The sequence below is a fragment of the Xanthomonas sp. A1809 genome, from assembly GCF_017746015.1.
GTDB lineage: Bacteria > Pseudomonadota > Gammaproteobacteria > Xanthomonadales > Xanthomonadaceae > Xanthomonas > Xanthomonas euvesicatoria.
Genome location: NZ_JAGHWZ010000009.1, coordinates 285004 through 342674, shown reverse-complemented (window position 1 = coordinate 342674; position 57671 = coordinate 285004). Strand labels below are relative to the sequence as shown.

Here is a 57671-nt window from a genome sequence, read left to right as displayed (position 1 = left end):
GGACCTGGAGTTCATCCAGGCGCACACCGCCAATTTCGAGGCGTTTGCTGCCGACGTGCACGCGGAGCGCTGGGACACCATCGTCGAAGAATCCGGGCTGGACGAAACCGCGCTGCGCAAGGCCGGCGAGATCTATCTCAATGCCGAGCGCGTGATTGCCTGCTGGGGCATGGGCATCACCCAGCACAAGCATTCGGTGGCGACCATCCACATGATCACCAACCTGCTGCTGCTGCGCGGCAACCTGGGCCGGCCCGGCGCGGGCGTCTGCCCGGTGCGCGGGCACAGCAACGTGCAGGGCGACCGCACGATGATGATCTATGAAAAGCCGCCGGCCGCGTTCCTGGACAAGCTGCAATCGGTGTTCGGTTTCGCGCCCCCGCGCGCAGACGGGTTCGATACCGTGGGTGCGATCGAGGCGATGCTGGATGGGCGGGGCAAGGTGTTCTTCGCGATGGGCGGCAATTTTGCTGCCGCCACGCCGGATACCGATGCCACGCACCGCGCGTTGCGCAACTGCGAATTGACCGTGCATGTCACCACCAAGCTCAATCGCAGCCACCTGGTGCATGGGCGCGATGCGTTGATCCTGCCGTGTCTTGGGCGCACCGAGATCGACATCCAGGATGCCGGCGCACAAGGCGTGACGGTGGAAGATTCGATGAGCATGGTGCACCTGTCGGCCGGCATCAATCCGCCGGCCTCGCCGGACCTGCTGTCGGAACCGGCGATCGTGGCGCGCATGGCCGAAGCCACGCTGGGCGCACGCAGCGCGATCCGCTGGCGCTGGCTGGTGGGCGATTACGACCGCGTGCGCGATCTCATCGCGCAGGTGTTTCCGGACTTTGCCGGGTTCAACGAACGCGTGCGTACGCCGGGTGGGTTCCGTTTGTCCAACACCGCCCGCGATCGCCAATGGGTGACGCCGGAACAACGTGCCGTGTTCAAGTCGCATGCGGTGCCCACCGACAATCCCATCCACCGCGCGCGCCGCAGCCACGCCGAGCAGATGGTGTTTACGCTGGCCACCACGCGTTCGCACGATCAGTACAACACCACCATCTATGGGTTGGACGACCGCTATCGCGGTGTGTTCGGCGAGCGCCGCGTGCTGTTCATCAATGGGGCGGATATCGCGGCGTTGAACATGAAGGCGGGCGATTGGGTGGACCTGGAAAGCCTGTGCGAGGACGGCGTGCGCCGCGAGGCGCGGCGTTTCCTGTTGGTGGACTACAACATCCCGCGTGGCTGCCTGGCCGCGTACTACCCGGAAACCAATGCGCTGGTGCCGTTGTCCAGTTTCGCCGACGAGGCGCGTACGCCGACCTCCAAGTCGATTCCGGTCATCGTGCTGCCGCACCGCGCCGAAACCGCCGATGCGGCGCCGCGCGATATCGGAGCAGTGCTTGTCCGCTGATCCACAGCTCACCTCACAGCTGTTGCATGCGCTTGCCGACGCGCCCGATGGCGTGTCGCTGGCCCGGCTATGCAAGCACCTGGGCGTGCGCATGAGCGTGCTGCTGCGCACGCTCGCCTGGTTGGGGACGGCGAACCTGGACGGCCAGCCGGGTCCGGATTGGGTGCGCGTGGAAGATCGCGGCGAGCGGCAGTTTGCAGTACTGACGCCGGTTGGTTTGGCCGAGCATGCGCAGCGATCAGCTGCGCAAACGTTGCAGGGCGGTTGAGCGAGCTTCCCGCTGCTTGATTGAAGCTCTGCAGACCGACCAATTCAACTGGTCCTTGCCGGCCCATCGTCGCGGGACCCTTGGCGGCATGGGTGCCCGCCACGGAGCCTACAAGTGCGTACCTGCGGCGTGTCCTGCGATGGTGGGCGCGCAAGGGCCTGCAGCAAACGCGAAGACCTCGCACCTTGCAGGCTGAGCAGTTGACGATCTCCGGCTACGCGTTGCCGGACACCTCTCCTCTGCGAACGCGTCTGCTCCAAGACGAGTCGGGCGCGATCCACAGCACCATCGGTCACGCCTGCAACTTTTTGCTCCCGCCTGGCCTGCGCAAAGCAGTGCCGCGATCTGCCAGAATCGGCCGTCTTGCTTCCCGGATGCCGATCAACCATGACTGCCGCTGCGCCGCTTGCCGCACCCACCAATTCACCTGCGCGCGTGCTGTTCGCCAGCCTGATCGGCACCACCATCGAGTTCTTCGATTTCTATATCTACGCCACCGCCGCAGTGCTGGTATTTCCCACGCTGTTCTTTCCCGCCGGCGATGGCAGTGCGGCGATGCTGCAGTCGTTGGCGACCTTTGCGGTCGCGTTTGTTGCGCGGCCGGTGGGCTCGGCGTTGTTCGGTCACTTCGGCGACCGGGTAGGGCGCAAGGCCACGCTGGTGGCAGCGCTGCTGACGATGGGTTTGTCCACCGTGGCCATCGGCCTGCTGCCCAGTTACGCGCAGATCGGCGTGTTTGCGCCTGCGTTGCTGGCGTTATGCCGCTTCGGCCAGGGGTTGGGCCTGGGCGGCGAGTGGGGCGGGGCGGTGCTGCTGGCCACCGAGAACGCGCCGCCGGGCAAGCGGGTGTGGTACGGCATGTTTCCGCAACTGGGCGCGCCGCTGGGGTTCTTGTTGTCCACCGGCACCTTTCTGGGCATGGGCGCAGTGCTGGACGATGCGCAGTTCATGCAGTGGGGATGGCGCGTGCCGTTTCTGGCCAGTGCATTGCTGGTCCTGACGGGGCTGTGGGTGCGCCTGAGCATCACCGAGACGCCCGATTTCCAGAAGACGCTGGACCGCAAGACGCGTGTCCGGCTGCCGCTGGGCACCGTGGTCGCGCAGCATTGGCCGGCGCTGATTGTCGGCACGCTGGGCGCGTTCGCCACCTTCGTGCTGTTTTATCTGATGACGGTGTTCGCGCTCGGCTATGGCACCAAGACGCTGGGCTACGACAAGGAACAATTCCTGTTGTTGCAGATGGCCGGCATCGTATTTTTTGCGCTCGGCATTCCGCTGTCGGCCAAGTTTGGCGACCGGCACGGCGCGCCGCTGGCGATGATGCTGGCCAGCATCGCCATCGTGGCATTCGGCCTGGCGTTTGCGCCGCTGTTTCAGGCCAGTCACCCGTTGCAGGTGCTGGCGTTCCTGTCGCTGGGATTTTTCTTCATGGGCCTGACCTATGGTCCCTGCGGCACGTTGCTGGCCGAGCTGTATCCCACCGAGGTGCGCTACACCGGCGCATCGCTGTCGTTCAATCTGGCCAGCATCCTGGGCGCGGCGCCGGCGCCCTACGTGGCCACGCAACTGGCGGCCAGTTACGGCGTGCAATCGGTAGGGTATTACCTGGGCGGGGCGGCCGTGCTGAGCCTGATGGCGCTGGTCGTGGCGCGGCGCTGGCGTCGCTGAGCGGCAGATCGCAACGGTTGATGGAGTCTGCGATCGTGCAGCAACGCGGCGGCCCACGATGACGCGATGGCGTGCGCGCTTCGGTGCGCTGCTGCAGAGCCGAGGCGTTGATCTGGCTGCTAGCCGAAGATCCGCTTGAGCGTGCGGCCCAGCCAGCCACCATGCTGATGTGTGCGCGAAAACCGGTCCAGGTGTGCGATCACCTGTGGTGCGTAGGCCTGATCGTCACCGCGAATATGGTTGAACAGCCAGCGTGAGAGCATGTTGCGCAGTTCGTCGCTGACGTCTTCGCCGGCCTGGAAGCGCAGGCGGTATTCGCCGACACGCTTGCCGAACACCGCATGCACGCGCTGGTGCGCCTGGCTGAAGGGATAGCCGGCTTCCTGCATCAGTTCTTCTTCGAAGGCGAAGTGCGAGAGCGTGTAATCGATCAGTTCGTCGATCACCTCCGCCACTGCCAGTTGCTGCAGACTGGTCTGCGCAACATGCAGCTGATTGATCATGTCCACAATGCGCCGGTGTTGATGATCGATGACCTCGATCCCGGTGTTGAGGTCGTCCTGCCAGACCAGCAGTGCCATCGAAGTACCTTGCCCAATGCGATGGGCATACGGTAAGCCGCGCGCGCCGGCAGTGCGTTGATCTGGATCAAGGCATGTCGGCAGGCGCGTCATCCGCACGCGTCGCTTGGGCCTGCAGGCGACGCTGGATCAGCTTGCCAGACGCACCTGGTTACGGCCGCCGGCCTTGGCCAGATACAGGTGCTTGTCCGCTTCGTTCAGCAGGTAATGCAGCGATTGGTCGCTTTCGCTGGCGATGCATACGCCGATGCTCACCGTCATGCTCAACGTCTCGTCTCCCACGCGCACGCGCAAGGCGCTGATGCGTTCGCGCAGGGTTTCGAAATAGCTGGTGGCATTGGCCGCATCCAGCCCGGGCACCAGCAGGCAGAACTCTTCGCCGCCGAAGCGTGCGACCAAGTCTTGCGGCCGCGCATGCCCGGACACCGAAGCGGCCACCGCACGCAACGCCTGGTCGCCGGCTTCGTGGCCCCAGGTGTCGTTGATGTGCTTGAAATGGTCGATATCCACCATCGCCGCGGTCACCGTCTGGTCCTGCAACAGCAGCTTGGGAATGACGCGCTGGCTCTGTTCCAGAAAGTAGCGCCGGTTGGGCAGGCCGGTGAGGAAGTCGCGGGTGGCCAGATCCTGCAGCGTGCCGATCAGTTCCAACTGGTCCACGTTTTGCGATACGCGGCAGAAGAATTCTTCGCGCGAGAAGGGTTTGCGCAGGAAGTCGTTGGCGCCGTTCTTCAGGAAACGCGGAATCAACGACGAATCGCTATTGCCGGAAATGCCGATCACCGCCACCTTGTCGCGCGAGCGGATCGCGCGCAGCCGGCGGGTGAATTCCACGCCATCCATCCCAGGCATTTCCTGGTCGACGATGGTCAGGCGGATGCCGGGGTCGCGTTCGATCGCGTCCAGCCCGGCGGCACCGTCGGCCGCCAGCACCACGCGGTAGCCGTACATCGACAGCAGCGCGCCGGCATAGGTGCGTGCCGACAGCGAGTCGTCCACCACCAGGGCGGCGATCCGGCGATTGCGCTCCAGGCGCTGCACCAGCCATGCCAGGTATTCGATGCTGCCCGGTGCATTTTTCAGCACGTAATCGATGATCTGCTGCTGCAGCACGCGCTGGCGCAAGTCTTCGTCGTACACGCCGCTGACCACCACGGTGGGCAGTTTGCGCGAGAGAAAGAATTCCACGACCTTGTCGCGGTCGCCGTCCACCAGTACCAGGCCGGTGAGGACCAGGAACCAGCCGTCCTCTTCGTCGAGCACGCGCGCGGCTTCGGCCAGGGTCGAGACGACCGTGACCGGGAGTTCCACGCGTTGCTCGATGGCTTCGCGCAGCATGCTGGTGAACGTGCGCGAGTTCTCCACCAACAGCACGCGCTGCGGCAGGACTGCACTTTCACTATTGCGATGTAGGGTACCTGGGGACATCGGCTGGCCGTCTGGATCGAACCGTCAGGTCAGCTAACGGCCCTGCTCGCCAAAACTTGAGCACCACGTTCCAAAGCGTGGCGCTCACCACAGCGCATCGCGCAGCCGATACCAGCTCATCGCCGCCACCAGCAGCGGGGTCCGTAGCCGCTGCCCGCCGGGGAACGGGCGGTGCGGAATGCGTTCGAACACGTCCAGACGCCGGCTCTGGCCGGCGATGGCCTCGGCAATGACCTGGCCGGCCAGGCCGGTGGCCGCCACGCCATGTCCGGAAAAGCCCTGTGCGAAGTACAGATTGGGCGCCAGCCGGCCCCAGTGCGGCGCACGGTTGCGCGAGATGTCCACGTAGCCGCCCCACAGCGTTTCCAGCGGTACGTCGTGCAGCTGCGGGAATACCGTATGCATGCGCTGGGTCATCAGGCGCTGCAAGCCCGCAGGCGGACGCGAGGAGTAACTGGCGCGCCCGCCGAACAGCAGGCGGTGATCGGCACTGAGCCGATAGTAATCCAGTGCCCAGTTGGTATCGGCCACCGCCATGTCGTTGGCGATCAGGGCGCGTGCACGCGCCTGGCCCAGCGGCGGCGTGGCGCCGACATAGGTGCCGACCGGCATGATGCGCTGCTCCAGCGTCGGGGCGATGCCGCGCAGCAGTGCATTGCCGGCGATCACACCGAACGCGGCAGTCACGTTGCCGTGGGCGGTATGCATCACCACGCGCGCGCCGGGCCGCTGCCTGGTCACGGCCGAGTCCTCGTAGATGCGCACGCCGGCGGCCAGCGCGGCCCGCGCCAGGCCCAGTGCATAGGCCAGCGGCTGCAGATGGCCGCTGGCAGGGTCGAACATGGCGCCCAGGTACAGCGGGCTGTCCAGCACCTGGCGGGTGCGTGCGCGGTCCCACCATTGCAGCGGGTAGTCGTAGCGTTCGGCCATGCGCACGATGCCGTGTTGCAGCGCCTGCACCTGACGCGGCTTCAGCGGCACATGCGCGTGGCCGTCGCGCCAGTCGCAGGCGATGGCATGGCGCGCGATGCGCTCCCGCAACAGGCGCATGCCGTCGCGCGAGAAATCGAACAACAGGCGAGCATCGTCGTTGCCGACCAGCGCTTCCAGCGTTTCCTGCTCGCACCCATAGCCAACGATGGCTTGGCCGCCATTGCGCCCGGACGCGCCCCAGCCCACACGCCGGGCTTCCAGCACGATGACGGCGTAACCGGCCTCGGCCAGCGCCAGCGCGGCGGCGAGGCCGGTATAGCCACCGCCGAGAATGCAGACGTCGGCGTGCTCGGCGCCTTGCAGGCGCGGTTGTTGGGGCAGGGCCGGCGTGCTGCGTGCATACCAGCTGTCCGGATACCGGTTGCCCGCTGAATCGCTGTGCGGCGGTGGCGCGTGGGGGGAAGCCATCACACGGTGCGCAGGTACCGCGCGTAATCCAGGTCGGGGACCTGCGCCTGGTAGTCGAGCAGCTCGCGTTGCTTCTGCTGGCCGAATACGTGCTGGAACTGCATGCCGAACTGCTCGGCGATGAAGTCGCTGCCGAGGAACGCATCCACCGCGCCTTGCCAGCTGCGCGGGGTGGACACCGACTGCGCGTACGCATTGCCGGTGACCGCCGCGGTGGGTTCGGCCGGCTGCCGCAGGCCGTCCAGCATCGCGGCCAGCACGGCTGCAGCGGCCAGATACGGGTTGGCATCGGCACCGGCAATGCGGTGTTCGATGCGGGTGTTGTGCGCATCGCTGTGCGGGATGCGCAGCGCCACGGTGCGGTTGTTGAAACCCCAGCTTGCATCCAGTGGCACGAACGCGTTGCTGACGAAGCGGCGATAGCTGTTGGCATGCGGGGCGAACATCAGGAGCGAGGCATCCGCATGCCGCTGCAGCCCGGCGATGGCGTGGCGTAGCGGCTGCGCAGGCGCGTCGGCGGCGCTGGCCAGCACGTTGTGCCCGGCGGCATCGAGCAGGCTCACATGCAGATGCAGGCCGCTGCCGGCCTGGCCGGGGAAAGGCTTGGCCATGAAGCTGGCCAGCTTGCCCTGCTGCTGCGCAATGGCTTTGATGGTGCGCTTGAGCAGAATTGCCTCGTCGCAGGCGGCCACCGCATCGGCACGGTGGTGCAGATTGATTTCGAACTGGCCGGGAGCGTACTCGGCCACGGCGGTGTCGGCCGGAATGCCTTGCTGTCTGCAAGCGGCGGTGACCGCATCGGTAAAACCACGCTGGTCGTCCAGATCCTGCAGCGAATACACCTGCGTGCTGTCGCTGCGTTCGCCGGTGATCGGGTCGCGCGGGGTCTGCGGGCGCCCCTGTGCATCGGCGATGGCGTCGAACAGGTAAAACTCCAGCTCCACTGCGATGACCGGGGTCAGGCCGAGTGCGCCAAACCCCTGCAACACGCGCTGCAACACCGCACGCGGGGCGACTTCGAACAGCGCGCCTTCGGGGGTATGCATCGCCAGCAGCAGTTGCGCCATCGGCCTTGGCGCCCAGGGCACCGGGCGTAGCGAGCCTTCGATCGGCCGGCAGATGCGGTCGGCGTCGCCGATCGCGTAGCCAAGCCCGGTTTCTTCCACCGTGTTGCCGGTAATGTCGGTGGCGATCAGCGACATCGGCAGGCACACGCCCTCGCGATACACCTTGCCCAGGGCCTCGGCGGTCACCCGCTTGCCGCGCAGCACGCCGTTGGTGTCGGGCAATAACAGATCGACAGACTCGCACCCGGCGATGCGAGAGAGGGTGTGGGCATCGGCAGCCGGCAGGGAGGCGATGGAGTTTTCGGAAGCCATGGGCAACACCTGCGAAGTCGCCACGCAGCGTAGCAAAGCGCGCGTGAGTAATCGCAAGCGCAGTGGCACGCTTGGCAATGCCGGCAATGGCGCGGTAACTTCGAGCGTATCGACGTTCCACCGAACGTATCGGATTTCGCGCATGGCAGTCGTTCCGCTGGTCGGCCTGCCGACCGATCGCATCCTGCAAGGGCCTCATCCGTTTCTGGCTGCCGGCGAGAAGTACATCCGCGCGGTGGTCGAGGCAGCCGCTGCGATGCCGGTGCTGTTGCCCAGCCTGCAGCCGGCATTGGATGCAGGCGCGTGGCTGGAGCGGCTGGATGGGTTGTTGTTGACCGGGGCGGTCAGCAATGTGGAGCCGCATCACTACAGCGACGAGCCCAGCTGGGAAGGCAACCCGCACGACCCGGCGCGCGATGCCACCAGCCTTGCGCTCATGCCGCAGGCGCTTGCGCGTGGCCTGCCGGTGCTGGCGATCTGCCGCGGGCTGCAGGAGGTCAATGTGGCACTGGGCGGGCGCCTGCATCAGCGCGTGCACGACGTGCCCGGCCTGGCCGACCACCGGGAAGACCGCGGCACACCGACAGACATGCAATATGGCCCGGCGCATGTGGTGCACCTGCATCCCGGCGGCTGGCTGGCGTGCATGAGCGATAGCGCCCAGGTCTGGGTCAATTCCCTGCACGGGCAGGGCATTGCCACGCTGGCTGAGGGGCTGCTGATCGAAGCCACCGCGCCGGACGGGCTGATCGAAGCGTTCCGCGGCTCCGGCCCGGGGTTTCTGCTGGCAGTGCAATGGCATCCGGAATGGCGTGTCACACAGCATCCGTTCTACCGTGCCATCTTTCAGGCCTTCGGCGATGCCTGTCGCCAATACGCCGCGCGACGCGGCAAGTGAGGTTGCATGTCCATCCGCACGCGTTCGCGCAAGACCCCGTCCAAGCAGCCGGAGAGCGCGCTGCGCCGCTGGCTGAAAGAGCGCAGCATCACCGAGGTGGAATGCCTGGTGCCGGACATTACCGGCAACGCGCGCGGCAAGATCATTCCCGCCGACAAGTTCTCGCATGACTACGGAACGCGCCTGCCGGAAGGCATCTTCGCCACCACCGTGACCGGCGATTTCCCCGACGATTATTACGCGCTCACCTCACCGTCGGATTCGGACATGCATCTGCGCCCGGATGCCAGCACCGTGCGCATGGTGCCGTGGGCAGCCGACCCCACCGCGCAGGTCATCCACGACTGCTATACCAAGGATGGCCAGCCGCACGAACTTGCCCCGCGCAACGTGCTGCGCCGCGTGCTGGACGCCTATGCCCAGGCCAAGCTGCAACCGGTGGTGGCACCGGAGCTGGAGTTCTTCCTGGTGCAGAAAAATACCGACCCCGACTTCCCGTTGCTGCCGCCGGCAGGGCGCTCCGGGCGGCCGGAAACGGCGCGGCAGTCGTACTCGATCGACGCGGTCAACGAGTTCGACCCCATCCTGGATTTGATGTACGACTACTGCGATGCGATGGAGCTGGACGTGGACACGCTGATCCACGAATCCGGCGCCGCGCAGTTGGAAGTCAACTTCACCCATGCCGACCCGATGTCGCGCGCGGACCAGGTGTTCCTGTTCAAGCGCACCATGCGCGAAGCCGCGCTGCGGCACGGTGTGTATGCCACGTTCCTGGCCAAACCAATGGAAACCGAGCCAGGCAGTGCGATGCATATCCACCAGAGCCTGTTGCATGCCGGCACCGGCAAGAACGTGTTCAGCGGCAAGCGCGAGGGCGGTTTCAGCGATACCTTCGCGCATTATCTGGGCGGCTTGCAGAAATACATTCCGATGGCGATGGGCCTGCTGGCGCCCAACGTCAATTCATACCGGCGGTTGATGTTCGGCGAGGTGTCGCCGAGCAATGTGCTGTGGGGCTTCGACAACCGCACCTGCGGGCTGCGCGTGCCCATCGATGCACCGCAGAACATGCGGGTGGAAAGCCGCTTTGCCGGCTCCGACGCCAACCCGTATCTGGCCATGGCAGCGACCTTGGCCTGCGGGTTATTGGGGATCGGCGAAAAGCTCGAACCGACCGCGCCGATCAGCAGCAATGGCAAGGAGCAGGGCTACGATTTGCCGCGCTCGCTGGGCGAGGCGCTGGATGAACTGGAAGGCTGCGAGGCGTTGCAGGAGATGTTGGGGCGGCGGTTCGTGCGTGCATACATCTCGGTGAAGCGGAAAGAGTACGAGACGTTTTTCCGGGTCATCAGTTCGTGGGAACGGGAGTTCTTGTTGTTGAATGTGTGAGGCGTTCTTGCATCTCACGCGCGTGCTGTGTTCCTTCTCCTCCCGGGAAAAGTGCCCGAAGGATGGATGAAGGCAACCTCGGCGGCAACGGAAGTTCTCGCGGCCAAGCTGCCTGCCGGGTGTGCAAGCGATTGGCCGGGCGTTCTGCAAAACCGTCCACGGTCCGGCAACAGGGCCTGGGTATGCTTGTAACCCCTCACGCGCGGAGCAGGTCGTGGATCCTTCGGTGCTCAAGGCGTTGCAGCGGCTCGACGCCGCCCATCATCTGCATCCGTTCAACGACAACGCGGCATTGGCGCACAAGGGCACGCGCATCCTGACGCGCGGTGAGGGCGTGTACGTGTGGGATGCCGATGGCAATCAGTTGCTGGATGCGTTCGGCGGACTGTGGTGCGTCAATGTCGGCTACGGGCGCAAGGAACTGGCGCAGGCAGCGGCGCGTCAGATGGAGCAGCTGGCCTACTACAACAGCTTCTTCCAGTGCACCACCGAACCCACCATCCAGCTGGCGGCCAAGCTGGCGGCGTTGGCGCCGGGCGATTTGAATCATGCGTTCTTCGCCAACTCCGGGTCCGAGGCCAACGACACCATCCTGCGCCTGGTGCGGCATTTCTGGGCCGTGCAGGGGCGGCTGCAAAAACGCATCTTCATCGGCCGCCACGATGGCTATCACGGCACCACCATGGCCGGCGCCAGCCTGGGCGGCATGAAGGGAATGCACCGGCAGGGCGGGTTGCCGATTGCCGATATCCATCACATCGCACCGCCGTATCACTTCGGCGATGGCGGGCAGATGGATCCGGAGGACTACGGGTTGCTGGCGGCACGTCGTCTGGAGGACAAGATTCTGGAACTCGGCCCCGAACATGTGGCTGCGTTCATCGGTGAGCCGATCATGGGCGCGATCGGCGTCTATATCCCACCGCGCAGTTACTGGCCGGAAATCGAGCGGATTTGTCGGCGCTACGACGTCCTGCTGGTCGCCGATGAAGTGATCTGCGGTTTCGGCCGCACCGGCGAGTGGTTCGGTGCGGAGTACTTCGGCTTCCAGCCTGACGTGATGACGCTGGCCAAAGGCATCACCTCCGGCTACATCCCGCTGGCGGCAGCCATGTTCAACGACCGCGTGGCCGGCGTGCTCAAGACCCAAGGCGGCGAGCTGGCGCACGGTGGTACCTATGCCGGGCATCCGGTGTGCGCGGCGGTGGCGCTGGAAAACCTGCGCCTGCTGCAGGACGAGGGCATTGTCGAGACCGCGCGCACGCAGGTTGCGCCGTACCTGGCGCAGCGCTGGGCCGCCCTGGGCGAGCACCGGTTGGTGGGCGAGGCACGCATCGCCGGGCTGGTCGGGGCGCTGGAGCTGGTGCCGGACAAGCAGCGCCGTGGTGCGTATTTCCCCGGGCGCGGGCGGGTAGGGGCGATGTGTCGCGATTTCGCGCTGCGCCGCGGGCTGATCCTGCGCGCGACCTACGATGCCATGCTGCTGTCGCCGCCGTTGATCATTACCCGGGAGCAGGTCGACGAACTGTTCGACAAGGCCTGGGCCGCGCTGGACGACACCGCGCACGCCTTGGGTCGATAGCTCCTGCACAAGTCGTCCCACCGCACGGCAGCGGGCAGTGACGAGGTCGGTGAGCACGCATGCGCGCAGCGGTGCCTTCGTGGCGGCTGCCGCGCTGGTCAGCCGGCAAGGTCGGTCCGTGCCGGTCCCGCTGCGCTGGGCAAACCCGGGCGTGGTGAGTAGGCTGGGAAGAGACCGGATTCGATACCGGCCGCCCCATCGCGCTGCCTGGAGACCCACATGACGCTGCGACTGCTCACCCTGACGCTGTCCATCACCCTGTTGTCCGGCTGTGGCGGCGCTGGCGCGCCCGGCAAGACCGACGCGCAGGCCAAGGTGCTCAACGTCTACAACTATTCCGATTACATCGCCGAGGACACCATTCCCGGGTTCGAAAAGAGCACCGGCATCAAGGTCACCTACGACGTCTTCGACAGCGACGAAATGGTGGAAACCAAGTTGCTGGCCGGCGGCAGCGATTACGATGTGGTGGTGCCCACGCTGAACTTCTTCGGCCGTCAGATCCAGGCCGGCGTCTTCCTGCCGCTGGACAAGAGCAAGATCCCCAATCTGGTCAATCTGGATCCGGACGTGATGCGCCGCATCGCCGCGCAGGACCCGAACAATGCCTATGGCGTGCCGTACATGATCGGCACCACCGGCATCGGCTACAACGTCGACAAGCTCAAGGCGATCTTCGGCAACACCGATGTCGCCAACAGCTGGGATCTGGTGTTCAAGCCGGAGAATCTGTCCAAACTCAAGGACTGCGGCGTGACCATCCTGGACACGCCTTCGGACATGATTCCGATCGCGCTCAATTATCTCGGGCTCGATCCGCACAGCACGGCGCCGGCCGAGATCGAAAAGGCCGCCGCGCTGATCAAGGCCATTCGCCCGTACGTGCAGAACTTCCACTCCAGCCAGTACGTGACCTCGCTGGCCAACGGCAATACCTGCCTGGCGGTGGGCTGGTCCGGCGACATCATCCAGGCGCGCGACCGTGCCGTGGAAGCCGGCAACAACATCAAGGTGGCTTACGCCATTCCGAAGGAAGGCGCGCCGCAGTGGTTCGACATGCTGGCCATTCCCAAGGATGCCAAGCACCCTGACAACGCCTACGCCTTCATCAATTATCTGTTGAAGCCGGACGTGGCCGCGGCCAACACCAACTTCATCCATTACGCCAACCCGGTGCGCACGGCCACGCCGTTGGTGGATGCGGCGATCCGCAACGACCCCACCATCTACCCGCCGCCGGAAGTGACGGCCAAGATGTTTACCTACGCGATCAATCCGCCGGACGTGGACCGGCTGTACACGCGGCTGTGGACCGAGATCAAGACCGGGCATTGACCGGCTGCGTCGGCGGCGGGTGCTGCGCCCGAGCGCAGTGCGGCCCCGTGCGACGGCTCCTCCCACGGGCCACGCGCATGGCGTGGGAATGGCACCGTCGGGACTTGGTGGGCCGGTTGTTGGCCGGTCGGGTCATCACGCAATCTGTACCGGGCAGTTCAAATAATTGTATGGTTGCGCCGCCATTGCCGACGCCGCCGAGACGGCCGCTGCGTGGCGCGCCTCGCCCATCACACAGGACGCATCCTTTTGAGCAACCACGACCATCAGTCCAATGACGGCCAGTCCTCGGCCACGGATGCGCAGGGCGCCGGCGCGCGCGACGAGCAGCAGGCGCCCAAGCCCTCGCCGTTGAAGAACCCCAAGGTGAAGTGGACGCTGATCCTGGTCGGGGTGCTGGTGCTGATCCTGCTCGTGGTGTGGCTGGCCTATTACCTGATCAAGGGCCGCTACATGCAGGACACCAACAACGCCTATCTGCAGGCCGATTCGGTGGCGGTGGCACCGCGCGTCAGCGGCTACGTGACCAAGGTGCTGGTGAGCGACAACCAGATCGTGGAAGCCGGCCAGCCGTTGCTGCAGATCGACGATCGCACCTACCAGGCCACCCTGCAGCAAGCCGAAGCCGCCATTGCCGCACGCCAGGCCGATATCGTCGCCGCCACCGCCAATGTCTCCGCGCAGGAATCGGCGCTGCTGCAGGCGCGCACCCAGGTCACCGCCGCTGCTGCCAGCCTTAAGTTCGCCCAGGCCGAAGTGAAGCGCTTCGCGCCGTTGGCCGCCTCCGGCGCAGACACCCACGAACATCAGGAAAGCCTGCAGCACGATCTGGCACGCGCACGTGCGCAGTACGACGCCGCGCAGGCGCAGGCCAAGGCCGGCGAGAGCCAGATCCAGGCCAGCCGCGCGCAACTGGAACAGGCACAGGCCGGCGTGAAACAGGCCACCGCCGATGCCGACCAGGCGCGGGTGGCGGTGGAAGACACCCGTCTGACCAGCCGTATCCACGGCCGGGTGGGCGACAAGACCGTGCAGGTGGGCCAGTTCCTCGGCGCCGGCACCCGCACCATGACCATCGTGCCGCAGCAATCGCTGTATCTGGTTGCCAATTTCAAGGAAACCCAGGTCGGCCTGATGCGTCCCGGCCAGCCGGCCGAGATCGAGGTCGATGCGCTGTCCGGAGTGAAGTTGCACGGCAAGGTCGAGAGCCTGTCGCCGGGCACCGGCTCGCAGTTCGCCTTGCTACCGCCGGAAAACGCCACCGGCAATTTCACCAAGGTGGTACAGCGTGTGCCGGTGCGCATCCGTGTGCTGGCCGGTGAAGAGGCGCGCAAGGTGCTGGTGCCGGGCATGTCGGTGGAGGTCACCGTGGACACGCGCTCGGCCAAGGACGCCAAGCAGCGTGCCGAAGAAGAATCCGACCGCGTGCAGGAGCAGGAGCGCGCGCGATGAGTGCAGCGGCCGCCACCGGCCCGCGTGCCGGCGGCAGCGCCCAGCGCGAGAAGGCCGAGCCGGGCGCCTGGCTGGCGGTGCTGGCCGGCACCATCGGCTCGTTCATGGCGACGCTGGATATTTCCATCGTCAATGCCGCGCTGCCCACCATCCAGGGCGAGGTCGGCGCCAGCGGTACAGAAGGCACCTGGATTTCCACCGCCTACCTGGTGGCCGAGATCATCATGATCCCGCTGACCGGCTGGTTCGTGCGCACGCTGGGCCTGCGCAATTTCCTGCTGATCTGCGCGGTGATGTTCACCGCGTTCTCGGTGGTGTGCGGGCTGTCGACGTCGCTTTCGATGATGATCATCGGCCGCGTCGGGCAGGGCCTGGCCGGCGGCGCCCTGATTCCGACCGCGCTGACCATCGTCGCCACGCGGTTGCCGCCCAGCCAGCAGACCATGGGCACCGCCTTGTTCGGCATGACCGTGATCATGGGCCCGGTGATCGGCCCGCTGCTCGGCGGCTGGCTGACCGAAAACGTCAGCTGGCACTACGCGTTCTTCATCAACGTGCCGATCTGCGTTGGCCTGGTTGCGCTGCTGCTGCTCGGCCTCAAGCACGAAAAGGGTGACTGGGCAGGCCTGCTCGACGCCGATTGGCTGGGCATCTACGGGTTGACCGCGGGTCTGGGCGGGCTGACCGTGGTGCTGGAAGAAGGCCAGCGCGAGCGCTGGTTCGAATCCAGCGAGATCAATACCCTGAGCCTGCTTGCGTTGAGCGGCTTCATCGCCCTGGTGATCAGCCAGTTCCGGCGGCGCCCTCCGGTGATCCGGCTGTCGCTGCTGCTGCAGCGCAGCTTCGGCGCGGTTTTCATCATGGTCATGGCGGTGGGCATGATCCTGTTCGGCGTCATGTACATGATTCCGCAGTTCCTGGCGGTGATCTCCGGCTACAACACCGAGCAGGCCGGGTACGTGCTGCTGCTGTCCGGCCTGCCGACCGTGCTGCTGATGCCGATGATGCCCAAGCTGCTGGAAACGGTGGACGTGCGCATCCTGGTCATTGCCGGGCTGATCTGCTTTGCCGCTGCCTGCTTCGTCAATCTGTCGCTGACTGCCGACACCGTGGGCACGCACTTTGTCGCCGGGCAGCTGCTGCAGGGCTGCGGCCTGGCGTTGGCGATGATGTCGCTCAACCAGGCGGCGATCTCGTCGATGCCGCCGGAACTGGCGGGCGATGCCTCGGGCCTGTTCAATGCCGGCCGCAACCTGGGCGGCTCGGTCGGGCTGGCGCTGATCTCCACCTTTCAGGAGCGCCGCATGACCTTCCACACCGAAACCATCGGCAGCTCGATCACCGCCAATGCCAGCCGTGCACAGGAGGCGCTGGCCGGCCTGACCGCACAGATGCAGGGCAGCGCCGGCGGCGAGGCGGCAGCCCGCTCGATCGCCCAGTTCGCCCGCGTCGTGCAGCAGCAGTCCCTGGTGATGACCTATAGCGACCTGTTCTGGATCTTTGGCGTGATCGTGGTCTGCACGATTCCGCTGGCCTTTTTGCTCAAGCCGTTACCCAAGGGGGCGCACCTTGCAATGCACTGATTCCATGCGCCTGATCCGCATGCCGCTGGCTGCGGCGGTGGGCACGCTGCTGCTTGGCGGCTGCATGCTCGGCCCCAACTACACCAAGCCGCCAGCGGTTGCCGACGCGGCGATGCAGGCACCCGCCCTGCATCGTGCCAGCGGCGCGGACGTGGTCGCCGCCGCACCGCTGAACCATTGGTGGGAGGAACTGCACGACCCGCTCCTGACCCAGTTGGTCACCCAGGCCTTGGCCGACAGCCCCAACCTGCGCGCGGCACAGGCGCGGCTGCGTGCCAACCGCGCGCTGGCCCAGCAACGCCGCGCCGAGCGCCTGCCCAAGCTCAACGCCAGCGCGGTGTATGCCTACGCCGAACCGCCGCAGACCATTGTCGACACGCTCGGCGGGCTGCAACAGGGTCAACCCGGCCAGCCGCCGGCGGCCGGCAACCAGGCGCTGAACCTGGAAGAGACGCAGATCTACAGCGCCGGCTTCGATGCGAGCTGGGAGCTGGATTTCTTCGGCCGCCGCCGTCGCGCCGCCGAAGGCGCGCTGGCGCAGGCACAGGCCTCCGAAGCCGAGCTGGCCGATGCGCAGGTGCAGCTGGCCGCCGAAGTCGGGCAGGTCTATCTCAATTACCGCGGCTTGCAGGCGCGCCTGGCCATTGCCGATACCAACCTGGACAAGATCCGCCAGTCGCTGCAGCTGGTGCAGCAACGTCGCGGGCAGGGCGCCGCCTCGGACCTGCAGGTCGAGCAGATCGCCACCCAGGTGCAGCAGCAGGAGGCGCAACGCCTGCCGCTGGAAATGCAGGCGCAGGAAGCGCAGGACCAGCTGGCCCTGATGGTCGGGCGCGAGCCCGGCGCGCTGGATGCCCAGCTCAGCACGCCGCAGCCCTTGCCGATGCTGCCGACACAGGTGCGCGTGGACGATGCCGGCGCGTTGATCCGCCGGCGCCCGGACGTGCGCAAGGCCGAGCGCGAGCTGGCCGCCTCCAGCGCGCAGATCGGCGAGGCGTTGAACGGCTACTTCCCGCAGGTGAGTCTGCTGGGCGGGCTGAGCTGGGTCGCCGGCTCGCCGAGCGATTTCAATTCCGACGCGCTGACCACATTGGCGGTGCCGATGCTGCGCTGGTCGATCTTCGATTTCGGCAAGACCCGCGCGCAGGTGGAGCAGGCGCGTGCCGGCAATGCGGGGCGTACGGCAGCGTACGAAGGGACCGTGCTGGCTGCCTTGCAGGATGCCAATTCGGCGTTGGCGCGCTTCGGTTCGGCACGCAAGCAGCTGGTGGTCGCACGCCAGGCCGAAGCCTCGGCCACGCGCTCGGCCGGGCTGATGCAGCAGCGTCGCGATGCCGGTGCCACCTCATCGATCGATCTGCTGGATGTGCAGCGCCAGCAGTTGTCGGCGCAGGACGCTGCCGCACAGGCGCAGGTGCAGTTGCTGGTGAATTACGTGGCCCTGCAGAAGAGTCTGGGGCTGGGCTGGAGCGCACCGGCGCAGGACGCGCGCTGAGAGCAGCCAGGGCAATCTGTGACGCGGCAGCCCATGCGCGGCCGCGTCCGGGTTTTGCCATCATGGTCGGCATTGGCCGTTGTGGCGCATGCAATGCGCAATCGAGAGGTTCAATGGCATCCCCCGAGGCCACCCCGCAGCCCCACCTCACCGCTGGCGACGGCGGCTACCTGAGCATCGACGCGGTCCGCAAGGAGTTCGACGGCTTCGTTGCGGTCGACGACGTCAGCCTGCAGATTCGCAAGGGCGAGATCTTCGCGTTGCTCGGTGGTTCCGGTAGCGGCAAATCCACGCTGCTGCGCTGCCTTGCCGGGTTCGAGCGGCCGACCAAGGGGCGCATCGTCCTGGATGGTCAACCGATCGACGCACTGCCGCCGTACGAGCGCCCGATCAACATGATGTTCCAGTCGTACGCGCTGTTTCCGCATATGAGTGTGGAGCAGAACATCGCCTTCGGGTTGAAGCAGGAAGGCTTGCCCAAGGCTGCGATCGCCAGCCGCGTCGGCGAGATGCTCGAACTGGTGCAGCTTGGCGCGCTGGCCAAGCGCAAGCCGCACCAGCTCTCCGGCGGGCAGCAGCAACGCGTGGCCCTGGCGCGCTCGCTGGCCAAGCGCCCCAAGCTGCTGTTGCTGGACGAACCGATGGGTGCGCTGGATAAAAAACTGCGCTCGCAGATGCAGCTGGAACTGGTCAACATCATCGAAACCTCCGGCGTGACCTGCGTCATGGTCACCCACGATCAGGAAGAGGCCATGACCATGGCCACCCGGATCGCGCTGATGGACCAGGGCTGGATCCAGCAGGTGGGCACGCCCGATGAAATCTACGAGCAGCCGGCCAACCGGTTTGCGGCCGAGTTCATCGGCTCGGTCAATCTGATCGATGCGCTCATCGCCGACGACGCGCCCGAGTACGTCACCTTGAAAACGCCGGCGTTCGATGCCTGCATCCGCATCGGCCACGGCATCACCGGCTTCGAAGGGCAGGCAGTGGCGTTCGCGCTGCGCCCGGAAAAGCTCGCCATCGGCAAGGACGAGCCGGCCCAGGCCTGCAACAAGGCCCAGGGCGTGATCGAAGACATCGCCTATTTCGGCAGCCACTCGGTCTACCACGTGCGCCTGCCCAGCGGGGTCAAGCTGATGGCCAATTTCGCCAATCGCCAGCGCTGGGCCAGCGAAGCGCTGACCTGGGGCGACACCGTGTGGGTCGGGTGGGGCGAAGACGACGGCGTGGTGCTCACCGCATGAGAGCGGCCAGCAAAACTACTGCGCAGCCGCCAGGGGGGCGCGGCCGGTGCTCGGAATCCTCATGTACCACTCGTACACTGCGGTTCCTGCGCGCCGTCCGCGCCCCCCTGGCGGCTGCTCGCTACGTTCTGCTAGCCACTCTTAGCCGTGGCTTGCCGGGCGCGCGCTGGGGCGTGATCGCCGCACCGTATCTATGGCTGCTGGTGTTCTTCGCGATTCCGTTTTTGATCGTGCTGAAGATTTCCTTCGCCGAGCGCGCCACCGCGATGCCGCCGTATACGCCGCTATTGGCGGTTGCTGCCGACGGTGCGGTGAGCCTCAAACTGCATCTGGGCAACTATCTGGCCTTGCTGCGCGACAGCCAGTACGTGGCTGCGTACCTGAGTTCGATCAAGATCGCGGCCATTTCCACGGCGCTTGCGTTGTTGATCGGTTATCCGATGGCGTATGTGATCGCGCGCCTGCCGCTGGCCACACGCAACGTGGCGATGATGCTGGTGGTGCTGCCGTCGTGGACCTCGTTTTTGATCCGCGTATACGCGTGGATCGGCATTCTCGATGGCAATGGCGTGCTCAATCAGGTGCTGTTGGCGCTGGGTGTGATCAAGCAGCCGTTGCAGTTGTTGTACACGCCGATCGCCGCCTATATCGGCATCGTGTACTGCTATCTGCCGTTCATGGTGTTGCCGCTGTACGCCAACCTGGTCAAGCACGATCAGCGCCTGCTCGAAGCGGCCTACGACCTGGGCGCGCGGCCATGGCAGGCGTTCGCGCGCATCACCTTGCCACTATCGCGCAACGGCATCGTGGCCGGCTGCATGCTGGTGATGATTCCGGCGGTGGGCGAGTTCGTCATCCCGGAAATGCTCGGCGGGCCGAACACCCTGATGATCGGGCGCGTGCTGTGGGGCGAGTTCTTCAATAACCGCGACTGGCCGGTGGCAGCGGCCGTGGCCACGGTGATGCTGTTGCTGCTGTTGCTGCCCATCGTGATCTTCCACCGCTACCAGCAGCGTGAGCTGGAAGGGCGGCTGACATGATGCGCGCTTCGCGCGGTGGGCGCCTGCTCGGCGGCAGCGTGCTCGCGCTGGGTTTCGGCTTCCTGTACCTGCCGATCCTGTTGTTGATGGTGTATTCGTTCAACGCCTCGCGCCTGGCAACGGTGTGGGGCGGGTTTTCGACCAAGTGGTACGGCGAATTGGTGCGCGACCGGCAATTGCTCGACGCAGCCTGGGTCAGCCTGGAGGTGGCGTTCTGGACGGCCTGCGCATCGACGGTGCTGGGCACGATGGCCGCCATGGCGATGGTGCGCCTGCGGCGGTTTCCCGGCAAAACCCTGTTCGGCGCATTGATCACCGCGCCGTTGGTGATGCCCGAAGTCATCATCGGTCTGTCGATCCTGCTGTTGCTGGTGTCGATGGGGGGCGTGCTCGGCATCGCGCCGCGCGGCGCAGTGGCGATCTGGGTGGCGCATGTCACCTTCACCGTCTCGTTCGTGACCGTGGTGATTTCTTCGCGGCTGCAGGAACTGGACCGCTCGCTGGAAGAAGCCGCGATGGATCTCGGTGCCACGCCGCTGAACGTGTTTTTCCAGATCACCTTGCCGATCATCGCGCCGGCCCTGGCGTCGGGCTGGCTGCTGGCCTTTACGCTGTCGCTGGACGATGTGGTGATCGCCAGTTTCCTGGCCGGGCCCAGTTCCACCACCTTGCCGATCAAGGTGTTTTCGTCGGTGCGGCTGGGCATCAGCCCCAAGATCAATGCGCTGGCCACGGTGATGGTGCTGGCGGTGTCGATTGCCGCGGTGATTGGCTGGTGGCTGCTGGCGCGCAGCGAAAAGCGCCGCATGCGCGATGCGCAGCTGGCGTTGCAACGCGAAGGTTGAGCGCTTCAGCAGGGGGGGGCGCGAAAGGTGCAGAGGCGTGCGAGGGCAGGTAAGCCTTCGGCAGCACTGCTTCGAAAACCGATGCGGCTGCATGCACCCAGTGTGGCTGGCGGCCGTGGCGCTTGCGAACACAGTGTTGCAGCAGTTTCAGGCGATTGTGACGCGCCCCGAACTTGCCGGCGTCTAGCATGACCGCCTCGCAACAGGAGACCGTCATGTCCTACGACACCGTCAACCCCGCCAACGGCCAGGTCGAGCACACCCAGCAGACCCTGGACGCCGCTGCCATCGAAGCGCGTCTGGCCGCTTCCGCCAAGGCATTTCCGGCCTGGGCCGCGTTGCCGCTGGCCGAGCGTGGCGCCTTGCTGCGCCGCATTGGCGAGGAGCTGACCAAGCGCCGCGAGGACCTGCAACGCATCATGACCGCCGAGATGGGCAAGCTGCGCGCCGAGGCCCTGGCCGAAGTCGACAAGTGCGCGCAGGCCTGCGCGTACTACGCCGAGCACGCCGCCGACTATCTGGCGCCGCGCGACATTCCCACCGAAGCGCAATCCAGCTATGTGCGCTACGAACCGCTGGGCTGCGTGTTCGCAGTGATGCCGTGGAATTTCCCGCTGTGGCAGGCGTTCCGGTTCCTGGCACCGAGCCTGATGGCCGGCAACGTGTCGCTGCTCAAGCACGCCAGCAACGTGCCGCGCTGCGCTGACGCCATGAAAGAGGTGCTGGACGCCGCCGGCATTCCGCCGGGCGTGTTCGATGTCCTGCATATCGATAACGACCAGGCTGCCGATGTCCTGCGTGATGCCCGCATTGCTGCGGTAACGCTGACCGGCAGCGAACGCGCCGGTCGCTCGCTGGCCGCCAATGCGGGCGACCAGCTCAAGAAGTGCGTGATGGAGCTCGGCGGCAGCGATGCCTTCGTGGTGCTGGAAGACGCCGATCTGGAGCACACCGTGCCATCGGCCGTGCAGTCACGTTTCGACAATAGTGGGCAGACCTGCATCGCCGCCAAGCGATTCATCGTGGTGGATGCGATCGCCGACCGGTTCATCGAGCGCTTCGTGGCAGCGGCAGCCAAGCGCATCGTGGGCGACCCGCAGCAGGACAGCACCACGCTGGCGCCAATGGCCCGTGCCGACTTGCGCGAGGAATTGCACAAGCAGGTGCAGGCCAGCGTGGCGAAGGGCGCCAAGGTCTTGCTGGGCGGCGAACCGGTCGCCGGCTCGCATGCCGGTTATCCGGCCACCATCCTCGACAACGTCGCCCCCGGCATGCCGGCATACGACGAAGAATTCTTCGGCCCGGTCGCTTCGATCATCCGGGTGGCCGACGAGGCCGAAGCGGTGCGCGTGGCCAATGACACCAGCTTCGGGCTGGGTGGCAGCGTGTGGACGGCCGACCCCAAGCGCGGCGAGCGCGTGGCGCAGCAGCTGCAGTGCGGCGCGGCGTTCGTCAACTCAGTGGTCAAGAGCGATGTGCGCTTGCCCTTCGGCGGCATCAAGCGCTCCGGCTTCGGCCGCGAACTGGCCGAGCACGGCATCCATGAGTTCATGAACGTCAAGACGATCTATGTGGCTTGATGGCGGGGAATCGGGAATCGGGAATCGGGATTTGGGATTGGAGATTCGCAAGAGCAGGCGCTCGCGACTTATGAGCACCCTGGCCTAGGTTGAAAATCAACAACCGGCCAACTGCTCAAACCAATCCCGAATGCCCAATCCCGAATCCCGGGCCGCGCAGCGGCCCTATAGCCACTTGGCGCGCTTGAACAGGCGATACAGCACCAGGCACGAGCCCACGACGCCGGCGACCAGCAATGGGTAGGCGTAGCGGGCATCGAGTTCGGGCATGTGGGCGAAGTTCATGCCGTACCAGCTGGTAATCAGGGTAGGGGCGGCCAACAGGGCGGCCCAGGCACCGAGGCGCTTGACGGTTTCGCCCTGAGCGAGCGTCACCATCGACAGGTTGACGCTGAGCGCCGTGCCCAGCATTTCACGCAAGGTGTCGATGGCATCGTTGATGCGCACCGCGTGATCGAGCACGTCGCGCAGGTAAATGCCGACTTCTTCGTGGATCAGGGAGCCGGGATTGCGCTTGAGGTGCGAGAGCACGTCCTGCAACGGCGCCACCACCAGCCGCATCTTGTTGAGTTCGCGCTTGAGCTCATACAGGCGCACCACCGTCTCGCGCTTGTAGTCGTCGGCGAAGATGTCTTTTTCCAGACGTTCCAGCGTGTCGCGGAACTCGTCCATGATCGGCAGGTAATTGTCGACCACGAAATCGAGCACGCCGTACAGGCAGAACGACGCGCCCATGTGCAGCATCGCCGGCTCGCGTTCGACCCGATGCCGCACCGGCGCGTACGACAGCGACGCGCCATGCCGTACCGTCAACAGGAAGCGCCTTCCCAGGAACGCGTGCGTCTCGCCATAGCGGATGCGCTCGTTGACCAGCTGCGCGGTGTTGACCACCACGAACAGCGAGTTGCCGTAACTCTCGGCCTTGGGGCGCTGATGCGCCTTGAGCGCGTCTTCGATCGCCAGATCGTGCAGGCCGAATTCGTCCTGCAACTTGCGCAGCACCGATTCCTGCGGCTCGTACAGCCCCACCCAGACGAAGCCATCCGGCCGCTGCAGCACGTCGCTGATGTGCTCCAGGCTGATGTCGTGGCGCTTGCCGTCGCCGTCGTAATAAGCGCAGGTGATGACGCAGGACGGATTATCGGGATGATGGCCGTTGCTGTTCATGAGCGCATCCTTCAATCAGCGCGTACGTGCGGGCAGGTCACGCGGTCGCAGGGCAATGGCAAGTGCGGTGTGGATCGGCAACAGCAGCATCACCCATTGCAGGTTGTCCTGCGCCTGGAAGGACAGCCAATGGATCACCAACGCGGCCAGCGCGCACGCCGCCACCACCCAGGACAGCACGTTGAACCAGCGGCCCGGCCGATGGCCCAGCTGCAGCCGTATGCCACCGAACCACAGCAGCACGCACAGCGGGTTGACCAGCAGCAGGTTGCGGTTGGCCCATGCCGATTGATGGGCAGTGAATCCCCACAGATACACCAGCAGGCCGCCGCCGATGGCGCACACCAGCCAGAACGGTAACGCCAGTCCAGCCAGCAGGCGCTGCCTGCGGCCCAAGGCCAGCACGCCTGCGGCCACGATGAGCCCGGTCAGCAACCACGGCCACCAGTGTCGCCGCTGTTCGGCGGGCTCGGGCGCGATGCGATGCGGCAGCAATACCTGCGTGGATTGCACCAACGGGCGACCGGCGCTGTTGTGCACCTGGGTCAGGCTGTCGGCCAGCCGCATCGGCACGAAGGCTTCTTCCCAGCGCGACAAGGGGCGATCGGCGTACGGTCCCAGGCCCAGGTCGAAGCCCAGCCACATCCACGGGGCAGGGGAGGCCAGGCGCACCGCTTCGCTGCGGAAGGTGTTGCCGCGCGAACGACCGGCCAGCTGCGACTTGAGCGCGCCGCCCATCGCACGGTCCAACGTGTCGCGCACCATGGTGGCGCAGTTGGCCATGAAGTAGTCGTAGTGATAGCGCGCGTTTTCCGGTTGGCTACGCACCGCCAAGCCCTCGGCCAGCGCGCGCGCCTGGTCTGGCGGCAGATCCAGCCACTGGATGCTGACACCGCGCCCGGCATCGCGATATTGCGACAGGTCTTCTTCCAGCGGCAGCGCGACCAGGTAATACATCATTTCGCCGCGCGCAAAACGCGGTACGAAGTCCGGCTCGCTCGGGTCGAAGAAGCCGAAGTTGTACGAGGTGGCCTGCTGCGTGCGCGGATCGACCACCACGACGGCATCGTGACCGAAACGTTCGAAAAACACTTCGCCCGGTTGCATGGTCACCACGCCGATCCGCGGCGCCGACTGGGACGCAGGGGCGGCTTCCGGGGCGGGCGCCTGCGCGAAGGACGCCGGCGTCACCAACAGCGACAGCAACGCCAGCAGCCAGCACGCAGCCCAACGCCGGGCACTGCAGCGCGCCGGCGCTGCAGCGGTCATGCCATGCGACAGGTTCAAGCGTCGTCCTGCGGATCTGGCGGCAGAATGGTGACGTGGAAGGCGTGCACGCGCCGCGCATCGGCCTTGGCCACGCGGAATGCAAAGCGCCCCAGCGTCAACTCTTCGCCGGTTTCGGGCAGGTGCCCGATCGCATCGGTGACCAGCCCACCCACGGTGTCGTACTCGTCGTCGGGGAACTCGGCGCCAAAGCGTTCGTTGAAGTCTTCGATCGGCGTCAGCGCATCGACCACATAGCGCCCATCGGCCTGGATCGCAATGAGCGAATTCTCTTCTTCGGCATCGTCGTGCTCGTCGTCGATCTCGCCGACGATCTGCTCGAGCACGTCCTCGATGGTGACCAGCCCGGCAACACCGCCGTATTCGTCCACCACGATCGCCATGTGGTTGCGCGAGAGGCGAAATTCCTTGAGCAGGACGTTGAGCTTCTTCGACTCAGGGATCAGCACCGCCGGGCGCAGCAGTTCGCGCACGTTGCCCGGGCCGTTGTCGGCCACCACGCCGCGCAACAGGTCCTTGGCCAGCAGGATGCCGAGCACTTCGTCCTTGTTCTCGCCGTGGACCGGGAAGCGCGAATGGCCCGATTCGACCACCTGCTTCATCAGGTCGATGAAACGCGCCTCCACCGGCAGCGAGACCATCTGCGAGCGCGAGATCATCACATCGCCCACGGTGAGCTCGGACACGGAGATCGCGCCTTCCATCATGCGCAAGGTGTCTGCGGCGATGAGACCGTCCTGTTCGGCGGTCCGCAGCAAGGCGACGAGTTCGTCGCGGGTGTGGGGTTCGCCGGAGAAGGCAGCGCTGAGGCGCTCGAGCCAGCTACGGCGTTTTTCCGGTGTTTCTGGGGATTGGCTACTGTCGTCTTCGGACATCGTGACGGGGAAGGGCACCCGGCAAACCAGGCGTTAGCCATCAGTCTAGCAGGAAGCCGGCAAGGCGCTGTGGATGCGCCGTTACCTGGCCGGTCTCAGGGCAGATCCAGGCTGTAGCCGCAGCCGACAACGGTCTTGCCCGGGTGCGATTTGACGTTGGTCACGCTCAGCACGACCGATTCGATCATGGCCTCGCCGGTCTTGGGATTAGTGGTGTCTTCGCTGACCAGCTCGCGCCCGTACATGACCTTCTCGGCGTTATCCACGCCCAGTTCCAGATCCAACTGCTTGGCGAGCGGGCGCGGGTCGGGCAGGTCCAGGATCGCCATGATGCTGGCGCCGGAAAACGCGATGTGATTGGTACTGTGGCCGAACACGCGAATGGGCGTGTTGAGCGTGTACTCGGTCATGAACAGGTTGGACTGGTCCAGCGGCGTCCAGCCCAGCGCCACCGCCTTGAGCGGGTCGGCCAGTACCGGCGCCAACGCGCTGAAATCGCCGATGCGCTGGCGGCATTCGATCAAGGCGGCAAGGTCCGGGCGCACCGGCGCGGTCTGCGCCCAGGCGCCGGGCGCGCTCAACAGCAGCAGGGCGCCGGCAATGCAAAAACGCATCAGTGTTCTCCTGCGTAAGGGTCGTCGATGCCGAGGTCGGCCAGGATCTCGCGCTCCAGTTGCTCCATCGCCTCGGCCTCCTTGTCGTCTTCGTGATCCCAGCCAAGCAAGTGCAAGGTGCCATGCACGGTCAGGTGCGCATAGTGCGCAGCCAGCAATTTGCCTTGCTCTGCGGCCTCGCGCGCCACCACCGGTGCGCAGATCACCAGATCGCCCAGCAGCGGCATCTTGATGCCCTTGGGCAGGCCTTCCGGCAGTTCGGCAGGGAAGCTCAGCACGTTGGTGGCGTAATCCTTGCCGCGGTAATGGTGATTGAGCGAGCAGCCTTCCTTCTCGTCGACCACGCGCACTGCCAGATCGGCCTCGCGGATGCGCCCCTTCAACGCCGCGGCCACCCACTTGCGAAAACTCACCGCCGACGGCAGGCCGGCGCGCGGCAGCGCATAGCTGACGGCAACGTCGAGGCGGACAGGGCCCTTGGTCATGGGAACACCAGCATTCAGATCAGACAGAGGTGACAGTATCGCCCGAGTAGCGTCTTGCGGCGATGCCTGCGTGTGCGTGCTTGGCCGGCCGGTCCGGGATCAGCGAACGCACTCGACCAGCACCATGACAAGCGCGCCACCGTTGGCAACATGATAAAACGCACTGCCCATCGGCCCGTTCTGGCAATGCGGATCGACCCGGTTGACTTCCAGGGCCGGCGCGAAACCTGGTGGCGATTGTGTCCAGATTGCGGCTTGGCCGCGCTCCAGCAGGCGACCTACCAGATAGCGCGTGTCGGCGCTTTCCTTGTCATCTTGAGCCACCGCGCAGCCGAAGCGGTCGTGCGCTTTGCCGGTAGAGGCAAGTAGCGCCCGCGCTCGCGTGCGGCAAGCAGCGCTTGTCGCTGCGCATCCTCATCAATCCCCGCACCGGCTGCAGCTTTCGCCACTGCCAGGTGTTCCAGTTCGGCCCGATCCAACAGGATGGTCGCTTGCCCAGCGGCCACCGAGACACAGGACGCGGCAAGGTGCTTCCGCAACATGACGTGCGTGGTCGTGTCGGCCTGCTGGCGTGCCTGCGCATGCGCAGGTTCATGGCAAGCCAGCGCCAACCAGACTCCCAACAGTAGGGCGCGGCCTTGCACGGTCAGTCGGCCGCAGGAGGCTGCAGCGCGTTATCGCGCTTGTCGTAGGCGGTGACAATGCGCTGCACCAATGGGTGACGCACCACGTCGCGCGCTTCGAAGAAGGTGAAACTGGTGCCTTCCACATCGCGCAGCACTTCGATCGCATCGCGCAGGCCGGATTTGACGTGCTTGGGCAGATCGATCTGGGTAAGGTCGCCGGTGACCACCGCCGTGGAGCCGAAGCCCAGGCGGGTCAGGAACATCTTCATCTGTTCGATGGTGGTGTTCTGCGCTTCATCCAGAATCACATATGCATCGTTGAGCGTGCGACCGCGCATATAGGCCAGCGGCGCGATTTCGATGACGTTGCGCTCCAGCAACTTGACCACTTTTTCCACGCCGAGCATTTCGTACAGCGCATCGTAGAGCGGGCGCAGGTACGGGTCGACCTTCTGGCTGAGATCGCCCGGAAGAAAGCCGAGTTTTTCGCCGGCTTCCACTGCCGGGCGCACCAGGATCAACCGCTGCACCCGCGACTCGTTGAGTGCTTCAACCGCGCTTGCTACCGCCAGGAAGGTCTTGCCGGTGCCGGCCGGGCCGATACCGAAATTGATGTCGTGGGTGGCGATCGCGTGCAGGTATTTGGCCTGGTTGGCGCCACGGCCACGCACGGTGCCGCGCTTGACCTTGATCGCCACATCCTGGGCCTGATATGCGCGCTCGGCCACATGCTCGAGGTTGGCATCGTTGAGCCGCAGGTGGATTGCGTGCGTGTCGAACCTGGTGATTGCGGCCTCGTCGTACAACGCGGTCAACAGCGACTGGGCGGCGGCGATGGCCGGCTCCGGTCCGGTCACCCGGAAGACGTTGCCACGGTTGGCGATCTCGACGCCAAGCTTGAGTTCGATCTGGCGAAGATGCGCATCGAACGGACCGGCAAGATTGGCCAGACGCTCGATGTCCTCGGGTTCCAGGGTGAAATCGCGATGTGCGGGTGCGTTCATGGTTGGATCGGACGGCGCACCTGGGTGCGCGTCGGTAGGGCGGGAGCGAAAGGGTAGCGCGCGGCATGTGATCCCACCAACACAGCGGGCGGCGCGGCACCTCGGCGACGCGCCGGTCCGCACAGGCATGCAGGTTTTCCACAACCGCTGTGGAGTCACGCATCACTAACCTGTGGATAAAGCTCGCCGCGCTTACTGGCGCAAGGTTTGCCGGGTTAGTGGTGAAAAAATCGCCAGTACCGACCGGGTTGTCCACACAGGATGTGGATCGAATTCGGCAAAGCCTGTGGGTAAGTAAGACGAAGCCTTGCGCTGCAAGGCGCTACGGATGTGTGGTGAAATTTTGACCATTTCCCGCGAGACGCTTCGGCGCGTGGTCGCCTTGCTTGAAGGGGCGCCGCATTGCGCAGCGCCCGCGCCATCACTGTGCGCTGTCGTCCAGTTGAATCCGGCCACGCAGCGAATTGCTCATCGCCTCGGTGATCAACACATCGACGAACTGTCCGATCAAACGCGGGTTGCCTGGGAAATTCACCGGGCGCATGTTCTCGCTCTTGCCGGTCAGTTCATTCGGGTCGCGCCGCGAGGGGCCTTCCACCAGCACGCGTTGCACGCTGCCCACCATCGATTGCGAAATGCTCGCCGCGTGCGCGTTGATTTGCGCCTGCAGACGCGCAAGACGCGCCTGCTTCACCGCCTCTGGCGTGTCGTCCTGCAGGTCCGATGCCGGGGTGCCGGGACGGCGCGAATACACGAACGAAAAGCTCTGGTCGAAGCCCACGTCCTCGATCAGCTTCATGGTCTTTTCGAAGTCCGCTTCGGTCTCGCCAGGGAAGCCGACGATGAAGTCCGAACTGATCGAGATGTCCGGGCGCACTGCGCGCAGCTTGCGGATCTTCGACTTGAATTCCAGCGCGGTGTAGCCACGCTTCATCGCCGACAGGATGCGGTCGCTGCCGGCCTGCACCGGCAGGTGCAGGTAGTTGGCCAGCTGCGGTACATCGCGGTAGGCATCCACCAGCGAATCGGAAAACTCCAGCGGATGCGACGTGGTGAAGCGGATACGGCCGATGCCGTCGATCTGCGCGATGGTGCGGATCAGCAGGCCCAGATCGGCGTACTGCGCGGCGTCGCCGGCATCGGCGCCATACGCACCGCGGTACGCGTTGACGTTCTGGCCGAGCAGGTTGATCTCGCGCACGCCTTGCGCCGCCAATTGCGCCACTTCCACCAGCACGTCCTCGAACGGCCGGCTGACTTCTTCGCCACGGGTGTAGGGCACCACGCAGAACGAGCAGTATTTGGAGCAGCCTTCCATGATCGAGACGAAGGCCGACGGACCTTCGGCACGCGGCTCGGGCAGACGGTCGAACTTCTCGATTTCCGGGAAGCTGATGTCCACCTGCGACTTGCCCGATTCGCGTCGCGCGCGAATCAGTTCCGGCAGCCGGTGCAGGGTCTGCGGGCCGAACACCAGGTCCACGTAGGGCGCACGCTTGACGATGGCTTCGCCTTCCTGCGACGCCACGCAGCCGCCGACGCCGATGATCACCGGCTTGCCGCCGGCCTTGAGCGCCTTCCAGCGACCCAGCTGGCTGAAGACCTTTTCCTGGGCTTTTTCGCGAATGGAACAGGTGTTGACCAGCACCACATCCGCTTCCTCGGGGTTGTCGGTCAGCTCCAGGCCTTCGGAAGCGGCAAGCACGTCGGCCATCTTGGCCGAGTCGTACTCGTTCATCTGGCATCCGTGGGTCTTGATATAGAGCTTGCCGCGTACCACGGCAGGCGCCGATGGGCGCGCGACGGGCAAGGGCAACAGGGCGGGTGCGTCCACGGCAGCTGCCGCGGACAGGTCGGAAACGGGTGTCCCGGGCATGGCGCTTATTCCAGGCGGGTAGAAGAGAGCCGCGCAGTTTACCCGCTTGCGCTGGCGCCGTCCGCGGCCGCACGCCCGGCGTCGACGGCTTCGGCGCGCGCCACTGCCGGGCGCGCGGCCATCCGGGCGATATAGGCGCGGGTCGGGGCGGGCGGGTCGATCAGGCCAAACTCCACCATCCACGCCAAGGCGCCGCCCCACAGCACATCGGCCGCACTGCAGCGCTCGCCCAGCAGGTAATCGCCCTTGGCCAGCTGCGCATCAACCACCTGCAGCACCGTGTCGGCGTCGGCATAAGGCGAGAGCGAGCGCGGCGGGGCGCTACGCTTGAGCGCAAGATCGATGATCGCCGGTTCGAAGGCCGAGCCGTAGAACGCAAGCCAGCGCAGGTAGGCGCCACGATCGGCATCGCCCGGCGCCGGTGACAGGCCGGCTTCCGGATATAGCTCGGCCAGGTACTGATAGATGGCGCCCTGCTCGGTGACCACGCTGGTGCCGTGGACGATGGTCGGTATCTTGCCCATCGGGTTGATCGCAAGGAATTCCGGCATGCGCTGCTGCTCCTTTTCCAGATCGATGGGCTGCAGGCTGTAGCGTGCGCCCAATTCTTCCAGCAAGACCAGGACCCCCCGCGAGCGAGAGCGGGGGTTGTGGAACAGGGTGACGTGGCGGTCGTCGGACATTGCGGTCTCCAGGGTGGCTGCGGTGGCGATGCGAGTGGGGATGGCGGGTATCGCGATCTTACGGACCACTTGCGGACAGTTTCTGTCCGCAATACGGTGGCGCGATGGCTTCCACCGCTGCTCGCCTGTTGCGTCTGCTTTCCCTGCTGCAAGGTGGCCGGAGTTGGTCCGGTGTGGCGCTGGCAGAACGTTTGGACATCCATCCGCGCAGCCTGCGGCGCGATATCGAGCGCCTGCGCGAAGCGGGTTATCTGGTGCATGCAGCGCCCGGCAGCGGCGGCGGCTACCGGCTGGGGCAGGGCGGTGCGGCATTGCCGCTGTTGTTGGAAGAAGACGAGGCGCTGACCGTGGCGGTCGCCTTGCGCGCCGCCGCGCCAGCGGTGCGCGGGATGGACGCCGCGGCGGCACGCGTGATGGCCAAGCTGGATCCCCTGCTGCCACGCCGCAGCGGCCAGCGCGCCAGTGCCGCGCATGCCGCCATGGCCAGCATGCCGGCTGCCGAAACGGAATCGCTGGTCGATGCGGGCCTGCTTGCCCAGTTGGCTGCCGCCTGCCGCGACCGGGCCACGCTGCGGCTGGACTATCGGCGCCATTGGGGTACGGCCATCACCCGCAGCGTCGAGCCGGCGCTGCTGGTGAACTACGGGCGGCGCTGGTACCTGTTGGTCTGGGACTGCGAACGCCAGGACTGGCGCAGCCTGCGCGCGGACCGGATCGATCAGGCGGTCGCCACCGGCGCGCGGTTCGCCCCCCGCGCATTGCCCGAAGAGCCGCTACAGCTATTGCGCAAGGCGATCGGCGAAGCGCCGTTTCCGTGCCGGGCGCGGGTGCGTCTGGCCGGCACGGTCGAGGCATTGGCAGCGCGCATCCCGCCCTGGCTGGGTGCCTTGCAGGCCGATGGTCCCGCACATTGCTGGCTGGGTCTTGGCGCCCCGAGCATGCCTGCGCTGGCGGCCAACCTGTTGTTGCTGGACCTGCCGTTCGACGCGATTGCGCCGGCCCAAGCCCGCCACACCTTGACGCAGGCGCTGGACACGTTGCGCACGCAGCTGGACCGGCTGCCCCAGTGAGGCGGCCAACAGGCCATCGCGCGTGGTCGTCAGGTGGGCGGCGGCGAACGCGTCATCGGGAGTGCAGGATGGGGACTGGAGGATTTCGAGCACCGGTCCCGCACGCCTGGCCGCGGCGCGGGCGCCTTGCGCGCTGCTCCAGACGCTGGCCGACACTTGGCAAGCCCTGGGCAAGCTGGGACACTCCGCGCATGAAGGGGATGTCAAGATTGCTGGGGCTGATGCTCGTCACGTTGTCGGCTGCGCCGGTCAGCGCCGGCACGCTGTACAAGTGCGTCGGCGCTGACGGTATCACCAGTTACCTGAGCAAGCGCCAGAGCGGCTCCACCTGCAGCGTCATCAGCAGCTATACCCCCGATCGTGCGGCCCGCCGCCTGCCGTCATCTCCCTCGGCCGGGCGTCTGGCCGTCAGCCCCGCGCCCCGCATGGCCAATGTCGACAGCGGCGCGCCGGCCACCATTATCAGCCAGCCAGTCAGCCAGCCGCCGCGGCACGCTGCCGAGGTCGCTTCGGCGCCGGCTCCGCGTGCCTTGCCGGAGTCGTCCGTCTCGGTCGTCACACCGCCAGCGGCAGCAGCAACCAATCCGCGCCGGGTCGTCAGCGGGCAGGTGTACTCATATATGAAGGACGGCGTGCGCCACTACACCAGCGCCCGGCCGCGCCAGGTCGCCAGCATCGAAGGCCTGCGCACCATCCATTACAGCTTTATCGAAACCTGCTACGCCTGCGGTGCCAAGCCCGGGGTCAATTTTGGTGCGATCCGGCTCAACACCAACGCCTATCAGCAGGAAATCGCAGCGGCGGCGCGCGAGTTCGGGGTGGAAGAATCGATCGTGCGCGCGATCATCCACGCCGAATCGGCCTACAACCCGCTCGCGCTCAGTCGTGCCGGCGCGCAAGGCCTGATGCAGTTGATGCCGGGCACCGCGCGCCGCTTCGGTGTCAGCGATGCCTATGATGCAACGCAAAATATTCGTGGCGGCGTGCAGTATCTGTCCTGGCTGCTGAAACGCTTCAATGGCGACCTCACCCTGGCCGCTGCCGGCTACAACGCCGGCGAGGGCGCAGTCGACCGTTACGGCGGCGTACCGCCGTATAGCGAAACCCAGCGCTACGTGCAACGCGTGGGCGTATTGGCCGGCCGCTATCGTGGCCAGGCCACAGCAGCCAACTGAAGCGGCTGGCAAAACGACCGCGCAGCCGCCCGGCGGGCGCGGCCGGTGCTCCTGGCATGTCATAAGCACCGCGGCGTCTGCGCGATCCATTCCCGGCCCCCCGCTTGACGTCGTGGTCGCTGCTCTTGGGAATCTTTGCCACGGCGCTGCGCCGAGTGCGGTGGGGCAAGTACTTCGGTCTCCGCAACATCGGTTGCAGCGCCCATAGCCAGTCGCGAACAATCGTATTGCTGCGCTTGCACCATATCCACGCATCCCCCGCACGCGCGCATTGCCGTTGCAGCCCACGCAAGGGCACTACGTCACAGCCGTCCGTCTCCCACGCGCGTTGAACTCCATCGGAGCGGCTGCCGCTTGCATGGGCCGTTGCATCGCATAGGGCCGACTGCGTACATTGCGTTGTCTGTGCATTAAGCGTTCCGCTACACTGCGGTCGATTCATCGCGGCTGGACCCCCCGCCAGCCGTTGGCAGCCTCACGCTACCTAATCAAGATCGGAGAGCCGGATGGCCAACGATGGGGTTAACGCACCTGCTGATATCGGGCGTCGTCGGTTTTTAACCGCGACAACGGCCGTGGTCGGTGCGGTCGGAGCAGGATTCGTTGCAGTTCCGTTCGTGAAGTCGTGGAATCCCAGTGCGCGTGCCAAGTTGGCTGGCGCACCGGTCACCGCCGACATCAGCGCCTTGCAGGAAGGCCAGCGCATGGTCCTTGAATGGCGCGGTCAGCCAATCTGGATCGTCAAGCGCTCCAAGGCCATGCTCGACGCACTCCCGTCGCTGGACGACCGGCTCAAGGACCCCAAGTCCGAGAACAAGGATCAGCAGCCGGAGTACGTGCTGAAAAACCCGGAATATCGCTCGATCAAGTCCGACATTTCGGTGCTGGTGGGGCTGTGTACGCATCTGGGTTGCTCGCCGGAGATGGTCGCCGAAATCCGCCCCGAGCCTTACGACCCGCAGTGGAAGGGCGGTTACTTCTGCCCTTGCCACAAGTCGCGCTTCGACATGTCTGGCCGCGTCTTCGACGGCGTGCCGGCACCGATCAATCTGCTGGTGCCCCCACACCACTACGTGGACGACAACACCTTGGTGATCGGCGTCGATCCTGACGATGCCGGTGCGTCGGCCAAAACCACGGGGGCTGCCTGATGAGCAATGTTCTGGTCCGTACCGCCAATGGCGTGTTCGATTGGGTCAACGAGCGCGCGCCCGGGCTGATGCCCATGTACCGCAAGCACATCAGCGAGTACTACGCGCCGAAGAACTTCAACCTCTGGTACTACTTTGGCTCGCTGGCCATCGTGGTGCTGGTCAACCAGATCGTCACCGGCATCTTCCTGACGATGCACTACAAGACCAGCGCCGCCGATGCATTCGCTTCGATCGAATACATCATGCGCGACGTGGAGTGGGGCTGGCTGATCCGCTACATGCACAGCACCGGTGCCTCGCTGTTCTTCATCGTGGTGTATCTGCACATGTTCCGCGGCTTGATGTACGGCAGTTACCAGAAGCCGCGCGAGCTGGTGTGGATTCTCGGCATGCTGATCTACCTGGTGCTGATGGCCGAAGCCTTCATGGGCTACGTGTTGCCGTGGGGGCAGATGTCGTTCTGGGGCGCGAAGGTGATCATCTCGCTGTTTGGCGCCATTCCGGTGATCGGCAATGGGCTGACCGAATGGATCATGGGCGACTACCTGCCCGGCGATGCCACGCTCAATCGCTTCTTCGCCTTGCACGTGATCGCACTGCCATTGGTGTTGCTGCTGTTGATCGTGCTGCACATCGGTGCGCTGCACGAAGTGGGTTCCAATAACCCGGACGGGGTGGACATCAAGAAAGGTCCAAAGGGCAATCGCTGGGATGCGCACAAGCCGGCCGACGGTATTCCGTTCCATCCGTATTACACGGTCAAGGACTTGGTCGGCGTTGGATTCCTGCTGTTGATCGCTGCCTTCATCATCTTCTTCGCGCCGGCGTTCGGCGGCCTGTTCCTGGAGCACGACAACTTCACCGAAGCCAACCGGCTGGTGACGCCGGAGCACATCAAGCCGGTGTGGTACTACACGCCGTACTACGCCATGTTGCGCGTGGTGCCCAACAAGCTGGGCGGGGTGCTGGTGATGTTCTCGGCCATCGCGATCCTGTTCCTGGTGCCCTGGCTGGATCGCGCCAGGGTGCGCTCGGTGCGCTACCGCGGCTGGATTTCCAAGCTGGCGTTGGGCGTGCTGGTGGTGTGCTTCGTCTGGCTGGGCGTGATCGGTTCCGGCCCCGGCACTGACGCGCACGAGACCTATGTCGGGCGCGTGCTGACCTTCCTGTACTTCGCCTTCTTCATCACCATGCCGGTGTGGACGCGGCTGGACAAGACCAAGCCGGTTCCGGAGCGGGTGACGACCCATGACTAATTCCAACGTGACGTCATGGAAGTCGCGCGTGGTCGCCTTGCTCTGCGGCCTGGTAATCGCTGGTGGTGCAATGGCGGCCGAAGGCGGGGCGGTGCAGCAAGCAGGTAATGACCTGAGCGATCGCGCATCGCTGCAACGTGGTGCGCAGTTGTTCATGAACTACTGCTCCGGCTGCCATTCGTTGAAGTACCTGCGCTATTCGCGCATGGCCAGCGATTTGGGCCTGAGCGAAGAGGAGGTCATGACCAATCTCAACTTCACCGGCGCCAAAGTCGGCGAACATATCGAAGGCACCATGCCGCACGACGCGGCGACCAAGTGGTTCGGCAAGGCGCCGCCGGATCTGACCTTGATTGCACGCGTGCGCGGTACGGACTGGGTCTACACCTATCTCAAGTCGTTCTATCTGGACCAGACACGCCCGCTGGGCTGGAACAACAAGCTGTTTCCGAACGCCTCCATGCCCAACCCGCTATGGGAGTTGCAAGGCCTGCAGCAGGCGCAATTCGGCCCGGCCGACAAGGCCACCGGCGACAAGCCGGTAGAGGCATTGAAGCTTGGGCAGCCAGGGCGTCAAACACCGGTGGAATTCGACCAGACCGTGCGCGATATCGCCAACTTCCTCGAGTATGCCGGCGAGCCGGCCGCATTGAAGCGCCAAAGCATGGGCGTGTGGGTGGTCCTGTTCCTGGCGCTGCTCACCTTCATCGCTTATTTGTTGAAGAAGGAATACTGGAAGGACGTGCACTGAACGCTGCGTAGGCCGTCATCGGCTGCGGGAGCGAACAATGCAGTGCAGGGCAGGCAGGTATCGCAGGTGCTTGGGATACCTCTATTTGTCGCCGAGCCTTGCGGGCGCTCCCAACAGAAAGCGCTAGCCCCCACCTCCCGTGCGGAGAGGGGGCGGGCTGATGGTTGGCAAGCGAACAGCATGTCGATCGGGGCCGTCAGCGTAGATCCCTGCAACAGGGTTGCAGCGCCCACATCTCCTGCGGTCCCGCGGGAGCAGCGCAGCAGCTGGCTTATCGGAACATTAATAAGCCCTATCACTCTTGGCTTTTGCGTGACGTGATTGCACACTCGATAGACCGTGGTGACTGTCGGCGTTGGGCCGGCCGCGCCGATGCGGCCGGCGGATTCCGGTCGTCGGAGAGCCTTGAATGGCGACGAGTGTGCGTATGCGGAATACCTTGACTTTGTTTTCGTCCAACGACGACGTGTTGTGCCACCGGGTCCGTCTGGTCCTGGCGGCGAAAGGGGTGACCTACGACCTGGTGCCGGTCGACCCGCAAAATCCTCCCGAAGATCTGATCGATCTCAATCCCTATCATTCGGTGCCGACGCTGGTCGAACGCGACCTGGTGCTGTACGCCGCCTCGGTGGTCAGCGAATACCTGGACGAGCGCTATCCGCATCCGCCGCTGATGCCGGTCGACCCGCTTTCGCGCGCGCGTCTGCGCCTGGCGATGTTGCGCATCGAGCATGACTGGGTGCCGCAAGTGCAGGCGATCCAGCTCGGCAACAAGACGCAGGCCGAGGCCGGCCGCAAGCGTCTGAAAGAACTGCTTACCGCCTCGGTGCCGTTGTTCAAGGCCAGCAAATTCTTCCTCAATCCGGAAATGAGTCTGGCCGATTGCGCGATGGCGCCGATCATCTGGCGACTGGACGCGTTGGAAATCAGCCTGCCCAAGGACGGTAAGGCGATCGAGGATTACGGCAACCGGATCTTCCGCAACCCGGGCTTTATCCGCAGCCTGACCGATCAGGAAAAGAAGCTGCGCGATCTGCCGGGCTGATGCGACGGCTGTATGCCAACAGACCGACTTCCGATCGCGTGGCCGCCGCGACGGGCCATGTGCGGGTAAAATGACGCAATGAGCGAAGATTTCCCCCGCATGACCAGCCATCGCCCGTACCTGTTGCGGGCCTTGGTCGAATGGATCAACGACAACGGCATGACGCCGCACGTTTTGGTGGATGCCGGCCTGCCCGGTGTGCAGGTGCCTGCCAGTGCCGTCAAGGACGGTCGCGTCGTGTTGAATATCGCCGAGCGTGCCGTGGTCGGCCTGCAGGTGGACAACGAAAGCGTGAGCTTTACCGCGCGCTTCGGTGGCGTGAGCCACCCGGTGATGGTGCCGATGGCCGCCGTACTGGCGGTCTATGCGCGCGAAACCGGGCAGGGCATGGCGCTGCCGGACGACATCCCCGGCACCAACAGCGAGCCGCCGGATCCGGGCTCGCCCCCACCGAGTGCGCCGACGCCGGACGAACCGTCCAGCGGTGGCAAGCGCCCGCATCTTCGCGTGGTGAAGTAAGGACAGCACACCACACGCCTGCGCCGCCGCAAGGCGAGTGCAGGCCGGTGCGCGGAATCAGCAGGGACCACGTGTAAGCTGAAGTTCCTGCGTGCCGTCCACGGCTACCGGTGACGGCGTCCCAGGTTCTGTTGGCTGCGCTGAAAGCGGCAAGCGTATGACCTGCAGACTCGCCAAGTGGAGGGTTCGATTGCACGTAGAGCGCACCCGTCATGTCGATTGCAGCGCGCCGGATCCGTCCGGCGCACTCGACGACGCGTACGAGTACGACATCTATCGCTTCGTGGATGGCGAGCGTTGTCTGATTGCGCGCAGCTACATCGACACGCCGCGTGAGGCGCATTTTCTCAGCATGGAAATTGCCGGCAAGTCGCGTCTATTGAAGGATGCCGACCTGCTGGATCCGCTGTGGCTGTTCGCCCAGGCGCAGCTGCGTCGAGAGGGCAAGCTGCAATTGTGCTGGCTGAGCGGCAGGGACAATGGCTACGAGCCCGTTCCCGCGGATTCGACGTCTTTGGAATGAAGTGGCCGGCTGTGTGGAGTGCCGCCGACTGATGCATTGGCCAGCCGCGTGCACAGACGGCGAAAGCGCGCAGCAACAGCTCGATGATTGCTGGAATCCAGAGGGAAGCTGGCCGGCCAATCACTGTAACCCAGACAGGTGAAGCTGCAGGTATGTCAGGTGTCAGCGTGCGGGTGACCCGCAGCTGCGCGCCTCACTCCAGACGCTCATGCTCCGGGTGCAATGCCCTGACGGTAGCGACCTGCGGCCCGGTGAAGGCAATCAGTTGATCGCCGCGCAGCACCAGCTTGCCGCTATGGCGATCCACGCCGTCGTAGGAATAGTCGAAGCGGAAGGTGCGCTCGAAGCCCAGCCAGCCGCTGGGCATCCTGCACACGCGGATATTGGTGGAATGCACGCTCTGGTCCAGCCATTGCACGTCGGCCGCGCGGCAGGCATTGCGGCCAAGAATGTCGGCGCGTTCGGCAGCCGCGCGCGAGGAGTTCCAGAAGGCGAACAGCGCGGCGCCGGCGATCATGAAAAGAATCAGGCTGGGCATGCCGCCAATGTGCCACGGCACGTGGCCGGCGGACAATCGCCGGGCCGGCGCCGCAACGTTGCGAAGGCGTCGCCTTGCCGACGGCAGAGGCCGCCACCATTGCGCTAAGAGCGGCTAACAAAACCTAGCGAGCAGCTGTCAGGTGGGCGCGGACGGCGCGCTCAGAACCGGAGTGTACGAGTGGTACATGCCGATTCCGAGCACCGGCCGCGCCCGCCTGGCGGCTGTGCAGTCGTTTTGTAGCCGCGCTAAATCGTTCACTGCCGGCCTGGCCCGTGGCTTGTCTGGACCGCTGCGCAGCCCCATTGATTGTGGTTCCCGCCGAGTTACATCCGCGCGCCTTGCCGTCATGATGAGCAATGGTGTCGGGCATTGCCAATGCATCCTGTCCTGCAACACTTCCATCCTGTGGTCGCTGCGTGGTTCGCGCAGACCTTCGCTGCGCCGACACCGGCGCAGGTCGCCGCGTGGCCGGCGATCCAGGCCGGACGCCACACGCTGGTGGCCGCGCCGACCGGCTCGGGCAAGACGCTGACGGCCTTCTTCGCCGCCATCGATGCATTGATTCGCGACGGGCTGGCCAATGGCGGTGCGTTGCCCGACGAAACCCGTGTGGTCTACGTCTCGCCGTTGAAGGCCTTGTCCAACGACATCCACCTCAACCTGGACGCGCCCTTGCAGGGCATCCGTGCGGCGCTGGTCGCCGGCGGCTTGCCGGATGTGCCGATTCGTACCGCGGTGCGTACCGGCGATACCCCGCAGCGCGAGCGCGCGCAGGCGCGTCGCACGCCGCCGCATATTCTGGTGACCACCCCGGAGTCGCTGTACGTACTGTTGGGGTCGGCATCCGGGCGCGCGTCGCTGCAGCATGTGCGCACCGTGATCGTCGATGAAATCCACGCGGTGGCGTCGGACAAGCGCGGCAGCCACCTGAGCCTGACGCTGGAGCGCTTGCAGCGGCTGGTCGCGCAGCCGATCACGCGGGTGGGGCTGTCGGCCACCCAGAAGCCCATCGAAACGGTGGCGCAATTCCTGGTCGGTGTCGACGCAGACGGCGTGCCGCCGCCGTGCGAGATCGTCGATATCGGCTACACCCGCAAGCGTGATCTGGCCCTGGCGTTGCCGCCCACGCCGCTGAGCGTGGTGATGTCCAACGACCAGTGGCTGCAGGTGTATGCCGATGTGGCCGCACTGGCGCAGCAACATCGCACCACGCTGGTGTTCGTCAACACACGGCGCATGGCCGAACGCGCGGCGCGGCATCTGGGCGATCTGCTCGGCAAGCAGCGCGTGTCGGCGCATCACGGCAGCCTGTCGCGCGAGACGCGCCTGCTGGCCGAGCAACGGCTCAAGGCCGGCGATCTCACCGTGTTGGTGGCGACCGCATCGCTGGAACTGGGACTGGATATCGGCGATGTCGATCTGGTCTGCCAGCTCGGTTCGCCGCGCTCGATCGCCACCTTCCTGCAACGCGCCGGGCGTTCCGGACACAAGGTCGGCGGTACGCCCAAGGCGCGCCTGTTTCCGCAGACCCGCGACGAACTGGTCGAATGCGCCGCGCTGCTGGACAGCATCCGCCGCGGCGAACTGGATGCCTTGCGCATTGTGACGGCGCCGGTGGATGTGCTGGCGCAGCAGATCGTTGCCGAAGCCGCATGCGAAGACTGGGACGAAGATGCGCTGTTCGCGCTGGTGCGGCGCGCGTGGCCGTTCGCCGGGTTGAGCCGTGCCACCTTCGACAGCGTGGTGCGCATGTTGTGCGATGGCTTCAGCACCCGCCTCGGTCCGCGCGCCGGTTATCTGCATCGCGATGCCGTGCACCGGCGCCTGCATGCACGGCGCGGTGCGCGCATGACGGCGCTCACTTCCGGCGGCACCATTCCCGAAACCGGCGACTACAGCGTGGTGCTGGAACCGCAGGCCGAAAAGATCGGCACGGTGAACGAGGATTTCGCCGTTGAAAGCCTCACCGGCGATGTGTTCCAGCTCGGCAATGCGAGCTACCGCATCCTGCGCGTGGAGGCCGGGCGTGTGCGCGTGGAAGACGCCAAGGGCGCGCCGCCGAACATTCCGTTCTGGCTGGGCGAAGCGCCGGGTCGCAGCGATGAGCTGTCTGCGGCGGTGTCGCGCCTGCGTGGCGAGATTGCCGCGCGGCTGGACACCGCGCCGCACCAGGCGGCTCGCGACTGGCTGCAGCGCGAGCTGGAGATGTCCGCCGAAGCGGCGCGGCAACTGGTGGATTATCTGGCAAACGCTTGCACGGCATTGGGCGCGATGCCCACCCAGCAGTGCCTGGTGATGGAGCGCTTCTTCGATGCCAGCGGCGGTACCCAGCTGGTCATCCATTCGCCATACGGCAGCCGCATCAATCGTGCGTGGGGGCTGGCGCTGCGCAAGCGCTTCTGCCGCACCTTCAATTTCGAATTGCAGGCGGCGGCCACCGAAGATGCGATTGTGTTGTCGCTGTCGACCAGTCATAGCTTTGCGCTGGAAGAGGTTGGCCGTTACCTGCATTCGTCGTCGGCCGAGCATGTGTTGATCCAGGCATTGCTGGACGCACCACTATTCGGCGTGCGCTGGCGCTGGAACGCCACCAACGCGATGGCGCTGCCGCGCTTCAGTGGCGGCAACAAGGTGGCGCCGCAGTTGCAACGCATGAAGTCCGAAGATTTGCTCGCCACGGTATTCCCGGACCAGGTGGCCTGTGCGGAGAATCTGGTCGGCGAACGCGAGGTGCCCGACCACCCGTTGGTGGCACAGACGCTGGAAGATTGCCTGCATCACGCCATGGATAGCGACGGCTGGCTGCAGGTGTTGCGCGGCCTGGAATCGGGCGCGGTGACGCTGGTCGCGCGCGACCTGGCGGCGCCGTCGCCGCTGGCCGCCGAAGCCTTGAATGCGCGTCCGTATGCATTTCTCGACGATGCGCCACTGGAAGAACGCCGTACCCAGGCCGTGCAAAGTCGCCGCTACACGCCGCAGACCAGCGACGACCTGGGCCAGCTCGATCCGCAGGCGATTGCCGCAGTGTGCGAAGAGGCCTGGCCACAGCCGCGCGATGCCGAAGAAATGCACGAGGCATTGGTGGTGCTGGGCGTGTTGCCGGTCGCAGAGGCTACCGACGCGCAGTGGCAGGCATGGTTGGCCGCGCTGGCCGCAGCGGGTCGTGCCAGCTGCATTGCCTTGCACGGCAGCCCGGCGCTGTGGGTCAGCGCCGAGCGTATCGACTGGTTCTTGCCGTTGTATCGGCAAGCAACTGTGCAGCCGCCGTTGCAGGCGCCGGCCGATTGCCGCGTTGCCGACTGGCAGCGCGACTGGGCGGTACGCGAACTGCTGCGCGGGCGCTTGTCCGCGGTCGGCCCGGCACAGGTGCCGGCCTTGTCCCACGCATTGCAGGTACCGGAAGCAGAAATCGCGCTCGCACTGGCGGCCTTGTAACGCGAGGGCTACGTCATGGCCGGGCAGTTCAATGCGCATGTGCAGGCCGAAGAGTGGTGCGAGCGCCATCTGTTGGCACGCATCCACCGCTACACGCTGGGGCGCCTGCGCCGCGAGATCGAACCGGTATCGCAACGCGATTACGCGCGTTTTCTGTTCGAGTGGCAGCACGTGGACAGCAGCAGCCGGGTGGCTGGGCCGGATGCGCTGGCCGGTGTGGTGGGGCAGCTCGAAGGCTTCGAGGCGCCTGCGGTGCTGTGGGAGAGCGAGCTATTGCCGGCGCGCATCCGCGACTATCAACCGGCCTGGCTGGACGAGTTGTGCACTGCCGGGCGCACGCTGTGGGCACGCCTGCGGCCCGGCGGCGGCCGCAGCGGCGCTGCACTGCGCAGTACGCCGATCGTGCTGCTGCCACGACGCGAAGCGCAGCGTTGGAGCGCGTTGGCGCGCGATGCCGACGACGCGCCATTGGGCTCCCGCGCGCAACGGGTCATGCAGGTGCTGCAGCAGCAAGGCGCGCTGTTCTTCGACGAAATCGCCGACGCGGCACATCTGATGAACACCGAGCTGGAAGATGCCTTGAGCGAGCTGGTGATGCGTGGCCGCGCGCATTGCGACAGCTATGCCGGCCTGCGCGCGCTGCTGGTGCCTGCGTCCAAGCGACCGTCGGCACTGTCGCGGCAGCGTCGCCGTGCCAGCGCACTGGGCATCCGCGATGCGGGCCGCTGGGCACCGGTGCGGGCGCTGCCCGACCTGCCGCTTGCCGAAGCCGCGCAGCGCCATCAGGACATGCTCGAACACGTCGCGCGCACGCTGCTGCGGCGCTACGGCGTGGTGTGCTGGCGGCTGCTCGAACGCGAGGCCGCATGGCTGCCGCCATGGCGGGAATTGCTGCGCATGTATCAACGGCTGGAAGCGCGCGGCGAAATCCGCGGCGGGCGGTTTATCGCCGGGCTGTCCGGCGAGCAGTTTGCGTTGCCGGACGCGATTGCGGCCCTGCGCCGTGTGCGCGCGCAGCCCTTGCCGCAGCAGTGGATCTGCGTCAGTGCCAGCGACCCAAGCAATCTGCTCGGCAGTCTGCTGCCGGGCGAGCGGGTCGCGCGCGTGCCGGGCAATCGCGTCGCTTCGCTGGATGGGCTACCGATGGCGGTCTGGGCGGCAGACCGCTTCCAGGCCTTGCAGGAGCTCACCCCCGAGCAGGCCGAGCAGGCGTTGCGTCTGCTACAGCGCGGACCGGGCGCGGCCGAGCAATCGCCGATGGAGCGCTGGTTGGCTCAATCGCCCGCGGGCGGCGTGCCTTTTCCGGTCACGCGCGGAAGCGGACGCGACACATAGCGGCTATCTGCAACCACCCAGCGCCATGGCGCGTCCACGGCCTTGCGGATGCCGATGCGCGGCGTTGCCACTGGATGGGAGGGGGGCGGCACGCCGTCGTCTTCGATCCAGAGCCGCGCGGCCGCAGTGCTGAGATCCAGCCCATTGTCGGCGGCGGTCACGCCGAACGCCTGCGCCAAGCGGCCTGGGCCGGTGGTCAAGGCGGTGACCGGCGCGGCGCCGCGCGCGGCCTGCATGCGATCGATACCGTCCAGCGGTTCCAGTGCGCGGAGCAGCACCGCATGCCCGGGCGCACCGCCGCACACCGCATTGATTGCCCAATGCATGCCATAGATGAAATACACATACAGGTGCCCCGGCGCACCGAACATCACCCGCGTGCGCGGAGTCATGCCGCGGAACGAGTGCGCGGCCGGGTCGTCGCTGCCGCAGTAGGCTTCCACTTCGGTGATGCGCCCGCGGCGTCCGTCAGCACTGACCAGCACCTTGTTGAGCAATTGCGGCGCGACGTGGCGGGCATCGTGGGCATAGAACGTGCGGGGCAAGGGCTTTGCAGGCATGGCCAAAGCATAGCTGCGCGGACGTGATGTCCCAGCGGTGTGGCCTGGACAGCGCACGGGCGGGGGTAGGGTTTTTCCGAATATGGGCGGTGATGAGCGCGTGATCTGTCACAAAAGCGCAGATTCGATTTGATGAATAGGCACTCCGGCCCTGGATGCATCTCAAGCGCGTTTTGTCGTCGCCGATAGCCATTAGCGATGGGTTAGACCAGCCGTATCGCCATGCGCTGTACGCGCAGCGCCATCGCCTTCCTGTAGCGCATGTCGCCCACGCATCCTTCTTGAGAGAACTCCCCAATGTTAGGCAACTTCAGAATCGGAACCAGACTGATCGTGGCATTCCTGATCGTCTCGGCCATCGGCGCATGCATCGGGTGGGTGGGCTATTCCAACTCAGGCCGCATCAGCGCGCTGTCGACGTCGTTGTACGAGCGCGAGTTGCTCGGCATGTCCCATGTCAAGGAAGCCAACATCAACCTCATCTATGCCGGCCGCGCGCGCGCCAACCTGTTGTTGGCCAGCAGTGCAGAAGAGCGCCAGTCGCATGTGCAGAACATCGACAAATACACCGCCAAGGTGGTCGATCACATGGCCCGTGCGCGGGAGAGCTTCCAGAGCGAGGAAGGCAAGAACAAGCTGGCGCAATTCGATCGCGCCTGGCAGAAGTATCTGGACGAGCGCGGCCGCTTCATCGAAGTCGCCAACCGCGAAGCGTTGCGCGAGGCCAATCCGGAACTGGCCGCGCTCTCGCGCGCGGTACGCGCCAGCTCGGACGAAGTGGATAACCTGATGACCGACCTGAGCGGCCTGCGCGAGCGCAGCGCCGCGGCGGCCAACGCCGAAGCCGATGCGATCCACACACGCAGTTCCAGGCTGTTGGTGGCCATCATCTGCAGCGGCGTGTTGCTCGGTGCCATTCTCGGCGTGGTGATCAGCCGCAGCGTCACCGGGCCGATCCGCCGCGCGGTGGCGGTGGCCAACGGCTTGTCGGAAGGCGATCTCACCATGCGCATCGATGTGCATGGCCGCGACGAAACTGCGCAACTGCTCGAAGCGATGCGCACCATGGTGCAAAAGTTGTCGCAGGTGGTCGGCGAGGTCAATACCAGTGCCGAAACCCTTGCCAGCGCGTCGGAAGAAGTCAGCGCCACTGCGCAGTCGCTGTCGCAGGCGGCCAGCGAACAGGCCGCCGGTGTGGAAGAAACCAGTGCGTCGCTGGAGCAGATGACCGCATCGATCAGCCAGAACACCGAGAACGCGCGCGTCACCGACGGCATGGCCACACAGGCCGCGAAAGAAACCGTGGAAGGCGGCGAAGCGGTGGTGGCCACCACCCAGGCGATGAAGCAGATCGCGCAGAAGATCGGCATCATTGACGACATCGCGTACCAGACCAACCTGCTTGCGCTCAATGCCGCGATCGAAGCCGCGCGCGCCGGCGAACATGGCAAGGGGTTTGCCGTGGTCGCCGCCGAGGTGCGCAAGCTGGCCGAACGCAGCCAGGTGGCCGCGCAGGAAATCGGCGAGGTGGCCAGTTCCAGCGTGGAATTGGCCGACCGCGCCGGTCGTTTGCTGGATTCGATCGTGCCCAGCATCAAGCGCACCTCCGACCTGGTGCAGGAAATTTCCGCCGCCTCCGAGGAGCAATCTTCCGGCGTCAGCCAGATCAATTCGGCGGTCGTGCAGTTGAGCCAGACCACCCAGCAGAACGCCAGCGCATCCGAAGAGCTGGCCGCCACTGCCGAGGAAATGAGCGCGCAGGCCGAACAGCTGCAGCAGAGCATGGCGTTCTTCCGGCTGGGCGGGCAGGGCGCGCCGACTCCGCCGCCCAAGCGCGGCAAGCAGGTCGCTGCGCGTCCGGCGCGTGCGGCGGGTACGCGTGGCTGGCGCAGCAACGCAGCGCCGGCGTATGCGATGTCCGAGGGCCCGGACGAAGGCCAGTTCGCGCGTTTCTGAGAGAGCGACCAATGACCGCACCGACGCTTGATGTGATGCCCGGCGATGCCGATGTCGCCGCGCAATATCTGACCTTTCAACTGGATGGCGAAACCTTCGCCACCAGCATTCTGGGCATTCGCGAGATCATTCAATACCGCGCTCCCACACCGGTGCCGTCGATGCCGGATTGCGTGCGCGGGGTGATCAATCTACGCGGCGCGGTGGTGCCGGTGGTGGACCTGCAATCGCGGCTGGGGCGCGCAGACAGCACGATCGGCAAACGCAGCTGCATCGTGATTGTGGCCACCGAACAGGCGCAGGGCACGCAGGTGATTGGCGTGCTGGTCGATGCGGTCAATGCAGTGATCGAACTGGCCGATCAGGACATCGAAGCGGCGCCGTCGTTCGGCACGCATATCCGCCGCGATCTGCTGCGCGGCATGGGCAAGGTCGGCGAGCGCTTCGTGGTACTGCTGGAGATGGAGCAGGTGCTGCAGGTGGACGAGATCGCCGGAAACACCGACGCACTGGAGGCCTGAGCGACAGCCGTGCAGCAGGGCGATCGGCGCAGTCTGCGTCGATCAGGCCCGCAGCTGCCAACCGTCGAAGCCGTGCACGCGGTTGCGGCCATCGCCACGCGCCTGCTGCAACGCGTGTCGCGCACGGGCAAGCAGGGTATTGCTGTCGAGCGCGGTTGGCGTGGCAACGTCCACCACACCTGCGCTGAGCGTCAACGGGCCGGTGGGCCAGTGCGCGTCTTCCACTGCCTTGCGCAAGTCTTCGGCAGTGGCAAGGGCTGCAGATGCAGCGGTCTCCGGCAGCGCCACGCAGAATTGATCGCAGGCCAGACGCGCCACGAGTGCGTCAGCCGGAAGCTGCGCTTCCAGCAATGCAGCCACCTGAAGCAAGGTGGCATCGGCCGCTGCCGCGCCGGCCTGCAATTTTTGCCGCTTGAAGCCGTCCAGTTCGAGCAGCATGAAACCCAGGGGCGCATCGGCGGCAGAGCTGGGCGCGTCGGCAAGCGCGTGCAAAGCGTGCTCCAGCCCGGCGCGATTCCATCGCCCGGTGAGCGCATCGCGCAGTGCATCCAGCTCCACCAGCCGCGCGGCCTGTTGCAGTTCGATGGTGCTGACGACTTGCCTGGCCAAGGCTTGCAGCGCGTCGCGCTCGGTTACCGACAGGCGCCGCGGAACGCGATCCAGCACGCACAGGGTTCCCAGTGCGATGCCGTCCGGGGTCAATAACGGCGCGCCTGCATAGAAGCGGATCTGCGGCTCGCCTGTCACCAGCGCGTTGCGCGCAAACCGCTTGTCCAGGTGGGTATCGCCGACTTCCATCACCTGATCGGGTTCGAGGATGGCATGCGCGCAAAACGACAATTCACGCGGCGTCTCGCTCTGCTGCATGCCGAGCCTGGATTTGAACCATTGCCGATGGGTATCGACCAGCGAGATCAGCGCCATCGGCATCCGGCAGAGCGCGGCTGCGATCGAGGTGAACGCGTCGTAGCTCGGCTCCGGTGCGGTGTCCAGCAGGCGGTAGGCATGCAGTGCCTCCACGCGCTCATCTTCGTTGGCCGGCAGGCGCGCCCCGGGAATGGCGTTGACGCCGCCTGGCAGTAACGTTGCCTGGATCAGGTTCAACGCGGGTGCATCGGGTATCTGCATGCAAAGCACCACCGGGAACAAGGCGCCATCAAGGCGATGAGGGGTTGACGCGACAACGCACTGGCCGATGCGACTGCAACCTTGGCAAGGCACTGCTTCCCAGGGCAGCGGCATATCGGCGAGCGCCTGTCCGGATCTTGCCACAGGAACGCGTGGCTGGCCGGTGCCAGGTTTTCAGTCCCACAGATGCAGCGGTCTCAGCTGCACGACAGGGTGCAACGCGCCTCCGGCGATGCAGCACGGAAGTTCACCGCATCGGCGTGCCGCGGCGCTGCCCGATGCCCGGCAGCATGCTTGGCCAACTCACTCTCCCTGGCCAGCCTTGCCAGTGGGGCGACGGCTTTGCTCGTCGTGGACCTTCAGATCTTCCTGGCCCGGGCGTTGCTTGGCGGCATCGTCGTGCTTGCGGTCTTGCTGGCTCTCGGTCACGCCGTGCGCATCGTCGGCGACGTCATCGGGCTGCTGGTCTTTCTTGCTCATGGTGTGGTCCGCTGTGGAGTGAAGCCGGACGTTAGCGCGCGCGATGTGATCCCCACGCCACGGCGACCGGCCGGCCCTGCACCGCAACACCCTCAAAACGCGCAAGCCCCGGAAACATGACGTCTCCAGGGCTTGTGCGTTTGACTCGATGGTGGAGCGGAAGGGGATCGAACCCTCGACCTTCGCGATGCGAACGCGACGCTCTCCCAGCTGAGCTACCGCCCCACGTGCTTCGATTCTACCCACAAGCCGCGCGGTTCGCCAAGCGAAGGGCGCGGCCGACGGTGCGAGGCGGCACTGTCGTGCGGGCTATCGCCTTACTCGCGAACCAGCGGAAACTTGAGGTCCGGGTTCTTGGCCTTCCATTCCTTGTACGACACCGACCCTTCCCAGGCAGCGAAAGCCTTCGGCGTGCGGCCACGACCGGACCAGGTTTCGCCGGTGTGCGGTAGCTCGTACTTGGGCTTCACTTCGCTGCGGCCGCTCTTGACCACTTCCTTGCGCGCGGCAGTGGTGCCCAGGTAAGCGGCAATGTCGTTGCGCTGCTTGGTGTTGAAGTGACCGGCGAACTGCTCGAGCAGCGAAACGATGGTGGCATGCGCAGAGGATGCCTCGCTCGCGCGCTCGGTTTTCTCCTGTTCTTCCAGCTTCTGCAATTCGTCCAGCAGCTTGGCTTTGGCTTGCGCGATGGAATCCAGTTTCGAAGAGGTATTGCTCACAGAGGTATGGCCTCGGAATAAGAGTGGACACGCCGCCCCAAGGGCGCGCGACATTATGGCATGTGGCCCGGGAGCGGCCGTTGTGGAACAGGGGCTTGCACATGGCGTGAACAGGCCTTTCACGACGCCTGTTCGAACGCTTTCGCATTGTCGCTACGGGCGCTGCTGGGCCGAAGGCTCACGTTAGCAGACCCGACCACGACGATACAGGAGCATGTCATGAGTGACGACAAACGCAACGTCGGTTCGCCAGACCGCGACCGCATCAACGTCAATGAAGCCTATGAGCTGCAGTACTGGACCAAGACCCTGGGCGTCAGCGCCGAGCAGTTGCGCGCGGCCGTGCAGAAGGTGGGGCCAATGGCCGCCAGCGTACGCCAGCACCTGGGCAAATAAGCGGAAGGTCCGTCATGAGCCTGAGCGAATATCGCCGCAAGCGCAGCTTTAACAAGACCCGCGAGCCGGAGCCGGGCAAGGCCCTGCCGCCGGGGCAGCGTGCGATCTTCGTGGTGCAACTGCACCACGCCAGCCGCCGCCATTACGACTTTCGCCTGCAGGTGGGCGATGCGCTCAAGAGCTGGGCGGTGCCGAAGGGGCCCAGTTACGACCCCAAGGTCAAGCGCATGGCAGTGGAGGTGGAAGACCACCCGGTCGATTACGCCAGTTTCGAGGGCGAGATTCCCAAAGGCGAATACGGCGGCGGGCATGTGGCGCAGTTCGATCATGGCGTGTGGGCCACCGCGGGCGACCCCGAAGCGCAATTAGCCAAGGGACATCTGCGCTTTGAGTTGTTCGGCAACAAGCTCAAGGGCGGTTGGCATCTGGTGCGCTCGGGCAAGCCGGCGCGGCAGCCGCAGTGGCTGTTGTTCAAGGACGACGATGCCTACGCCGGCACGTTGGAGGCCGATGACCTGCTGGCCGACGTCGCTGCCGCGCCTGCCGAGGATGTACGCCGCGCAGGCGCCGGCAAGACCCAGTGCAAGGCGCTGACGACCGTGCCGCCGCCGGCGGCGAAGAGGCGTGGTACCTGGGCGAAACAGGCGCTGGCGCTGAGCAATGCACGTCGCGCCGAGATGGAAGATGCCCCGTTTGCACCGCAGCTGGCCAAGCTGGGGCAGTCCCCGCCAGAAGGGGCGCAGTGGCTGCATGAAATCAAATGGGACGGTTATCGCATCCTGGCCACCGTGACCAACGGCAAGGTGAGGCTATGGTCGCGCAATGCATTGGAGTGGACCGACAAGACGCCGGAAATTGCCGATGCCATCCGGTCGCTGGGCCTGCGCAGCGCGCAGATCGATGGCGAACTGATCGCCGGACGCGGCACCAAGGACGACTTCAACCTGCTGCAGGCCACCTTGTCCGGCGAGCGCCAGGTGCCGCTGGCGCTGGCGGTATTCGACCTGTTGCATGTGGACGGGGTGGACATCAGCGAGGCGCCGCTGCGCGAACGCAAGCGGCTGTTGCAGCAGGTGCTGGAGGCTGCACCTCACACGCATCTGGCCTATAGCTCGCACGTCGAAGGCGATGGCACCGAGGCGTTCCGGGTGGCCGGGCAACAGCACTTCGAAGGCATCATTTCCAAACGCGCAGATCGCCCGTATCGCGATGGGCGTAGCGACGATTGGCGCAAGACCAAGCAACTGGCCAGCCAGGAGTATGCGGTGGTCGGCTACACCGCGCCCAAGGGCAGCCGCAGTGGCTTCGGCTCGCTGTTGCTGGCCGCGCCGGATCCGGTGCATGGCTGGTTGTACGTGGGCCGTGTGGGCTCCGGGTTCTCCGATGCCTTGATGCGCGAGGTCACCCCGCAACTGGAAGGTGGCGGGCGCAAACCCACCGCGCATATTCCCACCGAAGACACCGACCTGCGCGGCGCCACCTGGTTTGCGCCGCGCTTTGTGGTGGAGGTGTTCTATCGCGGCATTGGTGGGCAACAGTTGTTGCGCCAGGCATCGTTCAAGGCGCTTCGCCCGGATAAGCGCATTGCCGATCTGGCCGACAGCGATGCCGGAAATGGCCCGGCTACACCGTCCTCTGCCAGGCGTTCGGCAACAACGCGTGCTGCCAAAGACTCAGCAACGCAGGCGCCCAAACGTGCAGCGACGCGGGCAACAGCGCCTGCGCGCAAATCTGCGGTTGCCACACCTTCCTCGGCTGCGCTGCCGACGCTGTCCAGCCCGACCAAGCTGATCTACCCGGATATCCGCGCGACCAAGGGCGATGTCTGGGACTATTACCAGGCGGTGATGGATCACCTATTGCCGCAGATCGTGGGACGGCCGCTGTCCATCATCCGCTGCCCCAGCGGCGCCGAAAAACCATGTTTTTTCCAGAAGCACCATACTGCCGGCTTCGAGCGTGTGAGCTCGGTCAAGCTGACCGAAGAGACCGGAACCAACGCGTATTACCTGGTGGTCGAAGACGCGCCTGGCCTGCTGGAACTGGTGCAATTCAATGCGCTGGAATTCCACCCTTGGGGCTCGCATGCGGACCGCCCGGATGTGGCCGACCGGGTGGTCTTCGATCTCGATCCGGGCCCGGACGTGCCGTTTGCCGAGGTCAAACGTGCGGCCAACGATATTCGCAAGCTTTTGGCGCAGCTGGAGCTGGAATCGTTCTTGCGTGTGTCTGGCGGCAAGGGGCTGCACGTGGTGGTGCCCCTGAACCCCGGCTGCGATTGGGAGGTGACCAAGCGTTTCGCCAAGGGATTTGCCGATGCCCTGGCACAGGCGCAGCCGCAGCGGTTCATCGCCACTGCCACCAAGCGACTGCGCAACAAGCGCATCTTCGTGGACTACCTGCGCAACGGCCGTGGCGCCACTGCGGTTGCGTCCTATTCGTTACGCGGCCGCCCGGGGGCGCCAGTCGCCTTGCCGCTGGCGTGGTCGGACCTGTCCAAGCTGCAGCGCGCCGATGCATTCACTTTGCGCGATGTCCCGGAGAAGCTGCGCCGTCGGCGCAAGGATCCCTGGGCAGACATGGACGGCATCCGGCAAAACCTGGCGCGCTGGGCAGAGCAGGACGAGGAGTGACGTGCTACGGCGCAGAGAATGCCGGCATCGCCGCGCGGGTGCGACCGGTAATGAAATCGCCGTGCGACGCAGGCGCTTCGCAAGGTCCTCACGCCTTCCAATACTGCTTGCGAGGCGGTCTTCGCCGGCTCGGCGCCGCCTGTCCGCATCTGACGAAGAGCCCGCATCGCTGCGGGCTTCTGTGCCATCACCGCCGCAATCCTACGCCGCAGTGTCGTCCAGCAGCGGCATCAGCTGTGATTCCAGCAGGGCACGACGCCATTGGCCCAGCGCCGCAGGCCAGCTGCGTTGTTCCATCAGGGTTTCCAGGTGGCGGCGCGAGGCCAGCAGGCCGTCCGGCAGGCCGAGTTCGCGGCTACGCTGCGCCACCGCGTCCTGCAGCCGTTTGAGTACGGCCTTGTTGCCGTCGGTGGCGGCCTGCGCCAGCGGCGCGTGCTCTTCGTCCGGCAGCGGGGTGTTGAGCGCATCCCACACCGCGTTGGCAAGCTTGCGCGGCGCCTTGGGGAATTTATCGAACTGGCGCAGCAAGGCTTCCAGATCGGCGGGCGGAAACCGCGCCAGCTGGCTGGCCAGCTCGTTGTCCAGGATCCAGCTGCGCGGTCGATCGCTCTGCCGCGCCTGCAGGTCGCGCCAACGCAGCAGGCGCAGCAGGCGTCGTTGCGCCGCCGGTTCCAGGAACTGTGCGGCACGCAGGCTCACATGCGGCCAGCGCTCGCCATCGTCGTGCTCCACCGTGGCGAGCAGGCGCTCGGCATCTTCGGCCAGCCACTCCAGACGGCCCTGCTCGGCGAGGCGGCGGGTGAGCGCGTCGTGGATCGCAAATAGATAGCGAACGTCGTCGGCGGCATATTCCAGTTGCGCCGGCGACAGCGGGCGACGCATCCAGTCCGAGCGTGTCTCGCCCTTGGTCAGCAAGGTGCCGGTGACTTCCTGCACCAGTTTCTGGTAGCCCATGCCGCCGCCGACACCGGCCAGGGCCGCGGCGATCTGGGTGTCGAACAACGGCCGCGGCAAGGCGCCACACGCGCATTTGAATGTGACCAGGTCTTCGCTGGCGCTATGCATCACCTTGACGATGTCGGTGGCGGTCAACCACTCCTTGAGCGCCGCATTCATGCCGGGGATCAGCGGGTCGATCAGCAGGATCTCATCGCCGATGGCCATCTGCACCAGGGCCAGCTGCGGCCAGTAGGTGCGTTCGCGAATGAATTCTGTATCCAGGCCGATGCGCGACGGTCGCGCTGCCTGCAGGCGGTCAGTCAGCTCGGAGGGGTGGATGATCCAATGGGGCACGTGATTTCCGTCGGCGGCAAGGGTTTGCGCAGAGCGCGCAGAATAGCCTAACGTCGCGATCGCCTGTCGTGCGGCAGAGCACTGGAAGGAGCAGGTGGTGGGTGAGTGCGGTGACCGGATGGCAGCGTGGGCAATGGTCGCGCTGAGGGCGACTGGCAAAATTCCTGCGCAGCCAGCAGGCGGGCGCGGCCGCTGTGCGGAATCGGCATCTGGCACGCCTACGCTCCTGTTCCTGCGCGCCCGCCTTGCCCGCCCGAGCGCTGCGCGCTGCGTTTTGTTGGCCGCTCTTAGCCTGTGCGCCTGTTCGCGCACGCCCACGCCCGCGCCTGCGGTCGCGCCGCAACCGGCACCTGCCGCCGTGCCGAGCAAGCCGAACGTTTCCATCGGTGGCGAAGAATCCGCCGAAACCGTGGCGAAATGGCAACCGCCGGTGGTGGAGTTGGGCGACGAGCCCCTGGCGCAGGTGCGCAAGCGTGCCGACCAGGCATTGCGGGAAGACCGCCTCTATCGCGACGCCGGCGATGCGATCCCGTTGTATCTGGCGATCCAGCAGCGCGCCGGTGGCAAGGATGCAGCCAGCCGGCGTGGCCTGGAGCAGGCGCGTGACCGGTTGCTCGAACGCGGCGCGGCGCTGATCGCACAAACCGAGCGCCAGGACGACGCGTTGGAGCAGGCGCGTGAGGTGGCCTTCGTCGCGCTTGCCCTTGCGCCACAGGACCCGAAGGTGCGCGCACTGCAGCGCGAGGTGGAAACCGCGCAGCGCGTGCTGGCGTTCAACCGCGCCGGTGAAGAAGACCTGCGCGGCGGGCGGCTGGGCGAAGACGGCAATGGCGCGCTGGTGAATTTTCGCGATGCCGCGCAATTGGATCCCGACAACCCGCGCACCCGGCAGGGCCTGGCCGCCGTGGAAAGCGGCCTGCTGGAGCGCGCCGAACAGGCGGCGCAGGCGAGCGACTTCATCGGTGCACGTTACTGGCTGCAGATGGCGGGGCAGGTACGCGATCGCGCGCCCACCATCGCCGATGCGCGCGCGCGGGTGGAACGCGTGCGCCGGGCGCAGATCGCGGCGTTGCACGACGCCGGTCTGCACGATCTGACCTCGCCGCGCGGGCTCAAGGCGGCCGGCGAGAAGCTTGCCGAAGTGTTGCGCATCGCCGACCCCGGAGACCCAGTGGCCGGCGATCTGCGCCGCCGGCTGGAACTGGCCACGCATTACGGCAGCTTCCGTCCCGGGCAGGTGTTCACCGACGGGCTCAAGGTCGGCGGGCGCGGGCCGCAGATGATCGTGGTGCCGCATGGCGCATTCCAGATGGGAGCCGGCGATGCGGAGCCGGGCGCTTCCGACAACGAGCGCCCCGCCCATTACGTGCGCTTCGCGCGCGGCTTTGCGTTGTCGATCACCGAGGTCACGGTTGCCGAGTTCCGCCAGTTCGTCGATGCCACCGGTGCGCGCCCGCGTGCCACCCGGCGTGGGCATTCGGTGGTTTACGACGAGCGCAGCGGCAACTTCATCCGCCGCAGCGGCGTGGATTGGCAGTCCGACTACAACGGCGCCCAGGCCGCGCCCAACAGCCCGGTGATGCACGTCAGCATTCGCGACGCCGAAGCGTATGCGAGCTGGCTGTCGGAACAGACCGGCCGCCATTACCACGTGCCCAGTGAGGCCGAGTTCGAGTATGCGGTCCGTGCCGGCACCACCGGACGTTACCCGTGGGGCAACGCGGGCTCGCCGCCGGCCGACGCCGGTAATTTCACCGGCGGCAACGACGTTTCGCGCAGCGGCCGGCACTGGAACAACGGCTTCGTCGGCTACGGCGATGGCTTCTGGGGTCCGGCGCCGGTCGGCAGTTTTCGCGCCAACGCCTGGGGTCTGCACGACATGGGCGGCAACCTGAGCGAATGGGTGGCCGACTGCTGGCACGCCAGCTACCGGCGTGCACCGGCCGATGGCGCTGCCTGGTACAACCCGGGCTGCCGGCAACGCATGATCCGTGGCGGCAGCTGGGCCAATTCGCCGCAGCAGACGCGCGCGGCCTGGCGGCAGTCGCAGGACTCGGACACCACCAGTGCCCGTATCGGCTTTCGCGTGGCACGCGGAATCTAGCGACGACCTACGGAGGATGGGCGCGTCGATCGTGCCGTTCGCGACTGCAGGCTTCGGCTTGCCGTCGCTGTCGCCGCGAGCGCTTTCGGCTCGGCCCTGCAATCTGGGGACGCCTCGGCGGGGGCGTGTTCGCTCCGACAGAGTCGGCTCGGGGCGCGGCTAGGCGAGACAGGCATCTGTCGTGCACGACGACGGAACACTGCCGAAAGAGCGCTGCAGTCGCGCGAGCGCCTCTGGGGATCGAGGACCCGCGGACGGCGGCCGCTTCCATCCAGCAACGTTCCCAGCACGAAGAACGCAAGCGAAATTTCCGAGGCGGCAATCCCCGGCCGTTAGCGGTGCAGTGGGCGCTTGCAGGCGATGCGCCGCGCTGACCAAGCGTCGTGCGCAAGGTGGGGTTCAGTTGGCTTAACAGCGATGAACACCGCGTGCATGCGCAGTGAAACCGGTCGTGTCTGCTGTGGTCAAATCGCAACCGCTATCAAGGGACTGCCGTCATGGGCATGGGGATCAAAATGTTTCGTTGGGTGATTGCGATCTTGCTGATCGGCGGCAGCGGCTATGCCGTGGCGCGGCATCTGCAGGACAGTAATACGGCTGGGCATTACGGCTCGGTCGAAGTTCTCCGCCCGGAAGGGACGCCCAAGGCGATGGTGATCCTGCTGCCCGACAGCGCTCATCCGCAAGACAGCCAGAAGCTGGCCGACCTGCTGAGCGACGATGGCGCGCTGGTGGCAGTGGTCGACACCGCAAACTATCGTGAACACGTGCGCTCGCACCAAGCCGCCTGCAGCTCGCTGGCCGACGATGCCGAGCGACTGGGCAAGAAATTGTTGCGCGCCGAACACGTCGATGCGTTCCTGCCGCCGGTGCTGGTGGGGCAGGGCGATGGCGCGGTGCTGGCGCGTCAGGCGGTGGCCTCGGCCGCGCCCGACGTGCTGGGCGGCGCGGTGGTTGCCGACGCCGGCACCAAGGATCCAGGCCTGGCGTGCTCGCGCGATCTGCCCAATGCCAGTCAGGGCTTCCTGGACGATCTGGCCGATGCATCCAGCCCGATGCAGATCGCAGCGGCCACACGCGGGCACTTCCTGGCTGCGCAGTCGCAGGGCCTGGGCGACCTGCCGCTAGTGGAACTCCACGCACCTGGCAGCGACCGTCTGGTGGTGATGTTGTCCGGCGATGGCGGCTGGCGCGAGCTGGATAAAGGCATTGCCGCGCAGTTGCAGCAGCAGGGCGTGTCGGTGGTGGGCTGGAATAGCCTGCGCTACTTCTGGGGCAGCCGCACGCCGCAGCAGGTCGGGGCGGATCTGGATCGGGTGATCGCCAGCTATCGCCAGCGCTGGCATATCCAGCACGTCGCCCTTGTTGGGTACTCGTTCGGTGCCGATGTGTTGCCGTTCGCCTATCCGGAACTGTCGCCCCAGCAACGCGCTTCGGTGCAGTTCGTCAGCCTGCTCGGCCTGGGCCACGAGGCCGACTTCAAGGTGCGCGTCGGTGGCTGGCTGGGCTGGCATAACGACGCCGAGCGCGATGTGGAGCCGGCCATCCAGGCGCTGGACGCGCACCGCCTGCAATGCATCTACGGCAACGAAGAAAAGGACACGCTGTGCCCAGAGCTGCGCGCACGTGGCGTGCAGGTGCTGGCGCGTCCGGGTGGGCATCACTTCGACCACGATCCGGTGGTGCTGGCCAATCTGCTGATGGAGGGCTGGCAGCATGCAGCGCAGACGCCGATCGCGGAAACGGCAAGCCGCTCCTGAAGCCGCTTGCAATCGACGAAGCGTTGCATAACGTTTTCTGGAGCGGTTGATCGACAAGCGGTGATCGCCAATGAGCACCTTCCTGCGAAGGTGCTCAACGTTGAAGTGC

The 57671-nt window shown here is 65.7% G+C and carries 46 protein-coding genes, 1 tRNA gene, 2 other RNA genes and 2 pseudogenes (1 of these 51 running past the window's edge); 30 read left to right on the top strand and 21 right to left on the bottom strand.

Annotation, left to right across the window (positions count from 1 at the left end):
* From J7396_RS14240 to J7396_RS14230, 3 genes are all read left to right on the top strand, one after another.
* Window positions 1-1417, top strand: partial view of an FdhF/YdeP family oxidoreductase gene (locus J7396_RS14240; RefSeq protein WP_127168120.1) — the 3' portion only. Its footprint begins 932 nt before the window's first position; only the last 1417 of its 2349 coding nucleotides appear in the window; its start codon lies beyond the left edge, outside the window; it ends in the stop codon at window positions 1415-1417.
* Window positions 1407-1685: a hypothetical protein gene (locus J7396_RS14235; protein ID WP_209261624.1), complete on the top strand. Its 279-nt coding sequence runs from the start codon at window positions 1407-1409 to the stop codon at window positions 1683-1685. Before J7396_RS14240 ends, J7396_RS14235 begins: the two co-directional genes overlap by 11 nt.
* 387 nt (window positions 1686-2072) lie before the next feature.
* Window positions 2073-3353, top strand: a complete 1281-nt coding sequence (locus tag J7396_RS14230) for an MFS transporter (protein ID WP_209261623.1) — start codon at window positions 2073-2075, stop codon at window positions 3351-3353.
* Between the two features lie 119 nt (window positions 3354-3472).
* On the opposite strand, the gene J7396_RS14225 is transcribed toward J7396_RS14230, so the two are convergent.
* The 4 genes from J7396_RS14225 to J7396_RS14210 form a co-directional block, all read right to left on the bottom strand.
* Window positions 3473-3934 (bottom strand): bacteriohemerythrin, encoded by a 462-nt coding sequence (locus tag J7396_RS14225; RefSeq protein ID WP_005915313.1) that lies wholly within the window; start codon window positions 3932-3934, stop codon window positions 3473-3475.
* A 129-nt stretch (window positions 3935-4063) separates the two neighbouring features.
* A complete protein-coding gene (locus J7396_RS14220; protein WP_011347797.1) occupies window positions 4064-5362 on the bottom strand; it encodes a diguanylate cyclase in 1299 nt (432 codons plus the stop codon).
* An 84-nt stretch (window positions 5363-5446) separates the two neighbouring features.
* Complete coding sequence (locus tag J7396_RS14215) at window positions 5447-6766, bottom strand: FAD-binding oxidoreductase (protein WP_209261622.1); 1320 nt, start codon at window positions 6764-6766, stop codon at window positions 5447-5449.
* The gene (locus J7396_RS14210) at window positions 6763-8142 is read right to left on the bottom strand and encodes a glutamine synthetase family protein (protein ID WP_209261621.1); all 1380 of its coding nucleotides are present in this window, start codon (window positions 8140-8142) and stop codon (window positions 6763-6765) included. The genes J7396_RS14215 and J7396_RS14210 overlap by 4 nt, the downstream gene beginning before the upstream one ends.
* A gap of 142 nt (window positions 8143-8284) precedes the next feature.
* On the opposite strand from J7396_RS14210, the gene J7396_RS14205 reads away from it, so the two are divergent.
* From J7396_RS14205 to J7396_RS14150, 12 genes are all read left to right on the top strand, one after another.
* Window positions 8285-9040 carry a gamma-glutamyl-gamma-aminobutyrate hydrolase family protein gene (locus J7396_RS14205; protein WP_209261620.1) on the top strand — a complete coding sequence of 252 codons (756 nt, stop codon included), beginning with the start codon at window positions 8285-8287 and terminating at the stop codon, window positions 9038-9040.
* Window positions 9041-9046: 6 nt separating this feature from the next.
* Window positions 9047-10432, top strand: a complete 1386-nt coding sequence (locus tag J7396_RS14200) for a glutamine synthetase family protein (RefSeq protein WP_008571340.1) — start codon at window positions 9047-9049, stop codon at window positions 10430-10432.
* Between the two features lie 214 nt (window positions 10433-10646).
* A complete protein-coding gene (locus tag J7396_RS14195; RefSeq protein WP_209261619.1) occupies window positions 10647-12014 on the top strand; it encodes an aspartate aminotransferase family protein in 1368 nt (455 codons plus the stop codon).
* Window positions 12015-12233: 219 nt separating this feature from the next.
* Window positions 12234-13349, top strand: a complete 1116-nt coding sequence (locus J7396_RS14190; protein WP_209261618.1) for a polyamine ABC transporter substrate-binding protein — start codon at window positions 12234-12236, stop codon at window positions 13347-13349.
* 249 nt (window positions 13350-13598) lie between these two features.
* Window positions 13599-14801, top strand: coding sequence for an HlyD family secretion protein (locus J7396_RS14185; RefSeq protein ID WP_065627966.1), 1203 nt, complete (start codon window positions 13599-13601; stop codon window positions 14799-14801).
* On the top strand, window positions 14798-16384 hold the full coding sequence (locus J7396_RS14180; protein WP_209261617.1) for an MDR family MFS transporter: 1587 nt from the start codon (window positions 14798-14800) through the stop codon (window positions 16382-16384). Before J7396_RS14185 ends, J7396_RS14180 begins: the two co-directional genes overlap by 4 nt.
* A gap of 4 nt (window positions 16385-16388) precedes the next feature.
* A complete protein-coding gene (locus J7396_RS14175) occupies window positions 16389-17879 on the top strand; it encodes an efflux transporter outer membrane subunit (protein ID WP_209261616.1) in 1491 nt (496 codons plus the stop codon).
* A 113-nt stretch (window positions 17880-17992) separates the two neighbouring features.
* Window positions 17993-19126 carry a polyamine ABC transporter ATP-binding protein gene (potA, locus tag J7396_RS14170; RefSeq protein WP_008571333.1) on the top strand — a complete coding sequence of 378 codons (1134 nt, stop codon included), beginning with the start codon at window positions 17993-17995 and terminating at the stop codon, window positions 19124-19126.
* A gap of 61 nt (window positions 19127-19187) precedes the next feature.
* A non-coding RNA gene (locus J7396_RS14165) (sX9 sRNA) lies at window positions 19188-19263 on the top strand.
* The gene (locus tag J7396_RS14160; RefSeq protein WP_029819636.1) at window positions 19255-20166 is read left to right on the top strand and encodes an ABC transporter permease subunit; all 912 of its coding nucleotides are present in this window, start codon (window positions 19255-19257) and stop codon (window positions 20164-20166) included. Before J7396_RS14165 ends, J7396_RS14160 begins: the two co-directional genes overlap by 9 nt.
* Window positions 20163-21011, top strand: coding sequence for an ABC transporter permease subunit (locus tag J7396_RS14155; protein ID WP_011347786.1), 849 nt, complete (start codon window positions 20163-20165; stop codon window positions 21009-21011). Before J7396_RS14160 ends, J7396_RS14155 begins: the two co-directional genes overlap by 4 nt.
* Before the next feature lie 188 nt (window positions 21012-21199).
* Window positions 21200-22591, top strand: coding sequence for an NAD-dependent succinate-semialdehyde dehydrogenase (locus J7396_RS14150; protein ID WP_170811214.1), 1392 nt, complete (start codon window positions 21200-21202; stop codon window positions 22589-22591).
* A gap of 165 nt (window positions 22592-22756) precedes the next feature.
* Here the strand turns inward: J7396_RS14150 and J7396_RS14145 are convergent, their stop codons facing one another.
* The 9 genes and pseudogenes from J7396_RS14145 to J7396_RS14105 all read right to left on the bottom strand — a co-directional run bounded on the left by J7396_RS14145 (window position 22757) and on the right by J7396_RS14105 (window position 31208).
* A complete protein-coding gene (locus J7396_RS14145; protein ID WP_011347784.1) occupies window positions 22757-23758 on the bottom strand; it encodes a magnesium and cobalt transport protein CorA in 1002 nt (333 codons plus the stop codon).
* Window positions 23759-23773: 15 nt separating this feature from the next.
* Window positions 23774-25045, bottom strand: a complete 1272-nt coding sequence (locus J7396_RS14140) for a DUF4105 domain-containing protein (protein ID WP_042773892.1) — start codon at window positions 25043-25045, stop codon at window positions 23774-23776.
* Window positions 25042-25920 carry a transporter associated domain-containing protein gene (locus J7396_RS14135; protein ID WP_008571326.1) on the bottom strand — a complete coding sequence of 293 codons (879 nt, stop codon included), beginning with the start codon at window positions 25918-25920 and terminating at the stop codon, window positions 25042-25044. The genes J7396_RS14140 and J7396_RS14135 overlap by 4 nt, the downstream gene beginning before the upstream one ends.
* A gap of 95 nt (window positions 25921-26015) precedes the next feature.
* Window positions 26016-26534 (bottom strand): hypothetical protein, encoded by a 519-nt coding sequence (locus J7396_RS14130; protein ID WP_011347782.1) that lies wholly within the window; start codon window positions 26532-26534, stop codon window positions 26016-26018.
* Entirely contained in the window at window positions 26534-27019 is a 486-nt protein-coding gene (gene ybeY / locus J7396_RS14125; RefSeq protein WP_008571323.1) for an rRNA maturation RNase YbeY, read from the bottom strand. Before ybeY ends, J7396_RS14130 begins: the two co-directional genes overlap by 1 nt.
* A gap of 99 nt (window positions 27020-27118) precedes the next feature.
* A pseudogene (locus J7396_RS14120) lies at window positions 27119-27663 on the bottom strand (hypothetical protein).
* A gap of 2 nt (window positions 27664-27665) precedes the next feature.
* The gene (locus J7396_RS14115; RefSeq protein WP_209261615.1) at window positions 27666-28649 is read right to left on the bottom strand and encodes a PhoH family protein; all 984 of its coding nucleotides are present in this window, start codon (window positions 28647-28649) and stop codon (window positions 27666-27668) included.
* A 421-nt stretch (window positions 28650-29070) separates the two neighbouring features.
* A complete protein-coding gene (gene miaB / locus J7396_RS14110; protein ID WP_209261614.1) occupies window positions 29071-30525 on the bottom strand; it encodes a tRNA (N6-isopentenyl adenosine(37)-C2)-methylthiotransferase MiaB in 1455 nt (484 codons plus the stop codon).
* A gap of 38 nt (window positions 30526-30563) precedes the next feature.
* On the bottom strand, window positions 30564-31208 hold the full coding sequence (locus J7396_RS14105; protein ID WP_011347777.1) for a glutathione S-transferase family protein: 645 nt from the start codon (window positions 31206-31208) through the stop codon (window positions 30564-30566).
* A gap of 104 nt (window positions 31209-31312) precedes the next feature.
* On the opposite strand from J7396_RS14105, the gene J7396_RS14100 reads away from it, so the two are divergent.
* From J7396_RS14100 to J7396_RS14065, 8 genes are all read left to right on the top strand, one after another.
* On the top strand, window positions 31313-32278 hold the full coding sequence (locus J7396_RS14100; RefSeq protein ID WP_209261613.1) for a WYL domain-containing protein: 966 nt from the start codon (window positions 31313-31315) through the stop codon (window positions 32276-32278).
* A gap of 191 nt (window positions 32279-32469) precedes the next feature.
* On the top strand, window positions 32470-33453 hold the full coding sequence (locus tag J7396_RS14095) for a lytic transglycosylase domain-containing protein (protein ID WP_011347775.1): 984 nt from the start codon (window positions 32470-32472) through the stop codon (window positions 33451-33453).
* Window positions 33454-33959: 506 nt separating this feature from the next.
* On the top strand, window positions 33960-34604 hold the full coding sequence (gene petA, locus J7396_RS14090) for a ubiquinol-cytochrome c reductase iron-sulfur subunit (protein ID WP_011347774.1): 645 nt from the start codon (window positions 33960-33962) through the stop codon (window positions 34602-34604).
* Window positions 34604-35863 carry a cytochrome bc complex cytochrome b subunit gene (locus tag J7396_RS14085; RefSeq protein ID WP_008571315.1) on the top strand — a complete coding sequence of 420 codons (1260 nt, stop codon included), beginning with the start codon at window positions 34604-34606 and terminating at the stop codon, window positions 35861-35863. The genes petA and J7396_RS14085 overlap by 1 nt, the downstream gene beginning before the upstream one ends.
* A complete protein-coding gene (locus tag J7396_RS14080) occupies window positions 35856-36614 on the top strand; it encodes a cytochrome c1 (protein ID WP_014090392.1) in 759 nt (252 codons plus the stop codon). Before J7396_RS14085 ends, J7396_RS14080 begins: the two co-directional genes overlap by 8 nt.
* Before the next feature lie 409 nt (window positions 36615-37023).
* Window positions 37024-37659 (top strand): glutathione S-transferase N-terminal domain-containing protein, encoded by a 636-nt coding sequence (locus tag J7396_RS14075; RefSeq protein ID WP_005915265.1) that lies wholly within the window; start codon window positions 37024-37026, stop codon window positions 37657-37659.
* 78 nt (window positions 37660-37737) lie between these two features.
* On the top strand, window positions 37738-38178 hold the full coding sequence (locus tag J7396_RS14070) for a ClpXP protease specificity-enhancing factor (RefSeq protein WP_008571311.1): 441 nt from the start codon (window positions 37738-37740) through the stop codon (window positions 38176-38178).
* A gap of 190 nt (window positions 38179-38368) precedes the next feature.
* Entirely contained in the window at window positions 38369-38701 is a 333-nt protein-coding gene (locus tag J7396_RS14065) for a hypothetical protein (protein WP_008571310.1), read from the top strand.
* Window positions 38702-38894: 193 nt separating this feature from the next.
* Here J7396_RS14065 and J7396_RS14060 read toward each other — a convergent pair whose 3' ends face one another.
* Window positions 38895-39275, bottom strand: coding sequence for a DUF3301 domain-containing protein (locus J7396_RS14060; protein ID WP_008571309.1), 381 nt, complete (start codon window positions 39273-39275; stop codon window positions 38895-38897).
* Window positions 39276-39351: 76 nt separating this feature from the next.
* Window positions 39352-39428, bottom strand: a non-coding RNA gene (locus J7396_RS14055) — sX9 sRNA.
* 189 nt (window positions 39429-39617) lie between these two features.
* Between J7396_RS14055 and J7396_RS14050 the strand changes: the two are divergent.
* Window positions 39618-44012 (top strand): annotated as a pseudogene (locus J7396_RS14050) (DEAD/DEAH box helicase).
* Here J7396_RS14050 and J7396_RS14045 read toward each other — a convergent pair.
* Window positions 43952-44572 carry a DNA-3-methyladenine glycosylase gene (locus J7396_RS14045; RefSeq protein WP_014090389.1) on the bottom strand — a complete coding sequence of 207 codons (621 nt, stop codon included), beginning with the start codon at window positions 44570-44572 and terminating at the stop codon, window positions 43952-43954. The pseudogene J7396_RS14050 and the gene J7396_RS14045 sit on opposite strands and share 61 nt — an antisense overlap.
* Before the next feature lie 297 nt (window positions 44573-44869).
* Here J7396_RS14045 and J7396_RS14040 point away from each other — a divergent pair, with 297 nt between their 5' ends.
* The gene (locus tag J7396_RS14040) at window positions 44870-46528 is read left to right on the top strand and encodes a methyl-accepting chemotaxis protein (RefSeq protein WP_122273005.1); all 1659 of its coding nucleotides are present in this window, start codon (window positions 44870-44872) and stop codon (window positions 46526-46528) included.
* Between the two features lie 11 nt (window positions 46529-46539).
* Entirely contained in the window at window positions 46540-47049 is a 510-nt protein-coding gene (locus J7396_RS14035) for a chemotaxis protein CheW (RefSeq protein WP_209261612.1), read from the top strand.
* A 42-nt stretch (window positions 47050-47091) separates the two neighbouring features.
* Here J7396_RS14035 and J7396_RS14030 read toward each other — a convergent pair whose 3' ends face one another.
* From J7396_RS14030 to J7396_RS14015, 4 genes are all read right to left on the bottom strand, one after another.
* A complete protein-coding gene (locus J7396_RS14030) occupies window positions 47092-48198 on the bottom strand; it encodes a sensor domain-containing diguanylate cyclase (protein ID WP_031423069.1) in 1107 nt (368 codons plus the stop codon).
* Window positions 48199-48480: 282 nt separating this feature from the next.
* Window positions 48481-48657, bottom strand: a complete 177-nt coding sequence (locus J7396_RS14025; RefSeq protein ID WP_008576117.1) for a hypothetical protein — start codon at window positions 48655-48657, stop codon at window positions 48481-48483.
* 149 nt (window positions 48658-48806) lie between these two features.
* A tRNA-Ala gene (locus tag J7396_RS14020) sits at window positions 48807-48882 on the bottom strand.
* A 92-nt stretch (window positions 48883-48974) separates the two neighbouring features.
* Window positions 48975-49376 carry an H-NS family nucleoid-associated regulatory protein gene (locus J7396_RS14015; RefSeq protein ID WP_003485983.1) on the bottom strand — a complete coding sequence of 134 codons (402 nt, stop codon included), beginning with the start codon at window positions 49374-49376 and terminating at the stop codon, window positions 48975-48977.
* A 219-nt stretch (window positions 49377-49595) separates the two neighbouring features.
* Here J7396_RS14015 and J7396_RS14010 point away from each other — a divergent pair, with 219 nt between their 5' ends.
* Window positions 49596-49772: a DUF3606 domain-containing protein gene (locus J7396_RS14010; RefSeq protein ID WP_011347760.1), complete on the top strand. Its 177-nt coding sequence runs from the start codon at window positions 49596-49598 to the stop codon at window positions 49770-49772.
* A 14-nt stretch (window positions 49773-49786) separates the two neighbouring features.
* A complete protein-coding gene (ligD, locus tag J7396_RS14005) occupies window positions 49787-52405 on the top strand; it encodes a DNA ligase D (RefSeq protein WP_209261611.1) in 2619 nt (872 codons plus the stop codon).
* A 201-nt stretch (window positions 52406-52606) separates the two neighbouring features.
* Here ligD and rnd read toward each other — a convergent pair whose 3' ends face one another.
* Entirely contained in the window at window positions 52607-53698 is a 1092-nt protein-coding gene (gene rnd / locus J7396_RS14000) for a ribonuclease D (RefSeq protein ID WP_008576122.1), read from the bottom strand.
* 358 nt (window positions 53699-54056) lie between these two features.
* Here rnd and J7396_RS13995 point away from each other — a divergent pair, with 358 nt between their 5' ends.
* Together J7396_RS13995 and J7396_RS13990 are read left to right on the top strand one after the other, a co-directional pair.
* On the top strand, window positions 54057-55802 hold the full coding sequence (locus J7396_RS13995) for a formylglycine-generating enzyme family protein (RefSeq protein WP_338339485.1): 1746 nt from the start codon (window positions 54057-54059) through the stop codon (window positions 55800-55802).
* A gap of 497 nt (window positions 55803-56299) precedes the next feature.
* Window positions 56300-57562, top strand: coding sequence for a virulence factor (locus tag J7396_RS13990; protein WP_014090381.1), 1263 nt, complete (start codon window positions 56300-56302; stop codon window positions 57560-57562).
* Window positions 57563-57671 lie beyond the last annotated feature (109 nt).

What these genes read in the sequence shown, in the direction of transcription:
- J7396_RS14150 (WP_170811214.1), top strand. Translation starts at nt 21,200, where the DNA reads ATGACCGCCTCGCAACAGGAGACCGTCATGTCCTACGACACCGTCAAC.
- J7396_RS14200 (WP_008571340.1), top strand. Translation starts at nt 9,047, where the DNA reads ATGTCCATCCGCACGCGTTCGCGCAAGACCCCGTCCAAGCAGCCGGAG.
- J7396_RS14085 (WP_008571315.1), top strand. Translation starts at nt 34,604, where the DNA reads ATGAGCAATGTTCTGGTCCGTACCGCCAATGGCGTGTTCGATTGGGTC.
- J7396_RS14155 (WP_011347786.1), top strand. Translation starts at nt 20,163, where the DNA reads ATGATGCGCGCTTCGCGCGGTGGGCGCCTGCTCGGCGGCAGCGTGCTC.
- J7396_RS14230 (WP_209261623.1), top strand. Translation starts at nt 2,073, where the DNA reads ATGACTGCCGCTGCGCCGCTTGCCGCACCCACCAATTCACCTGCGCGC.
- J7396_RS14130 (WP_011347782.1), bottom strand. Translation starts at nt 26,534, where the DNA reads ATGCGTTTTTGCATTGCCGGCGCCCTGCTGCTGTTGAGCGCGCCCGGC.
- J7396_RS14080 (WP_014090392.1), top strand. Translation starts at nt 35,856, where the DNA reads ATGACTAATTCCAACGTGACGTCATGGAAGTCGCGCGTGGTCGCCTTG.
- J7396_RS14075 (WP_005915265.1), top strand. Translation starts at nt 37,024, where the DNA reads ATGGCGACGAGTGTGCGTATGCGGAATACCTTGACTTTGTTTTCGTCC.
- J7396_RS13990 (WP_014090381.1), top strand. Translation starts at nt 56,300, where the DNA reads ATGGGCATGGGGATCAAAATGTTTCGTTGGGTGATTGCGATCTTGCTG.
- J7396_RS14175 (WP_209261616.1), top strand. Translation starts at nt 16,389, where the DNA reads ATGCGCCTGATCCGCATGCCGCTGGCTGCGGCGGTGGGCACGCTGCTG.
- J7396_RS14025 (WP_008576117.1), bottom strand. Translation starts at nt 48,657, where the DNA reads ATGAGCAAGAAAGACCAGCAGCCCGATGACGTCGCCGACGATGCGCAC.
- J7396_RS14095 (WP_011347775.1), top strand. Translation starts at nt 32,470, where the DNA reads ATGAAGGGGATGTCAAGATTGCTGGGGCTGATGCTCGTCACGTTGTCG.
- miaB (WP_209261614.1), bottom strand. Translation starts at nt 30,525, where the DNA reads ATGCCCGGGACACCCGTTTCCGACCTGTCCGCGGCAGCTGCCGTGGAC.
- J7396_RS14045 (WP_014090389.1), bottom strand. Translation starts at nt 44,572, where the DNA reads ATGCCTGCAAAGCCCTTGCCCCGCACGTTCTATGCCCACGATGCCCGC.
- ligD (WP_209261611.1), top strand. Translation starts at nt 49,787, where the DNA reads ATGAGCCTGAGCGAATATCGCCGCAAGCGCAGCTTTAACAAGACCCGC.
- J7396_RS14145 (WP_011347784.1), bottom strand. Translation starts at nt 23,758, where the DNA reads ATGAACAGCAACGGCCATCATCCCGATAATCCGTCCTGCGTCATCACC.
- J7396_RS14010 (WP_011347760.1), top strand. Translation starts at nt 49,596, where the DNA reads ATGAGTGACGACAAACGCAACGTCGGTTCGCCAGACCGCGACCGCATC.
- J7396_RS14105 (WP_011347777.1), bottom strand. Translation starts at nt 31,208, where the DNA reads ATGTCCGACGACCGCCACGTCACCCTGTTCCACAACCCCCGCTCTCGC.
- J7396_RS14180 (WP_209261617.1), top strand. Translation starts at nt 14,798, where the DNA reads ATGAGTGCAGCGGCCGCCACCGGCCCGCGTGCCGGCGGCAGCGCCCAG.
- J7396_RS14225 (WP_005915313.1), bottom strand. Translation starts at nt 3,934, where the DNA reads ATGGCACTGCTGGTCTGGCAGGACGACCTCAACACCGGGATCGAGGTC.
- J7396_RS14070 (WP_008571311.1), top strand. Translation starts at nt 37,738, where the DNA reads ATGAGCGAAGATTTCCCCCGCATGACCAGCCATCGCCCGTACCTGTTG.
- J7396_RS14115 (WP_209261615.1), bottom strand. Translation starts at nt 28,649, where the DNA reads ATGAACGCACCCGCACATCGCGATTTCACCCTGGAACCCGAGGACATC.
- J7396_RS14035 (WP_209261612.1), top strand. Translation starts at nt 46,540, where the DNA reads ATGACCGCACCGACGCTTGATGTGATGCCCGGCGATGCCGATGTCGCC.
- J7396_RS14205 (WP_209261620.1), top strand. Translation starts at nt 8,285, where the DNA reads ATGGCAGTCGTTCCGCTGGTCGGCCTGCCGACCGATCGCATCCTGCAA.
- potA (WP_008571333.1), top strand. Translation starts at nt 17,993, where the DNA reads ATGGCATCCCCCGAGGCCACCCCGCAGCCCCACCTCACCGCTGGCGAC.
- J7396_RS14210 (WP_209261621.1), bottom strand. Translation starts at nt 8,142, where the DNA reads ATGGCTTCCGAAAACTCCATCGCCTCCCTGCCGGCTGCCGATGCCCAC.
- J7396_RS14220 (WP_011347797.1), bottom strand. Translation starts at nt 5,362, where the DNA reads ATGTCCCCAGGTACCCTACATCGCAATAGTGAAAGTGCAGTCCTGCCG.
- J7396_RS14100 (WP_209261613.1), top strand. Translation starts at nt 31,313, where the DNA reads ATGGCTTCCACCGCTGCTCGCCTGTTGCGTCTGCTTTCCCTGCTGCAA.
- J7396_RS14135 (WP_008571326.1), bottom strand. Translation starts at nt 25,920, where the DNA reads ATGTCCGAAGACGACAGTAGCCAATCCCCAGAAACACCGGAAAAACGC.
- ybeY (WP_008571323.1), bottom strand. Translation starts at nt 27,019, where the DNA reads ATGACCAAGGGCCCTGTCCGCCTCGACGTTGCCGTCAGCTATGCGCTG.
- petA (WP_011347774.1), top strand. Translation starts at nt 33,960, where the DNA reads ATGGCCAACGATGGGGTTAACGCACCTGCTGATATCGGGCGTCGTCGG.
- J7396_RS14040 (WP_122273005.1), top strand. Translation starts at nt 44,870, where the DNA reads ATGTTAGGCAACTTCAGAATCGGAACCAGACTGATCGTGGCATTCCTG.
- J7396_RS14190 (WP_209261618.1), top strand. Translation starts at nt 12,234, where the DNA reads ATGACGCTGCGACTGCTCACCCTGACGCTGTCCATCACCCTGTTGTCC.